A 53,194-nucleotide genomic window follows, 5' to 3' on the forward strand; every position below is an offset into this window, starting at 1 on the left:
AATCTAAAGAATTGCCACTATATTTTTTTATATGGATTCCCTTCGGTCAATTTATTTTTTGGTCGCCATTCATCCCTAACTTTTAGAAGATTAGGGTATTCTGGCGACATCAGGATAAAAGCAAGACAATTGTCTATCGTTTCGACAGAATATTGCAAGATAAGTTGTTCAGCAAGTACAATCAGGAATCGAATAAGTGTGTGAGGAAAGGAAAAATTGGTGTTAAATTTTATCAATAGTTTACAATTAGTCACCTTGTTACCTATTTTGGGAGGTTCTGTCTTTTCTGTGTTAACGGTAGCAACGGTTAAACGGTTTTTTAAAGGAATACCCAAGAATAACGGCTTTACTCCTCCAGTATCTGTCCTAAAACCAGTACGGGGTTTAGAAAAGAATCTTAAACGCAACTTAAGAACCATTGCCACTCAAGATTATCCTGACTATCAAGTGATCTACTCGGTGCAAGATCCCCAAGATCCGGCCTACCCTATCTTAAAGGAGATCCAAGAGGAGTTTGGCAAAGAGCGTGTTTCTGTAGTTATTAGTACCTTGGAAGCAGGAGCAAATGGTAAGGTTAACAACCTTTTAGGAGCAATTAAAGAAGCTCGTCACGATATCATTATCATTAGCGATAGTGACACCCATTTACAACCAGATTATCTTAAAAATATTGTCAACCCTTTGGCTAACCCCGATGTAGGTTGTGTCTGTACCCCCTTCAAAGTGACGAAAGCTGACAGTTGGTACGAAAAAATGGAACTTTTGACCATGAATGCTGACTTTATGCCTAGTGTCATGTTTGCAGACGTAACGGGGGCTTCTAACTCCTGTTTGGGGCCTTCTATTGCCATTCGTCGCTCAACTTTGGATCAGTTAGGGGGTTTAGAGAGTTTAGCAGACTATTTAGTGGAAGATTATGAGATCGGACGACGGGTATGGACATCTGGGCAAAAAATGGTGCTGTTACCCTATATGATTGATGTAGTGGTAGATTTAGACAGTTGGAAAAATTGGTGGAGTCATCAGGTTTATTGGGATCAAAATACCTATTTAGCGAGACCGGCTGCTTTTATTTCTACTATTTTAATTCGGTCTATTCCCTTTGCTGTAATTTTCGCTTTTTTACGATGGGATATGATTGGATTAGGTGTGTTAACTGCTACTATTTTAGTTAGAGTAATAACTGCTGCTATGGTAGCTCAAGAAATAGGAGATAAAGAGGCAATTAAGAGTTTATATTTATTGCCTTTTCGTGATGCAGTGGGTTTAATTTTTTGGGGTTTAGCTTTTACTCAACGTACTGTTATTTGGCGTGGGGTTGAATTTAAGTTAACCAGTCACGGAAAAATGGTGAGACAGGGTTTAATTGAAAATTAAGAGGTTTTAACCATGTTATTAAAACAGTTGTTGGAAGAAAAAAGAGAACAAATTTTACACTTAGCTGCTAAACATGGGGCTTTTAATGTTAGGGTTTTTGGTTCCGTTGACTATATTTCTGAAAAGTTCTGGAATAGTTAATTAATTATATGGAAGATTTAACCACAAAAATAAAGGACAAAGCCCTTGAAATTGGCTTTCATAAAGTTGGTATTGCTAAAGTTGATACTGATTATGAAGATAATGCAGTGGAGCATCTTCAAGCATGGTTAGAGTTAGGATATCAAGCAGATATGGCCTGGATGAATAACCCGAAAAAGCTTGATATTCGCCAATGTATGCCCGAGGTTAAATCAGTAATTTCTGTTGCTCTGAATTATTATACCCCTCATCAACACTCCCAGGATAAACAACAGGGTAAAATCTCTCGTTATGGATGGGGTAGAGATTATCATAGAGTTATGGCAAAAAAGCTCAAAGCCTTGAGTCAATGGTTAAATAATCAAGATAATAGTATCAAAACCCATTACTATGTTGATACAGGCCCGATTCAAGACAAAGTTTGGGCAATGCGATCAGGCATTGGTTGGATCGCTAAAAATAGTAACGTTATAACGCGAGAATACGGTAGTTGGGTGTTCTTAGGAGAAATTCTCACTAATTTGCACTTAACTCCAGATACCCCCCATACAGAACATTGTGGTACTTGTACCCGATGTTTAGAAGCTTGTCCCACCAATGCGATCGCTCGTCCCTTTGTAGTAGATGCGAATCTTTGTATTGCTTACCATACTATCGAAAATCGTGCCGAATCTCTTCCTAAAAATATTGTGAAGAACTTACAAGGATGGGTAGCCGGTTGTGACATTTGCCAAGAGGTTTGTCCCTGGAATCAGCGATTTGCTCAAGTAACAGATGTTTCCGATTTTCAGCCTTATTCTGGTAATATTGACCTAAATTTAGAAGAATTAATGAATATAACTGAAGAAAAATGGCAGAAAAAATTTCCGGCTTCTGCATTAAGGAGAATTAAACCAAGGGTATGGCGAAGAAATGCTCATGCTAATCTAGAAAGATAGGGAAATTGGATTTAAGCATTCGGCTATCAGCAGTCAGCAATATATGTATGGAAAATGACTGAGATCAAACGAGTGCTTAAAATTGCATGATGAGACTATGGCCACAAGTTAGGACTTTTTTGTTCCCTGTTCTCTTTTTTGTACATTAAATTTTTTGTCCTACTCAAAAAACGTGACCCGGTACAACTATCTATCCTAAATTATGTGGAGTGATGGACCTTTTCTGAATAGAAAAGAGACAATGGAAATCATTTCTCTTCCCACTCTTACTCTTCATTGTTAACCCGAGAAAAAATGACACTCAAAGTAATTGTTTTCGATTTTGATGGGACTCTCGCTGATACTTATGATGCGTTTATTGAAATCGCTAATAGCTTATCAGAAGAATTTGGCTATAAACCAGTTAAGGAACAAGAACAGGAACAACTGAAAAATTTAAGTGCAAAGGATCTGATTAAACAATCGGAAATTTCTGTCTTCAAAATCCCGTTTGTTTTGAAGCGTCTTAAGTCTGAGTTGACCCATAAAATTCAAGAACTAAAACCGATTAAGGATATACCTTATTGTGTTAAACAATTAAAAAGTCAAGGCTACAGCCTAGGTATTATAACATCTAATGCTGAAGAAAATGTAGTGAGTTTTCTGAAAAATCATCAACTAGAGCAATTTTTTGAGTTTATTTATGCAGGAACCACTCTATTTGGGAAACATAAAATTATTAAAAAATTACTCAAAGAGAAACAATTACTACCCCATGAAGTTATGTATATTGGAGACGAAACAAGAGACATTCATTCTGCGAAAAAAAGTCGTGTTCAATGTGTGGGGGTAACGTGGGGATTTAATTCTAGTCAAGCTTTAGCCAAACAAGAACCGGATTTTCTCATTAATAATCCCTACGAATTAATCACCATACTAGATAACTGTCAGTATGACATGATGGATGAGCAATCTAAGGTTACTTCTCTGACAATTTAAGGAAAATTGATTAATAATCAACCCTTGCTACTAGTTGATTAGCAAGGGGATATTAATTCAATCTCTACCCTCTCTGTTTGAGGAAAGTCAAAACTTGTCTTAGTTGTTTCTTGAGTAGATCAATTTCCCCTTGCATGGTATTAACTTGTTTACGGAGAGAAACAATTTCTTGGGCCATAGCAGCGTTATCTTTTTTATCTCCTCTGAGTTGAGAGGTTGCTGCTGCTTTTTCTTGGGTTTTAGGATGCTTTCTTGCTTTGGCCATAGCATCTTTAATGGCCTCAAGTAGCTGCTTTTTCTCGAAGGGTTTTTCAATAAAGGAAAAATATTCAAAGGGTTCATTAAGTTTTTCGACAACCTCTTCTTTTCGCCCTGACATCAAGACAAGGGGAATTTTTTTGAGTTCGTATTCTCTTTGTACTTCTTGATAAACATCCCAACCACTCATTTTGGGCAGCAGGAAATCTAACATAATCAGGTTTGGTTTTTCGCTACGAATAAGATTATATCCTTCAACACCATCTTTGGCTTCAAGGACTCTAAAATTGCCTTCTGGCAACATATCTTTAACCCGCATTCGGATTACTTTACTATCATCAATGACGAGGATTTTATGAGTTGACACAGTAAACTCCCTTTCAAGCGTTAATTCAATGGTCTTTGAGGTATTTTCTCTTCACCTTTAACGGTGATAGGTTAGTTATCCCTCTCCCCTAAGATTCCCCAAAACTGTCTGAAACTAACAACCGTCAACGGAAAAATTTTGCTGATCCATAATTGAAACCTATTGGCCTGAATTGGTTTGTTTCTCTGCTGCGTCTACAGCGCGATTAAAAATTTCATCTGTTTTCTGAAATTTAATCTTAATGTTTCCCTTTTCTTTATCTCCTTTTAAACTTCGATATTCTTCTTTTTCTTCGGCAATAAACTGAGTAACTGCTTTGTAAATGGTGTCTCTAGTATTGTTACTTACTTTACCTAGAGGTGACGGTAATACCTTATCTCCTAACAAAATAAAAGCAATAGTAAAGACCATACCAACTTGTAAAATAACTCCTAAGTTAATCGAAATTTTCACAATAATTTTCCTATAAACACTAAACTCATGATTTTTTCTCTAACAGTGTTATAGTCGTTTTCCTTGTTTTCTTCCGTGAAATCTGTCAAAGATAACTGTGATAAGGATCAAGGTATTATCGGTAAAGGTACAAAGGTTTTCAACATTTTGCGAATTTTTAAGAGAAAAATCAGATTTTGCAATTTTGAGTCAATTTCAGGTGGATAGGGACTTTGAGCTAATTTTTCTTGGATCTCAGCGTATTCTGCTGCGGTTAGGGGTTCTCCACTCATAGGCGATCGCCCTTCAGTAACAATTTCGTTGCGCAAAATTTCTTCGGGAATGTCCTCTGGCGGGGGTAAAGTAACCCCGGCCTCTAAAAAGATCATTTGTAGGGCTAAACTGAGGGTTATGAGCCGATAAAGCGAGGAATAGACCATGATTTTATCTCCTATGAAGACAATCCTGGGGGCAAAGTTTCCCCACAGATATTATGAATGGTAACAATTTTTTCAAATAACCAAGGATAGGTTTGACGATAGTAAGGAATTAAGGCCAAGGGACTGAGTAAAGCTGTTGCGGTAATGTCTGCTATACTCAAGCGATCGCCCACTAAGTAGGGTTGGGTTTGCCAGTGGGAGAGGACAGTCATGGCGTTTTCTAGGCGTTTTTGGGCTAATTCAACGCTTGCTGGTGTGATTCCGTATTGACGACGGACAATATTGATTACCAGTTGACTGGATAAAGACGGATCGATTGATTTTCCTTCCCCTGCACGATAATGATAATAGACAAAACGGGTAGCTGTACCAATACTTTCGTCTAACCAGTCTTCTAATAATAAAGCTTGGGTTTGTTGAGTGGGGTTGGATAGCATTAAGGGGCGATCGCTTTGATAGGTTTCGAGGTAGTTAAAAATGCGGGTTGAGTCAGCTATTGCTTCGAGTTCCCCTGTTTTTTGAGGGAGTAAAACGGGGACGGTGGTTAACCCGGTGAGGGGTTTTAGTTTGAGAATATGTAGTCCTGGGGTTAAGTTTTGGACTTGATAAGGTATTTTTTTATAACCTAGTGCTAATCTTGCTTTGCGACAGTAATGAGAGGTGCTAAATTGTAGGAGTAACATATTAATAACCATAAAAGTCCCATTATACAAGGCTTTTACAAGCATCAAACTAACGTGACTGTGAGTCAGTAGACTTTCAGTCACATCAGAAAGATAATCCGATATTATGGATAAATCTTTTAATACAAAACTGGGATTTGAAATTAGACAAGCTAGGTTAGCTGCTAATTTATCACAAGAACAGCTTGCTGAATTACTCAATGTTGATAGAACCTATATTAGTTTTCTTGAGGGTGGAAAAAGAAGTCCATCTCTAGAGACTTTTATTCAATTATTAAATCATTTAGATATCAAACTAAGCTTTTTACCCTATGAGTGGCTGAAAAATTTATATTCAGTTTGTAGTCAATATAATTTAGAAATTGAAACCCTTGCAGACACCATAAATGATCCAAAAGTTATTCCTATGTTAAGAGGAAAGGCGTTTGAATTTACTGCTTGTAACATAATAAGAAACAATTTACCCAAAAATCAATACCAGGTATCAAATCCTAAATTGAATGCACAATCATCCATTAAAGATATAGATGTCGAATTACATAACTTAATTAGTCATAAAAAATATACAATTGAATGTAAACTGGCTGCAAAAGGTAGTTTTCGGCATAAGGTAAAGGAAAATAACAATTTAGTTTCTATGCGAGTAAAATGTATGAGATCAAGAACTTTAGGAGAAGTTGCAGCGGCCAGAAAAGCAGAAGAAATAGGAATCAATAAAGACATATTAATAATTCATAATGATCAATATTTAGCAAATGATTTTGATTTTGTTATCACATCTATAGCCAATGCTTTTTATGAAACAGACAAAGAAACTGGGTTATATTATTGGTCGCCATCTGAGGAAGCCAAGGAATTTCTTAAACTTTTAAGAGTAGAAAACCAAGAAGAAGCATTTTATAAAACATATATTGCTAGAAGCAAAGATTTAGCGGTTGATAAAAATAATAATGTAAAATGTAGCCGAAAAAAATGTAATAATAAGGATAACTGTGGTTTTATTCCTAACTATCCTTATATTTATTTTGATAAAACAACGGGGCAAGTAATGAAACCTTGGATAGAAGTAGATAAGTTTCAAGAACTTTTAAATGATTAAAATAGTGATAGTTGCTTAATAAAAACGAAAGGTTCAACACCAGAAACATTATTGATATCATAATTGGTTATAAAAATTTCTTTACCTTTATAACGATTACTTTTATAACCATCAGACAGCTTTTTCTTATTTTTTTGATCATCTGTTCGGTTAATAGTATAATTCCATTCATTATCCTGAATTGATGTACACCAATTATACATTTCTCTAATCTCAGGAACATTATCATAGGTAATTAAAAACTTAAATTTTGAAGAATTTTTTTCTAAGACTTCACTTAAACGATAGTGATCTTCTAAATTAAAACTACAAGAATAAAATTTGTCTTGATCCGCACCAAAATAAGGAGGATCAATAAATAGAAAAAAATCCTCCTCAAGATACTCAATAACCTCTTGAAAATCTAGAGATAAAAACTTAACTAATTTTAATCTTCCAGAAGTTGTTCTTAAATGTTTTGGCCAATTTTCAGGACGCATAGAATATTTGTCACCGTATCCCCAATAACAATTAGCTTGTTTCATAATTCCAGAATAGGAAGTCCTATTCAAATAAAACCATCTCATTGCTCTTTCTAAGTCATTAGACGGGGAATAATCTAACTTGTAATATTTATGAAGCTCTTTACTTGCTGGAATTCCATCTAATAAGTTTATTAAATCTTCAACATTATCTCTGATTTGAATATATGTATTTATTAGTTCTGAATCTTTATCATTTAATATATTAACTTTAGTATTAGGTTTAGCAAAAAAAATAGAACCACCACCAACAAAAGGTTCACAGTATTTATCATGTTTAGGAATGCAAGGCAGGATTAATTTACGAGCATAAAACTTACCACCAGGATATCTAAAAGGGGAATTACTTAACTTTCTAACTTTATTTTTACTCACAACTAAATATCTCTCGATAAATTGATTAATTCAATCACACTTAGCTCAAAAACAAGAGTTCTCATTTCTAAATTATAGTTGAAATGAGAACTCTTGACTAATTTAGAGTGAATACTCTGTGAAAATTAAAGACTGTAGTAGCTTCTTTCAGCTTCTAGTTGCTGAACTAAACTATTTTGTCCTTTCGCTCTGGCAACTTCTAAACGATGCTCTAAGCTTTTCAAAATGTTAGCACGATGGAGACGAGTGAAATCATTTAAGTGTTTTGGATTATTCGTCATAACTCACCTCCATCTATGCTTTAATTGAGCCAACGTGAACACCCATTTCAGAAGCAAGACGGTGCAACATAGATAGTTGACGATGTTGCTGTTTGCTGCGATTTTGGGCTATTAAAAAACGAGATTTAGACCTTAAGCTATCTAACTCGTTTAGGTGAGTACCGATGTCATTATTTAAGAGCATAACGCCTCCTTCCAAATCGTGGTGGATTGAATGAGGCGCGTTCCTTCGGGATTATTTTCCCTACTTCCGTCTGCTGATATCAGCAGATGAACGATTTATCCTGTTACAATTGATATCTTAACATTATTTTTAATGTTTGCCTACTATTTCCTTATTATTATCATTTTCATATATAATACTTAGGAAAATTTGCTCAGAGAGAATAAATGGATCTTAAAAGTTTAATTCGTGATATTCCTGACTTTCCTAAAGCGGGTATTGTTTTTCGAGATATTACCACTTTACTTAGTGATGCTGAAGGGTTACGTTATACCATTGATACTTTGCAGGAAAAATGTCTTGCAGCTAATTTATCCCCTGATTATATTGTAGGGATGGAGTCTCGTGGTTTCTTATTTGGTGTCCCTTTAGCTTATCAATTAAATGCAGGGTTTGTTCCTGTGAGAAAACCTGGTAAATTGCCGGCTGCTGTGCATCAGGTAGAATATGAATTAGAATACGGTACTGATAGTTTAGAAATTCATCAAGATGCTTTAGAAGACCATCATAATGTTTTAATTGTGGACGATTTAATGGCAACGGGAGGAACGGCAAAAGCAACAGCAGAATTATTGGAAAAAATCGGTTGTAATGTTTTGGGTTTTGCTTTTATAATTGAATTAAAAGCTTTAGAAGGTCGTAAGAAATTGCCCGATGTTCCTATTATTAGTTTAGTGGAATATTAAAAATAAAAAATTACTAGTTCAAGAATATACTAGGTTAAAAATTTAAATTTTTCAGATATTCTTTTATTAGTTTTGTTTTTGATTTTTGCGCTAATTAAAATATAAATAAGAGATTATTGTAGTCAAAAAATTATTAATCATCTCCATCACCCTTACTCTAAAAATAGTATCTGAAAATAACCATGAGTCAAACCATATCTCCTCAAAAAAATAAACCTTCAAATAAGTTAGACAGTTGGTTAGATGCTGAAACAATCATCTATGTTAGCAAACGATTTTTACAAGGATTGTTAACTATATTGTTGGCTTCTATTCTCAGTTTTATTATCATTCAAATTGCCCCAGGAGATTATTTAGATACGTTAAAACAAAATCCTAAAATTGCCGAAGAAACTATCCAACAATTAACCATTAAATTTGGCTTAGATCAACCTTGGTATGTTCAATATTGGCGATGGTTGGTACGGGTTGTGACTCAATTAGATTTTGGTACCAGCTTTGTTTATAATCGTTCAGTTGCTTCTTTATTGGCTGAAAGAATACCTGCAACCTTATTATTAGCTGTTTCTTCTATTATTCTGACTTGGTTAATAGCAATTCCTTTAGGCATTTTAAGTGCAGTTAAACAGAGCAGTTGGACAGATAAAATTTTGAGAGTTATTAGTTATTTAGGTCAAGGATTTCCTAGTTTTATTACTGCCTTAGTTTTATTGATTGTTGCTCAATATTTATCCCCGTTATTACCAGTAGGAAATATGACAAGTTTAAACCATACAGAATTATCTCCCATCGGTAAAATATTAGATATTGGTTGGCACATGATTTTGCCTACTATTGCCTTAAGTGTTACCAGTTTTGCTGGTTTAATGAGGTTAATGCGAGGACAAATGTTAGATGTAATGAGACAAGATTATATTCAAACAGCTAGAGCAAAAGGATTACCAGAAGATAAAGTTATATATGTTCATGCGTTACGCAATGCTATTAATCCCTTAATTACCCTCTTAGGATTTGAATTTGCTAGTTTATTAGGTGGATCATTTATTGCCGAATTTTTCTTTAATTGGCCAGGGTTAGGACGATTGATTTTACAAGCAGTAACAGCACAAGATTTATACTTAGTAATGGGAAGTTTGACTATGGGTGCTACTATGTTAATCGTAGGAAACTTATTAGCTGACTTATTACTAAAAGCCGTTGATCCTCGCATTAAATTGGAAAATATCAAATAGAAAAATATGCTTTCACAACTTTATTATATTGTTCGTTCCAAAGTAGATGGCAAATATTTAGTTGCCCAAATTAATAAAGCAGAAAATGAAAGTTCTGTGAGTTATTTATTAGTATTTTCGGAAAATTTTGAGGCACTGAGTTATCTAAATACTCATGGTTCCGATGTTAGCGATCGCTTTATTGTCGAATCTACATCAGAAACCGAATTAAAAAGCATTTTAGAACGTTGGGATTTTCAAGGTATTGGTTTAGTCAAAGATCCCTTAATACCGAAAATTGAATTTATGTCAGTTTAAATTTTTCATAAAAAAAAACAATTTGATTAAATCTGAACTAGAATCAATAATTAATCAGATAGGTCAAACCAGTTTACCTAGCTTAAAATAAGCTAAAATATAATGCTATACTAACAAAACCATTGATAAATTCTTAAAGATTATCCCTGCCTTAGTTCTACTTTTTTCATACTCAAAACGTGACTACTCAAATCCCTTCCTTATCCAACACACCAGAGACTTTATCCACCAAAAACCTTGATAAAAGTCTCGATCGCCAAATGATTGTTATTCTTGACTTTGGTTCTCAATATTCAGAATTAATTGCCCGTCGCATTCGAGAAACCCAAGTTTATTCTGAAGTATTATCCTATCGCACAACGGTCGACAAATTACATCAACTGAACCCTAAAGGTATCATCTTATCGGGAGGCCCCAACTCAGTATATGACGATCACGCCCCTCAATGTGATCCTGAGATTTGGAATTTAGGTATCCCAGTGTTAGGGGTTTGTTACGGAATGCAGTTGATGGTTAAACAACTGGGGGGACAAGTAGAAAAAGCTACAAGGGGAGAATATGGTAAAGCTTCCCTGCGTATTGATGACCCCACCGACTTATTAACCAATGTAGAAGACGGTTCAACCATGTGGATGAGTCATGGAGACTCTTGTACTAATCTTCCGGAAGGTTTTTCCATTTTAGCTCATACCGAGAATACCCTATGTGCTGCGGTTGCTGAACATGAGAAGAAACTGTTTGGGGTACAATTTCATCCTGAAGTAGTTCATTCGGTAGATGGGATCGCCCTAATTCGTAATTTTGTCTATCATATTTGTGAATGTGAACCCACTTGGACCACGGAAGCGTTTGTAGATGAAACCATCCGTGAGATTCGCGCCAAAGTAGGAGATAAACGGGTATTACTCGCCCTTTCTGGCGGTGTAGACTCCTCAACCCTAGCATTCTTGTTACATCAGGCCATTGGCGATAAATTAACCTGTATGTTTATCGATCAAGGGTTCATGCGCAAAGGTGAACCTGAAAGGTTGATGGATATATTTGATCGACAGTTCCATATCCCTGTAGAATATGTCCATGCACGCGATCGCTTTATAACAAAACTCGAAGGGGTAACGGACCCGGAGAAAAAACGTCGTCTCATTGGTCATGAGTTCATCCAAGTGTTTGAAGAAGAATCAAAACGTCTCGGACCCTTTGATTATTTGGCCCAAGGAACCCTTTACCCTGATGTGATCGAGTCTGCTGATACCAATGTAGACCCGAAAACAGGAGAACGGGTTGCGGTCAAGATTAAAAGTCATCATAATGTAGGTGGATTACCCAAGGATCTGCGTTTTAAGTTAGTGGAACCATTACGGAAACTATTTAAAGACGAGGTTCGCAAAGTTGGGCGTTCTATTGGGTTGCCTGAAGAAATTGTTCGTCGTCATCCCTTCCCCGGGCCTGGTTTAGCTATTCGTATTATTGGGGAAGTGACCTCGGAACGCTTAAATATTCTACGAGACGCTGATTTTGTAGTACGGGATGAAATCGCTAAACAGGGGATATACCATGATTTTTGGCAAGCATTTGCAGTTCTTTTACCCGTTCGTAGCGTGGGGGTGATGGGAGATCAACGCACTTATGCTCATCCTATTGTGCTGCGTTTAATCACCAGTGAAGACGGTATGACTGCTGACTGGGCCAAGGTCCCTTATGACCTCTTAGAAATCATTTCTAACCGCATTGTAAACGAGGTGAAAGGGGTTAACCGTGTGGTCTATGATATCACCTCTAAACCCCCAGGAACCATTGAATGGGAATAATAGGTAAATACTAAATAGGTATTTTGTAGGGGTTTAGCAATGCTAAACCCTAAACCTTAATTAATCTGCTTCAAAATTAAGAATATCAATAGGAAACACTCTAACCCTTAACTCTACTGGTTGTCCCATCTTATCTGAGAGTATTTTTTGAGTTTGTTGAAGATTTTCTTCTGGATCAATGTTATCCAGTTTATCAGGAGTAATAATAACGTCAGCAGTAACAATAATTTTTCCTTCTTGTAGTTGAACATTCACCTGTGTAATAAGACTTTCTTCTCGATCTCTATTTTTACTGTGACGTTTAGCTAGTTCATGACGAATTTGATTTTCAATAATCATTTCCCGAAAAGAAAAATTGAGCGGTAGGGTAATCAAAATTAGACTTGCTAGTAACCCAAATAAACTAGCTGCGGCCTTTTTCCAACTACCATAAGAATCCAAAAGAAAGACGATGGCCGCCGTTAAAATAATCCCGACTAAATTTGTCAAAAAGAGCATAAAAGAACCGATAGATAGGCTAAAATCAGAGACTGCAAAGCCAATACCGACGACACATAAAGGAGGAACTAACGCCACTGATATTGCTACTCCAGGAATGGCATCAGAAACGCTACGACGTACCTTAGCAAACCCTCCGGCTGTTCCTGCTGCGATCGCTACTCCTAAGTCCAGTAAAGTGGGTTCAGTCCGCGCTAAAATTTCTGACCCTGATAGTCGATAACCTATAATTTCTGTAGTTAAAAAAGCAATACCAACTGTTACAAAAATCCCAAGAATTAGGCGAATTAAAGAATAACTAATTAAGCGAGTATTAAAAGTCACTAAAGCATAAGCTATGCCAATAATAGGAATCATCAAAGGAGCAATAATCATGGCCCCAATAATAGTGGCAGCACTATTAGAAATTAAACCAAAGGTAGCAATAGTTGTAGCTAAAATCAAGAAAATACAGAAATTACGAGCTAAAACTTGATTAATAAGAATTTGAGATAACTTATCTTTGGGAATTTTTTCTACTTGTACACCAATTCTGGTGTCACGGAATAATCTCCATTCTTGTTTTATAAATGACTGTAGTTTTAACCAAAACATAACATTACTTAAAAATTAATTTTCTGGGGCTTTACGAATTTGAATGCAACACCATTTTTTACGTTTCCATAAAGCAGCAACGATCCAACCTTCTTGTTCTAGGGTATCGGCGATGGCCTGGGATTGGTCTAACAAAATACCACTTAAAACCCCCCAAGTATTAGGTTTAGCCAACTTAGAAAAGTGAGGAATTAACTCCATAATAACCTCAGCTAAAATATTACAAACGATCCCGTCTACTCCCTCACCAACTAATTCTAATAACTCTGGTAAACTGCCTTGATTAATCAGCAAATTATTAGGATTAATTTGATTAAGATTACGGTTTTCCCTGGCTGATTTAACGGCTAAGGGGTCAATATCCACCCCATAAACCTTGCTGGCCCCCAATAAAATAGCCCCAATGGATAGAATACCCGAACCCGAACCAATATCAGCAATAACCACATCCCTAGCAGGTTTCGATAAACGCATTTCTAGGGACTCTAGACACAACTGAGTGGTAGGGTGGGTTCCTGTACCAAAAGCAACCCCAGGATCGAGTTTAAGGACGATTCTATCGGTTTTTTCAGGAGGGGTTAACCAAGCAGGATAAACTATAAAGCGGTCGCCTATTTCTGTGGGTTCCCAGTGTTGTTTCCAACTACTAGACCAGTCTTCTTCATCGATTAATTTCCAACGGGTTAGGGGTTGGGGTAAATCTAAAACTAAGGCATCTTGTTCTAACCATAGGGATAAAGCAGAGATATCTAGGGACTGATACTTAATTTGTGGGACATAACCTTGAATAATATAAGATTTTTCTTTAATTTCCCGTGAAGTTCCTGAACAGCCGAATTTATCTAACCGCCAAGTGATTGATTCTTCTAAATGAGGATGACATATAATTGTGATTTCCCACCAACTGTTGGCCATAGGATTTGTTTGTTCATGAAAAGGACTGGGAGACTTTTGGAGACGGGGAGACGGGGAGATAGGGGAAATAGGAAAGCAAAATATTAATGTTGGTTCTAGTCTTCCCACCCTTCCCACACTCCCCACACTCCTCACACTTCCCATACTCACGATCTTCCGTTAAAGTTTAACCGTATAAGCGTCTCGGATGCCATCGACTTTGGTAATTTCGCTCAAGAGTCCTTCTGGTAAAGGATCATCTAAACTCAGGGCCATAACGGCATCTCCTCGAACAATTTTCCGTCCCACTTGCATACTAGCGATGTTAACGTTAAAACTACCCAAAAGAGAGCCAATTTTCCCGATAATCCCTGGCATATCGCGGTGAACGGTAAATAACATATAGTTACTGGGAGGTACGTTAATGGGGAACCCATCCACATCTGTAATGCGAATTTCTCCATCGCTTAATAACGCCCCGGTCACGGAATGTTCTCCTAATGATCCTTGTGCTGATAAATGCAAAGAGTCGGAATAGTCACGAATGGAAGCGTCATGGGTTTCAATTATGCGGATACCTCTTTCTTTGGCTTCGATGGCTGCATTGACGTAATTAACCCGTTCTCGCAATGCTTGAGAGAGTAACCCTTTAATTGAGGCAACGACGATGGGTTGACCCTTGGTACTTGCTAATTCTCCTTGTAAGCGAACCGTTAAGCGTTCAATGCGTCCTCCGGCTAATTGACCGACTAAATTGCCCAAAGTTTCTGCTAATTGTAGATAAGGACGCATTTTTTCCATGACATCTGGGGTGAGTCCTGGAATATTCACCGCCGACCGTGCCGGCAGTCCTAATAATACATCCCGAATTTGTTCGGCTACATCAACCGCTACATTAACCTGTGCCTCGGCAGTAGAAGCACCTAAATGGGGGGTTAAAAGGATGTTTTCGTAGTCTCTGAGTTTGGATTCTTTGAGGGGTTCTTCTTCAAATACGTCTAAAGCAGCACCGGCAATTGTCCCTTCGGCGATCGCTTCGGCTAGGGCATCCTCATCGATAGTACCACCGCGCGCACAGTTAATAATGCGGGCGTTGGGTTTCATCTTACTGAGGGATTCTTTATTGATGATGTGGGTGGTTTCTTTGGTTTTGGGGATGTGTAGGGTAATATAATCCGATTCAGAAAAGAGGAGATCGAGATCCACTAAGGTACAACCTAATTGATCGGCTCTTTCTTTGGAAATAAATGGATCATAGGCTAATAATTTCATGCCCATAGATTTAGCAACGTTAGCCACATGGGACCCAATTTTTCCTAAACCGACAACTCCCAAGGTTTTCTTATAGACTTCTGCCCCAATAAAGCGTTTACGTTCCCATTTGTTATTTTTGACGGATTGATTGGCTTCGGGAATGTGACGGGATAGGGATAACATCATGGCGAGGGCGTGTTCTGCTGCTGCGATGGTGTTACCTTCTGGAGAGTTGACCACTACAATACCTTGACGAGTGGCGGCAGGTACATCGATATTATCCACACCAACCCCGGCCCGTCCAATAATTTTCAGTTGGGTTGCGGCCTCAATTATTTCTTTGGTGACACGGGTTCCCGATCGCAGCATCATGGCATCGTATTCGGGGATAATTTTCACTAATTCTTCTGGGGGGAGTCCGGTTTTAACATCCACCTGTGCCACTTGTGAGAGGATTTCAATACCAACTTGGTCAATGGGGTCTGATACAAGAACTTTTGCCATAGTAATTCGTCTTGGTAGGGGTGATCGTTTCTCTATTTTGCTCTCATGGTTGCAGTAATTTATTGTAAGGGTTGATCTCCCCTTGACCCCGAAATCGTTAACAAGTTTTCCAGTTTGCTATTTTAGGTGGAACCTAAAACAAAATTTGCGTTTTGCGATCTTAGCATTTCAAAAGGGTTTGTAAACTGAACCCCTAAGTCTTGACAAGCATTAGGAATTTTGATTTTTTTCTTTGAATTACTTGGTATTTCATGAGTTACCACCGTCATTTGATTTCCTAAAGCATGGGATACTAAATAATAGTCTCCTACACTCAAAAATTCATTAATCGCAGTTTGTTGATAATCTTGACTCATTGCCCATGTACTCACAGTGGTAAATTGAGCTAGTGTTGAGTTATCAGGTGATAAAAAGAAAGTGTTTTTATATGATTTTGCCCAAGTAGATAGATCGTCATTCCCCTCTGTAAGCTCTTTATAAACTGCTTCTATACTAAAAACGATTTGCTCATCATTCTTTTGAATTAACCAATCCCAAAAAGCTGGACAAAAATCAAAACCATAATACCTATTCTTCGCTTCAATAAAAACATTAGCATCTAATAAATATTGCATTACCCCTCCGTTAACTTATTGGCAATTGTATTAAAGGTTTCTGATTTCTTAATGCTCAACAATCGAAACGCATCTCGAAATAATGTTTTTCCCTCTAAGGTACTAGATACTAATGCTTGTAAAAATTGACGACTAACTTTAATATTTAGGTTTCGATAAAAATCTCCACCTATTTTTTGTTTACTTTTTCCTTGTAACTTTTGTAACTCGTCTAACTCTTCCTCATAAATAGTTCTAAATTCTTGATAATTATAGACCTTTAAATCATAAAGACGACGACTAATCACTAACGAACTAACCTTATAAAACTTGGCGAGTCTTTTTAACTCATCTTCTAAAGAATTAGACCGATTAAAATTATTTTGTAAATCTTTTAACGGAACAAGTAATTCTGCTGCAACTTGATTACACCAAATTTCATGATTATCTTGATTATTAACGTCAGCTATCTGAACATTAGATACACCTTCACTCCCTAACCAAATATGAGCTAATTCGTGAGCTAATGTAAAAATCTGTGCCGATTTTGTATCCTTCCCATTAATAAAAATTAAGGGAGAAAACCGATCTATTAAAACAAATCCACGAAACTCATCGGGGTCAAGAGAACGATGGGTATTACTACCAACGATACCACTAATCATTACCAAGATATTTAATTGACTGACCTGATCAATAAAAAATCGTAGTGTATCTTCTAATTTAGTCAATTTTTGACGTTCCTCTAGATTAAAACCAACTGCTTCACGAATATTTTGGGCGACCTCAATGACACTATTGTCTATTGTTACACACCCAATAAATTCATTTTCATTAAAGCCATTATCCCTTAAATATTGAGAGTACCAATCTTGTCTTTGTTGACATAAGTAAATTGTCTCTAATAAATTTTGACTCGGTTCATTAATGTTGCTATTTTTGATAGTACGGAAGTCCGAAATAGGAAGCTTTTCAACAGGTGGAGAAGGTAAAAATAACATTCCTAAAGGAACACTATTTTTTTGAGCAAATTTTTCCAGTTGCTTTAAGGTTGGTTGAGTCGTTCCTGCCTTCCATTCTGGAAGTTTGGGAAATGCACGCAGCAAAGTCTCGTCATCAAGTCCACCCCGACGACAAGCCCATTCCAATAGCGTTGCTTTTACTTCAACCCTCATCCCTTAATGGTTATCAACCTTAAAATAAGCTCATTTGTTCTAACTATTTATATCATATAGCAATGGATGTGAATATTAAAATTTAACATTAATGAGCATTATTTCTTAAAAAATCTTGATATTCTACAAGTGCATCAACAAAAAAATAATCCCCCCAAATTACCCCATGACGACACATTTCCATCGAACTTCCTACGATGGATTTAGGATGAACGTAACAGGCATATTTAAGAATACTAGCATTAGCTTCGTCGGTATTAGGTAAATAGGTTGAAGATGTTAAATCCCAAAGAATATTCTCTACACTATTGACATATTTAGCATAATCTGGATCTGATTTTGGTAATGTTTTTAATAATTTGAGTATTCCAGAGGCAACAATAGCTGAAGCTGAAGAATCTCTTTCTGTGGATAATTTTTTTTGTTTAGCATAGTCAAAATCCCACGGCGCAATATAATCTTTATTATTAGTAACTTTACTGTAAAAATTTCGGTAACTGAGATTATCTAAAAAATAATTAATAGACCCTTTAGTAATTTCTAAAATTTCTGGATCTTGAGTATAGTAATAAGTAATAGCGGACGCATAAATAAACCAAGCTTGACCCCGTGACCAAATAGAATCATCTGTCCATCCTTGTTTTCCTTCTGAAAATAAAAATTGTCTATAGGTTGAAGAGTCTATATCATCATCAAAATAGAGTCTTTGCCCAACACCAATATTGTTACTTTGTTGTTGTTTTTGTAATGCTTTACCAATGGTTTTTATATGACTGATTGCTTGTTGTTTCCATAGTTTACTTTGAACTAAATCTGGGTTATATTTAGCCGCCCATAGTAACTGTTCAACATTAATAGCATGGTCTATAAATATTTGCCAGTGGGTCTGTTTATCGTGATTTTTTGCTTGACGTTTAGTTCCAAATGCTCCTATTTCTTCGTGAAAGTTTCCCTGACCATTAATATAGGGTTTTGCTAGTATTTCTGTTGCCTTAATAATAGTATCTAATTGTTCTTTTTTTTCTAGATCACTAGAATTATCATACCATTTTCTAAAGACAAAGACATTATTTGCAGCAACATCTTTGATTTTTTCAAAGTCAACATTACGTAAAGGCTCTGACCAAGTTTTAGCATAATTGATCCAAATTTTTTTTCTGTTTGTATCTGTTTCCGCTTCTTGAATTTTCCATAATAAAGCAGGAAAAAATCCCAAAGTCCAATCATGGTATCTTCCATAAACCCACATACTTTGGGGTTCAAAATAAAGGCTAGGAAAATACTCATATATTTTGTTACTAAAAGGTGGTTTTCTAGTTTGTAAAGGAAATTTTCTACCAGGAACTCCTCCTCGTTTTTTTAAATAATTAATTGTTTGATTTGAGCGATATTTTGAAATATTTAAAGCTAATTCTATTCTTTGATTTAATGTTAATTTGTCTCGTTCTTTATCTTTTATGTTTAATATATTGACTATAATAAAAATGAATAAGATTAATCCTAATAATGATGACCAGCAAAATAAATAGAATTTAGGTGATTTTTTAAACATATTATTAAATTAATATCGTATCAATAAGATAAATACTACCATATTTTTCTAAGCTGTTTTGCATTTAAACCCCATATTATAGCAGTTTTCAATTGGTTGTATCAAAACATCGGTTTAGTGAGGTTGGGGAGTATTTTTCTTGGAGTTTGTAATCTATGAAAATGAAAATTGCTATCATAAAGTTAACCAATAAATTACCAAAACCTCTCCCCGTCTCCCTTTCCCCCCGTCTCCGGTGTCAGTCTAGTATAGTAATTTAGATACTTAACAGCTTACTCTTCTTCCCCCCATTTTTTATTATTTTTTTCTGCTGCCCGTAAAGATTTTTTAGAGGGCATTTCATAGGGAGAATCTAATAATTTTAATTGTTGAGGTTTGGGGGGTTTTATTCCTTCTTTTCTACGCTGTGATGTTCTTTCTTCGCTGGTATCTTCCGCAACAATTTCATAAAGTGTTGCTAACTTATTTTTACCCTTTCCTTTACGTAAAATACGCCCCAATCTTTGCACATATTCCCGTGCAGAACTGGTGCCAGATATAATAATAGCAACTTTAACTTCTGGAACATCAACACCTTCGTTTAAAACATGAGAAGTAACTAAACTTTTATAAATACCTTCTCGAAACCTGCTTAAAATGTCGTGACGTTCTTTTACTGGAGTTTGATGGGTAATTGCAGGGATTAAAAATTCTTGAGAAATGCGGTAAACGGTTGCATTATCATTGGTGAAAATTAACAATGAATCTTGATAATGTTCACAAACTAATTCTGCTAACACTCTTATTTTTCCTTCCGTACCGGCCGCTATTTCTTTGGCTTGTCTATGGGCTAACATTGCCCGTCTTCCGGCTGGACTTCTGGCACTGGCTTTAACAAAAATTTGCCAACCGTTTAAACTACCTAAAGAAATATTAGATTTCCGTAAAAAATCATTTCTAATTTGCATTGATTGTTCATAATTTTTTCGTTCTGTTGGTGATAGTTTAACCTTAATTTCTACTACTTTATGATCTGCTAATGTTCCCCCTGCAAGTTCTTTCACTCCCTTGCGATAAACTACCTCACCAATTAAACTATCTAAGTCACGATGGCTACCATCAGCCCTTTCTGGAGTAGCAGTCAAACCCAAACGATAGGGAGAAATGGCGTATTCTGCAATAACTCGGAAAAAATCAGTGGGAAGGTGGTGACATTCATCAAATACCTGTAATGCGTAACGATTTCCTATGGTTTCGGCGTGAATAGCCGCGCTGTTGTAAGTGGCAATTAAAATAGGACTGCGATCGCGTGATCCCCCTCCCAATAAACCCACCTCAATGTCAGGAAACGCTGCACACATCTGCGCATACCATTGGTGCATTAAATCTAAGGTCGGTACTATAATGAGGGTGGTTCGAGGCGTAGCAATCATGGCTAACTGTGCTAAATAGGTCTTTCCTGCTGCCGTTGGTAAGACAACTACCCCTTTACGTCCTGAAAGCTTCCAAGCTTCTAAAGCTTCCGTTTGATGGGGATAGGGTTCCCTCTCAAAACTAGGGGTTAAGTCTAAAGGGAAGAAGTCCTTGGCATTATCAACAAAGTTGAGGTTGTTATCTTGCAAGGTTTCAATCAAAACCCGATAATAAATAGCTGGAACCCGAAACTTCTCGATGCGATCGTCCCACGTGGCAAACTCGATCCATGCTTTCCCTCTTGGGGGTGGATGTAAAATTAATGTGCCGCGATCGTATTTCAGTTTACTGGGTCGTGCCATATAGTAAGTTAGTATTGTATTATCTTTAAGTTATAGAATTTGATGGATATTCTCAACAACATCCTCAACAAAATTAACTGTTTCATTGACTAAAATATCATCAATTGGCCATCGGTTTCCTATATTATAGGTTGGATCTATGTCTGCTTCATGAGCAATTTTGTTTCTACGATCAACAATAAAAGTTAGTTGTTGTTTAATATCTTTGGCTCGTTTGTTCATATTATTCGCTACTTCTTCCCATAACTTTTTATCAGAAATTAATCGAATCCCATCAGCAATTTTATCAGGTTGCTGAAAACTTTGATATCCTAATGTTTCTCTAATTTCATTTTCTAACCAACTGGTATTATTCAATCGGTTGACCATACTATTAGATATGATAGGCAATAATTGAGAAAGCTGATAAGATTGCTGTAAAAATTCTGAACCATAATTTTGCTGCATTTCTGTTTCTAACCAACTTTCAATATCTAACGCTATTTTTCTTTCTTGACTCGCTCCTCCTAAAGATACTTTGAAGCGAGAAAATGCTGATTTAGAAGTATTTGCTGACACCGCAGGTTCAGGGCGTTGTCCTCGATAAATTTCTAACATTCCTAAAGTAACAACTTCATGAACATAGTAATCTAATGCACTTACAGTTAACACTAAAGCTGCTCTCAATATATCTGATAAATCCAGTGCAGATGTTGATTGAGCTTTAATAGAATTATGCAATGCAATGAGATCCCTAACTCTCTTTATACTAATTCTAAATTGATCAATTGCTGACTGCATAAGCTGATGTTAAATTAATTACTTTATCTGCTAAGTCTGAAAATTCTTGTCTACTCTTTTCTTTTGATTCTTGGATTAGATCCACTCCCCATTTCTCTGAGTCTAAGTCTCTATTGATTAAATCATAAAGAGGTTTGTTATATTCTCGGAAACAAACGCCTAATATACTCAAATCTTCAATCTTTTCTAAAAAATAACTATCATTTATTCCTAATTTTTTGTAATCTGTTAAAGGTAACATCATACGATTTTGTACCAAACTTGGAATTAATTTATGAGAAATGTCTTCTTCAATTGATTTAAAGTATTTGTCAGAAAAAGATGCTTTTTTACCAATCAAGGCAGCATCATCATAAATAATAATACCTAAAAACTTTAGTATAACATTAGGAAAGGGGTAAGTTGCTGTTTTAAAAATTGGCAATGAACTGGCTTTTTTTGCCCACTGATACCATTTAGGTAAAACTCTAGATAATGAGTCAATTGACATTGTAGAAAACAAGTCAGGTCTTGTAGGAATAATAAAAAAATCACTGGTCATTAAAATATTTTGATTGATGCCTCCTAACGCATTACTCATATTAATTAAAATATAATCAGCATTCAATTTACTAGCTGTTTTATTCAATAAATAAGTAATAGAACCTGGTAAATTTTTAAGACTTTGAACTGTATTTCTTAAATCTTGAGCCGTATTTAATATAGTTTCATATTCAAAAAGACCTCTTTGTCCAGGTAATAAAAATAAACCTTCTTGCTCACCTATAGGAATACACTCCACTGCTTCAATAGCCTTAGGTTGAGACTCAAATGCAGGGGATAAACCTGCTTTAATATCTGAATTTTTATTATAAATTGCTTCAATTCTATCTTGCTCTTCTTTGCTTTTATATCCTAAAGCACTTGCTGTTAAACTACAATTAGGATCAGCATCTACTAAAATAACTTTGTATCCTTTATTTGCCAGCATCCAACCTAAATAAAATGTTGTAACAGTCTGGCTAGTCCCAAATTCATAATTAAATATAGCAATTTTTTTGACCATTTTATCCTCCTTTTTTTTGAATTATATCAAACCCAATAATAATTAACTCTGTTGTTAGCATCTTACTTCATTTTACTTTACACTCGATCATTCTATTTATCTTAATATTTTTCTTATATTTCCTTGATTATCATAATCTAAGATAGTTTATAATAGATTGACTTTAGGCAATTATATTATTCATTGATCAATGTCCAATTATTCAAAATCAAACCCTAACCCTAATATTGGCACTAGTGATTCACCTCATACTGATTATCGTAACCTTGATGCTAAGAAATTAACCCCAATGTATCAACATTATGTTGAAGTTAAAGAACAGTATCCTAACGCTTTATTAGTGTATAGAGTAGGTGATTTTTTTGAATGTTTTTTCCAAGATGCTGTTACTATATCTCAAGAATTAGAATTACATTTAACCAGCAAAGAAGGGGGCAAAGAAATAGGCAGAGTTGCTATGACTGGTGTGCCTCATCATGCTTTAGATCGTTATAGTCGTTTATTAGTAGAAAAGGGTTATGCTGTGGCTATTTGTGATCAAGTAGAAGACTCGGCAAAAGCAGCAGCGCAAGGGCGAATGGTAGCGCGAAAAATAACTAAATTATTGACTCCTGGAACATTAACAGATGAAGGGATGTTATCAGCAAAACAGAATAATTATTTAGCTGCTATTGTTATTGCTGGGGAACATTGGGGACTTGCTTATGCTGACATTTCTACAGGAGAATTTTTTACTACTCAATCTCAAGATTTAGCTAATCTAAATTTAGAGTTATTAAGACTACAACCAGCAGAAATTTTAATTCCTACAAATGCCCCCGATATTAATAGTTTATTACGCCCCGGAGAGAAGTCTCAATATTTAGCTGATGTCTTACCCGACTGTTTTTGTTATTCCCTGCGATCGCAAACACCTTTTACTTTAAATGAGGCCAAAAGTAAGCTCTTAATTACCTTTCATCTAAGGTCATTAGAAGGGTTAGGATGCGAACATTTACCCCTAGCTATTCGGGCAGCCGGAGGTTTATTAGATTACATAGAAGATACCCAAAAAGCCTATCAAGTTCCTCTGCAACTTTTACGGACTTATAGTCAGGTTGATTTCCTCATTTTAGATTACCAAACCCGTCGTAATTTAGAAATAACTCAAACGGTAAGAGATGGAACATTTCATGGTTCTTTATTATGGGCTTTAGACCGCACCTGTACAGCAATGGGTGGCCGTGCTTTGCGTCGTTGGTTACTAGAACCATTATTAAGTATTAAAGGAATTATAGCGAGACAAAATACTATAGAACAATTAGTAGAAAATCCATCTTTAAGACAAGATATCAGACAACTACTGCGCAGTATTTATGACTTAGAAAGAATTAGTGGCAGAGTAGGTTCAGGAACAGCTAATGCGAGAGATTTATTATCATTAGCTGAGTCATTAGTCAAGTTAAAAGAATTAGCAGAGTTAGCTATTCAAGGTGATTCTGCTTATCTAAAAGCCCTGCAAAATGTTCCCCCAGAATTAGAAAAGTTAGGTCAATATGTTATCGATCATCTAGTTGAATCTCCCCCCTTACATTTAAAAGATGGAGGTGTGATTAGGGATGGTATTAATGGTGATTTAGATGCCATGCGAAAACGTTTAGAAGATGATCGTCAATGGTTAGCTAATTTAGAAATTACAGAACGAGAAAGAACAGGAGTTTCTAACCTAAAAGTTGGTTATAATAAGACCTTTGGTTATTATTTAAGTATGCCTCGCAGTAAAGCAGAACAGGCACCAGAAAATTATGTTAGAAAACAAACTTTAACCAACGAAGAAAGATATATTACTCCAGAATTAAAAGAGAGAGAAACTCGCATTTTAACCGCACAAGATGATCTCAATAAATTAGAATATGAAATTTTTGTAGAATTGCGCTTAAAGGTAGCAGAAAAAGCCCAAGAAATTCGTAAAATTGCAAAAGCAGTCGCTGCCGTTGATGTTTTATCCGGACTAGCAGAAATTGCTGTTTTTCAAGGCTATTGTTGCCCCGAAATTGTTGATAGTAGAATCATCGAAATTGTTGACGGGAGACATCCTGTAGTTGAACAATCTTTAGGTGCCGGTTTATTTGTCCCTAACTCAACTAATATGGGAGATAATCAAGGAGAAATTAACCCTGATTTGATTATTTTAACCGGTCCCAATGCCAGTGGAAAAAGCTGTTATTTACGACAAGTTGGCCTCATTCAACTAATGGCCCAAACCGGAAGTTTTGTCCCTGCTACAAGGGCAAAATTAGCCATTAGCGATCGCATTTTTACCCGTGTAGGGGCCGTGGATGATTTAGCAACGGGACAGTCAACTTTTATGGTAGAAATGAACGAAACAGCCAATATTTTAAATCATGCTACCGAAAAATCCTTAATTTTATTAGATGAAATTGGACGGGGAACGGCAACTTTTGATGGACTTTCTATTGCTTGGTCTGTGGCAGAATATCTAGCTACAGAAATACAAGGAAGGACAATTTTTGCTACCCACTATCATGAATTAAACGAACTTGCTTCTATTCTTACTAACGTAGCTAATTATCAAGTTACTGTGCAAGAATTACCCCATGAAATTGTCTTTTTACATCAAGTGAGACCAGGGGGGGCCGATAAATCTTATGGTATTGAAGCAGGAAGATTAGCCGGTTTACCAACTTCTGTTATTAGTCGAGCAAAACAAGTGATGAATCAAATCGAAAAACATAGTAAAATTGCTTTAGGATTACGAGAAGGAATTACCCAAGTTAACCCTATTAAAAACAGTCGAAATAAACAAGAATTAATCGAACAATTGGATATTTTTGATGATTTCTAAGGGCAAAGTAAATCTAATCAGCTAAACTGAATTATCTTTCAAAAGAGTCGCAACTTGTTGAGAAAACCAAATTGCTGCCATCCCATTTGTTTCAGTTTCTAAGCGTTGTAAAGTCTGATTTATCAATGATATTTTAAGTCCCTTTAAAGCTTCAGAAATATCAACTTCTTGATAAATTCCATTCTCTGCTAAAATAAAAGCAATGACTCGTTGTCCTCGCACATCAATGACCCAATATTCTCGAATACCTAATTGTGCATAAAGATGTTTTTTCTCGTCTAAGTCTTTTGCAAGAGTCGTATCACCCACTTCTCCTACTAAATCAGGTACTCTGAATTCTGCTAAGTTTATATAGCGTCTTTCTCCCATTTGCCAAGTAGGATAATCATGGCCTAAATATAACACTAAATCAGGTGCGGCCGCTTGTGTTTTCGGTTTTTCTAGTTGACAACGATTTAATAAGCTGAATTTTTCTTCTGGATGACGCGAGAACCAAGCAAATACTAGCATGGTTAGTAACTCGCAAAATTGAGAATGGTTAATTCCTTCCCGTCCCATTTCTATTAATAAATAATTTTTATCAAAAAAGAGTTTTAGCGCATCTTGTGTTTCATCATCTCGATAAGTCAGGTAATCTGACCAGGTTGCAGGTTGCAATTGAACAATATCATTATCTAGACTTTGAGGGGAAATAGAAGTAATCATTTTCCAGTAGCGATCGCTTTCAACTTTCATTATAGGACAACAAAAATAAAAAGCGATCGCTTTTTATAAATTATTTCCTAAACCGATTCTTTAATCGATTGTAAGGCCATTTCCATAAAGGTTTTTTGGGAACTTTGTTCATGTTCTTTGCTTTGGGGTTGACGTTGAATATAACTACCATCGGATTGTAATTCCCACGCTTGACGATTATCAGCTAACATTATCCCTAAAATTTCTTGTAATTGTTGAGCAATTTTCGGATTTTCTACAGGAGTAACCGCTTCAACCCGACGAGAAAGATTACGAGTCATCCAATCTGCACTACCAATATAAATTACTTCATCTCCTCCATTATGGAAGTAAAAAATTCGTGAATGTTCCAAGAAACGACCAATAATACTAATCACATTAATATTATCACTAACCCCTTTCATCCCAGGTTTTAAACAACAAATTCCTCGGACAATTAAATCAATTTTAACCCCTGCTTGGGAAGCTTTATAAAGGGTTGCAATCATTTGTGGGTCGACTAAAGAATTCATTTTTGCCACAATGCGACCACTCCCTCCATTGCGACAATGTTCCGCTTCCCGATTAATCATGGAAACCATGCGATCGCGCATATTCACAGGTGCAACTAATAATTTTCGATAGGATTTTTGCCGAGAATATCCGGTTAAAAAGTTGAATAAATCCGTTAAATCTGCCCCTAATTCTTCTCGACAACTTAATAGACCTAAATCGGTGTATAACTTAGCCGTTTTGGGATTATAATTACCCGTACCAATATGAACATAACGACGAATTTTATTCCCTTCTTTCCGAACAATTAAAATTATTTTTGTGTGGGTTTTTAATCCTACTAAACCATAGACAACATGAACCCCAGATTGTTCAAGACGACGGGCCCAAATAATGTTATTTTCTTCATCAAATCTGGCTTTTAATTCAACTAAAGCTGCTACTTGTTTCCCATTAGCAGCAGCAGCAATTAAAGCATTAACAATAGGTGAATCTCCAGACGTTCTATAAAGAGTCATTTTAATAGTTAAAACATCAGGATCATAAGCTGCTTGAGTAATAAATTGTTGCACAGAAGCACTAAAAGATTGATAGGGATGATGAACTAATATATCCCCTTGACGAATCAGAGAAAATACATCTTCTCCTTCCTGTTGAATTTTCCCGTCATCGTTACCGTCAACAACCTCTTTTATCCGTTGTAAAGCAGGAGGAATAACTGCACTCCAAGATTGATCTTTCAACTCTGGACAAGGAAGAGACATAAAATAAAATAGGTCTTTTAACCCTAATAATCCCTCGATATCATAGACATCAATTTCTTCTAATTTTAAATCTTCCATCAGTTGATTCCTGATAGCTTCAGGGGTCGCTGCATGAATTTCTAAACGTACCGCAGACTTACCAATATGACGTTTTCTTACCTCTTGTTCAATCGCTAAAAGTAAATCATCTGCTTCATCTTCTTCTACGGATAAATCAGCATTTCTTGTCACCCGAAAAGCATGACATTCTTGCACAATCATACCAGGAAATAATGCCTCAAGATTATGGGCAATAACTTGTTCTAAAGGAACTCCAGTCCAAATAGCTGTTTGTTCGTCTTCTTGATGTCTTAATTCTGGGGGAAGTGCCACAAAACGAGGTAAAACTCCAGGTACTTTTACCCTAGCAAAATGTTCTTCCTCTGTATCAGGATCACGTACCACTACCCCTAAGTTTAAACTAAGATTAGAAATATAGGGGAAAGGGTGTGATGGATCTACTGCTAATGGGGTTAAAGCAGGAAAAATATTCTCATCAAAATACTGATGTAAATAATTCCTTTGTTCCTGATCTAAATCTACATAATTAATTAAATAAATTCCTTGATTAATTAATAAATTTCTTAGTGTATATTCAAATAGATTATCTTGCTCTTTGACTAAAGAACGAAGGCGATCGCTAATGGCATTTAATTGTTGTAAAGGGGTTCTTCCATCGGGGGTTAATTTAGTAACACCGGCTTTCAGTTGTTGCTTTAATACGGCTACCCTAACCATAAAAAATTCGTCTAAATTAGAACTAAAAATGGCAGAAAACTTCAGTCTTTCTAACAAAGGAGTCCGATTATCTAATGCTTCGTTTAATACACGATGATTGAATTCTAACCAACTCAATTCACGATTAAAATAATATTGAGGATCTTTGATATTGATCTTGTCTTCTTTGACTTTTGCCTGTGCCATAGTTCTAAATATTTATGCAGATATACATAATAGCAATTGCTCTCGATTTTAGCTTAAATTATTATCGAGAGCGTTATTATTTGGTTAAGAGATATTTGTTATTATTTCTTCAAATTTTCTAACCCAGACACTACTTTAGCCGTGTCAATGCGATCGCCTTGTGTAATCTCATCAACCGTTTCCATTCCTTGAGTAACTTTACCAAATACCGCATAGTCTCCATTGAGAAATTCTAAATCTGATAAGGCAAAATAGAATTGAGAGGAAGCTGAGTCTGGCATTCCAGAACGGGCCATAGCAACTGCTCCCCGTTCGTGCTTAAGCACTACTGGTTGAGACATAACCGTACGAGTTCCCTGTTGACCCAATGCTTTGCTATAAGTGGGTTGTTCGTCCCCTTCTAGCTTAATTTCTAAGGGGATGCGTCGTTCTTGTTTAGTTTCAGGATCAATAAAACCACCGGTTCCTGTACCGTTGGGATCTCCTCCTTGAGCAACAAACGGGGTGGGTTCTTTAACCACACGATGGAAGGTTAAACCATTATAAAAACCTCTTTCCACCAGGTCTACAAAGTTTCCGGCGGTAATGGGTGCATCTTCTCCTTTTATTTCGATGGTAACTGGAGATCCCTTGATGGTCATTTCTACTACAGCGTTACCGTCTAATCTGGGATAATTATCCATGTTTAATTGACTCACTTGTTGATTTTGATTGCTATTCGGACTGGTCAGGGTCTCGGAGTTGCTAGGAGCATTAGAACACCCAGTTATCATCAACCCGGAGACCAGTATCAGACAGGTTAAAAGGTTTAACCAGCGTTGTTTTAGGTTTCTCATAGATATTTTCTCCGTTATCGGTGATCAGTGATCAGTTTTTCAGTTGCTCAAGTTCCTTTTACAATCCTTCCAGGGGAACTCCTAAAAAACTCGCTAACTCGGCTCCTTCGTTTTCTAGTTGAGAGAGGGACAGAGGTTGGCCGACACGGGTTAGGGGAACGTCTCGTTTTTGTTTAACTCGTAAATAGAGTTTCCTTTTAGTATTTAACCCTTCTTGGATGTCTGCTTTGACTGCTTGTACATCTTCTAGGGGACAAATCAATTCAACTCGACGATTTTTGCCAGGAAAACCCCAGCGAAAAATGGTTACTTTATTCGTTTCTTTATTGAATTCGTTGTAACCTCCCCCAACATTCAAAATGACCATAAACCATTGATAAAATGCCAACAGAGAACCGGCTATTCCATAGAACAGTAGGGCAACTCCTTGAGGGATAAATTGCAAGGAGGAGGTATCACTGACAATGAGTAGATTGGTTTGTAAATAACTTGAAATTCCTGCTAAAAGGAAACCAATACCGCCAATAGAGGAAACTGCCGCCCACCAGTAATTACTGAAGCGACGAGAACCGAGAACGTCTTGACGAAAAATGAGGCGATCGCTTGTCATGGCCGCTGCTTTTGTTCGATTTTTCCTAGATAGTATCTATCGCATTTTGACTTTTCCTTGCCTTAAAAAGAGCAAGGATTCTAAACGTTAAGCCTCAACGGGCTGAAGCTCCGTCTGGGCTTGTTTATAACATGATTAATCACCATGTTATTTGGGAACAGTCAAAAATCCCCTACCTGCCCTGACTAGATTGTTCTAGCTGTACAGCTACTTTATCTCATTAGTGCTGGCTGAGTTTTTCATCTGCCTAAACACCAAATCATTCTATCATAATCAAGGACACAACGGGATAAATCCCTTTGTCTCGCTCCACAGCAAGCAGTTAAAACGGACTCCCTCGACTGTTCTTTTAGGTATCATTTTCCAAGATTAGACCCAATCTACTTCTATCTTTCTATATAAAAAAATTAGTTAGGACATTTTTCATATTCATAGTTATCATTTTGAGTAACTCCGAATCTACTAAACGTCCTAACTATCATGGTTATTACTTTCAATTATTGCTACTTTTTTTGATTAACGGTAAGATTGACTTTGAATGTCGCTTAAACGTGCTTCTGGATGCAAAAATCTATCCATTTGTGACTCAAAAAATTGACGATTTTTTAATAAATGTTTGGGGTTTTCATCGTCTAAGGGATATAACAAAGCTTGGCGTAATGCTTGAATCACAGCAGAAGTTACATTGTACATGGAACGCTGAAAAGTAATCCCTAATTGAATCAACATATCACCTTCGCCACGACAATTTTTTTGATAGTATTCTGTGAGATAATCTGGCAAAAAGTGATACATATCATCCATTAATAATGTGGGGGGAATACCAGCAGTTCCTACAGGGAAAACATCGGCGTATAAAATGCCATAATGGAAGTCTTTTTGATCGTCGGGAACTTGTTGTGCTTGGGCGTTATAAGACTTGGTTCCTCTAAAGGGTGAAGTGCGATAAAATACCGCTTCAACGTAGGGTAAAGCTGCTTCATAAAGCCAGGTAAAACCTTTGGATTTGGGGATGATTTCGTAACATTCATCACCAATATAAACATGATGATAAATAGGACGGCCAGCAACAGCAAAAATACCATTAATTAAGAAGTTCATCGCATCAGGAACCCCTTTAAATCCGCCTTCATCGTAAATATCAGACATCTCGAAAAAGACAGGGGCCATCACTTCCCAAAACAGTCCTAAATTGGAATAATAAGATAACTGTCTAACTTGTTCAATAAACATTTCTGGGAACAGTCTATACAAGGCTAACATGGCAGGATTGTTCTTAAAATAAGCTTTAATAGCCTTGTCTGCATTAGCTTTATATTCTTCTGTATCTAGGTAAGCGTCAAACTTGCCAAAACCCATATCTCGACCATGCCATAACATTGATCTCATACACTCTTCAGCGAATTCCATGTTAATGCGATCGTGCCACAAATGATGGAAAAGTTTCGGCATTTTTTTTGTTTTTCCCTTCTCCATAAACTCCAAAAGTTCAGGGTGTGCGCTTGCTATTCCTCGCCAAACTCTTAAGTCTGCATCTTCACCAGCATAGTGATTATGTAAGTCTAAATATTCTTTGGGTAAGAAATATTTAAAGAAGGGAAGGGGTTCTAAAAATACTCTTTCGGCAATATATAATAAGTCTCGCCAATAGAAGTCCATCGGCACAGCATAAGCTTTATAAATACCGATGATTTGCATTAAGTTTTCGGGGTTATCTGGTAACATTGATCCCCCTGCTTCTAAGCGATGGATAATATCAGCAAAGTGATGGTTTGATGGGGGTAATTTTACAGTAGGATTAAGGGTTGTTTGTGTCATGGTAAATGTTAGTTATCGGTTATCAGTTATCAGTTATCAGTTATCAGTTATCAGTTACCAGTTATCAGTTACCAGTTACCAGTTACCTGAGTTCGATATAAGAAAATTTCGAGAAAACTGACTCAAATCAGAAGTCTCAAACCTTCATTCTCTCGTTAAAAAAATTATAACTCCGAACTCCGAACTCCGAACTCCGAACTCCGAACTCACTTCAGTTATCAGTCAAATTGAGTGGTTACTGTTCACTGTTCACTGTTCACTGTTAACAGCAACTTGTTCAATTTTATTAACATTAACGGCCAATAAATCTGTAGTAGGTTCGATCCATTTTAGTAACCAGTTGGGTTGTACACCGAGAACTATAATAATAAGGGTGAGAACAAGGGCGGGAATGGTCTCAGATGGTAAAACTTTGGGATAATATGCCTGTTTATTGTCTAATTTGCCGAAACAAGTCCTATTAAGTAAAATTACGAAGTAAACGGCGGTTAAACCCGAAGCAATGATACAGAGTATGGTTGGAATAGGAAAGGTTGCAAAACTGCCTTGAAATACGATAAATTCACCAATAAAGCCCACTAAACCTGGAATTCCAGCACTGGCCATGCCTGCGGTGATTAACAACGCGCTGGTAAGGGGTAAACCTCGTACTGGGTTCATTAAACCGTTGAGTACATCTAAGTCACGGGTTCCCACTTTCCTCTCCACAATACCCACTAAATGGAACAACAGGGCTAAAATTAAGCCGTGACTAACCATTTGCGCTACTGCCCCTAAAATGCTTAATTGAGTCCCTGCGGCGGCTGCTACTAAAATATAACCCATGTGACCGATGGAACTGTAGGCAACCATGCGTTTAATGTCTTTTTGCGCGATCGCACTTAAGGCCCCGTACAATACACTTACTGTTCCAATAATAGCTAATCCTGGGGAAACAATAGCCCAAGCATCAGGGAATAACTGCAAACCGAAGCGAATTAAGCCATAAGTACCTAATTTTGCCAAAATACCTCCTAGCAATACGGTTACAGCAGGAGAGGCTTCTGTATAAGCATCAGGTAGCCATGTATGCAAAGGCACTAGGGGAATTTTGATGCCAAACCCGATTAAAAGGATGGTTAATAGTATCAGTTTGGTGTTTAATTCTAATCCTTCTGTGGTGATAATGTCGTAGTCAAAACTGCTGGCACCATTGAGTAAACCAATGCCTAAAAATGCGGCTAAAACTAACAGTCCCGAAACTGCTGTATAGAGTAAGAATTTAGTGGAAGCATAACCCTTTTTTTCCCCTCCCCAAATTGCAATCATTAGGTAAAAAGGAATTAACTCTAGTTCGTAAAAAATCACGAATAATAAGAGATTTTGCGCAGCTAATGCTCCTGTAATTCCTGCATTGATTAACAGTGTCAGGGCATAATATAAGCGAGGTCGTTCAACATTTTCTCCTATACTATAAATTGCAATGATTGTCAAGAGACTATTTAAAGCAATTAAGGGTAAAGATAAGCCATCAACGGCTAAACTGTAGCTTAAGCCAATAAAATCAGACCAGGGTAAATATTCAGAAAATTGAAACCCTGAATCACTCAAATTAAACTGAGTTAATAACCAAATAGTAGCCCCAAAGATAATGAAAGCGAAGATTGTGGTAATTTGTCGTAAGCGAAAAGAGTCTAATTTTCCTGGAATAAAACCAACAAAAATTGACCCTAATATGGGAAACCAAAGTAAAAAACTGAGCATTGTTTCTCCTAATTCAATGATGATATAAACTTCAGTTTGTTAAAAAATGAAATTGGAAAAAATCATGCCAACAAAGAGAATAACTCCTAGAAAAATTGACAGGAAGTAAAATTGAGTTTGACCGGAAGCATTATATTTTAAGGTTTCTCCGCCAAAGATAGTGGCTAAGCCAACTAGGTTAATTACTCCATCTACTAAATAGCGATCAAACCAATAGATAATTTGAGAAATTAAACCCACCAAAAAGACAATGGTGACACGATAAAAATCTTCTGTATAAAGATCGTAAGTGAAAAAGTCTTGTAATGCTTTAGATGGTAGTTCAATGGGTTTGGAAATATCCTCGTTGAGATAGATATAAGCTGCAGTTCCGGCACCTATTAACGTAGTAATAGTAAATGATCCGGCTACTGTAACACTTAATGCTTCCCATGCTGGGAATAACTGCCATTTATATAATAAAATAGGGACGTGCAGGGCAAAACCCATCGTAACCATCATGGGTAAGACTAACGCCCATAAACCTTCTGGCGATCGCACAGTCATTTGTTTGGGTTTTCCCCCGAAAATAAGGCTAAACTCACGGGTAAGACTAAACGCAGTTAACCCGTTAACCAGCAACATGACAATAACTAAGATAGGGTTAGTTAACCACAGATGATCCGCCATTTCTGTTAACACCCAAAAACTGCCCAGAGGAGGAAAACCAACCAGTGAGGCTAACCCTACTAGAAAACATAGGCCAGAAATGGGACGACGAGACCATAAACCACCGTATTGGGTTAAATTTTGGGTAATGTTGTTTAATACCACACCACCCACACTCATCACCAATAAAGACATGGCCACGGTATATGTCAACAATAATTTTAACGCGGTTGCATCCTGTTGGGTTCCCACAGCTATGAAAACTAAACCCATGTATGCACTCACCGAATAAGACAGCGATCGCTTAACATCAATTTGAGCAATAGCGATTAAACTGGCACCAATAGCGGTTACTGCTCCCACCCAAATCATAACTGTAGATGTAATATCGGACAAGGCTAACACCGGTTGTATTTTAATCAATACCCAAGCACCGACAGATACTACAATTGTGTTACGCAGAATGGTAGCCGGCATCGGTCCTTCCATCGCTTCATCTAACCATAAATGTAAAGGAAATTGAGCGCATTTAGCCAAAGGACCAGCTATTAAAGCTAAACATAGTAATGTTGCCGTAGTAGGGCTAAGATTAGCAGTTTCAGCCCATATAGCCAACTCGTTATAGTTCCAAGTACCAGCTAAAGGTAACAAGGCCACTACTCCCATAAGTAAGATCAAGTCTCCTACCCGTTTGGTTAAAAAAGCATCTCTGGCCCCTGTTACTACTAATGATTGATTGAACCATAAACCAATCAATAAATAAGTAGCTAATGTGAGAATTTCCAGGACAACGTAACTAAAAAATAGGGAATTACACAACACAAGTGTTGTCATTCCTGCTTCAAAAATAGCTAGTAAAGAGTAAAATCTTGCCCATCCCCAGTCCATTTCCATGTAGGCAATAGCATAAACTTGAACTAAGAAATTTAGTCCAGTAATTAACACTAATGCTGCAATGGTAATGGTAGAAATTTCGATATCAAAAGTGATGTTTAAATCAACAGCATGAAGCCAAGAAAAGGATAAATAAGTAGTTGGTTTCTCCCATGTATCCACCAAAGCGACTAAACTGTGAATTAAAGCGATGAAAGTCATCAATAGGTTAACATAACCCGATGGCCTCGGACCAGTTTCTCGAATAATTCCAGGGGACCAGGGTATTGCAAGTATAGCACCAATCAGTGCGTACAAAGGAACTAGCCAAATAGTTTGACTTAAGGCTTCTATCATCTGTATTTTTCGATAATAAGTTTAACATGGATTTGCTTATATATATTAAAGCAGGTTCATAGAATTAAGTCTATGAGAGATACTATAAGATTGTCTTATACTTGAGATAAGCAAGTTAATGGTTTATTGTACACTGCTTTTGTTCACTCAGATAGTGAGGGGAGAAAATATAATCTAAATATGGATGAAATGCTGTTAATAAGGTTAAGAGTATTTTCTTTTTATGAGAATGTTGCACTGATCAATAATTCAATTAACTTGATTTATTTTTTAACAAAAATAGGAGTTGAGTTTATGCAAGTAATTACCCGAAAATTTAATGTTAATGAATACCGCAAAATGGCAGAAACAGGAATTTTAACCCCAGAAGATAGGGTAGAATTAATAGGAGGAGAAATTATTGCTATGTCACCTATTGGAAGAAAACACGCTGCTGCTGTTAACCGCTTAACAAACTTATTTCCTCCATTACTTGGAAATAAAGTTATTGTTAGTGTACAAAATTCTATCAGATTAGATAACTATTCTGAACCGCAACCAGATATTGTTCTTCTCAAACCTCGTTCTGATTTTTATGAAAGTAAAATTCCTGAAGCTGAAGATATTTATCTCTTGATTGAAGTTGCTGATAGTACAATAAAATATGATCAAGAAATAAAGTTACCCCTTTATGCTGAAAGTAATATTAATGAAGTTTGGATTGTTAATTTGAATAACAAAACTTTAGAAGTTTATCGACAACCTCAAGATAAAACTTATCTAGAACAACAGAAAAATGTTGAGTCTATTTCTCCTTTAGCTTTTCCTGATGTTAGTTTAACTATTAATGATATTTTCGGTTAATTATAGATAGTTTAATAATAATATATAATTGTAGCAGATTGTTTCAGTTAATTTGTTGCATTAGATTAAAGGTAGTGCGAGCATCTTGCTCGCTATTTTTACAGCTTGTGAGCATCTTGCTCACATTGCTATTACCTCATCTTAAATGAAACAGTCCACTACTTAATTTTTTGCTTACAAAAAGCCTCTAAAATACTTAAAGTATAATTCAAAAAATAATTAGTTATTTCGATTCAAAATTGATATGAACTTTAGCTAAAATTTTAATATCTGATTCAATGATTTTCTTAGGAATAGCTAGCCATGTCCTATCTGCTTTTTTAAATATATATTTTTGTCACATTCTTTGTAAAATTCAATAGCACCTTGAGCTTTTTTTTCCTGCTAATACTATTAACATATCTCTACTAAGGAATTAATAAACTTTTAGACTTTCAAGAATTCATAATAGGTATGGTTGGTAAGTTTTTCTTGTTCCACCCCATACCTATTTCATTGTTCTTAATGTAGCCATCCTTTGAGACGACGGGCAACCTGAGGACGACGTAACTTACGCATAGCTTTGCTTTGAATTTGACGAACTCGTTCACGGGATAAATTAAAAATACCTCCTACTTCTTCTAGGGTATGGGGTTGAGAAGTACATAACCCATAACGTAAAGAAATAACATCCTTTTCTCGTTGGGTTAAAACATCACTCAATACCGCCGAAACTTCGTACTGTAACATTCCTTCGTTCATCAACTCTTCAGGGAGTTGTAAGTCTTGGTCTTCCAGTAAATCAACTAACTCCGTGTCTTCTCCTTTACCCACCCGATGATTTAAAGATAAAGACTGTCTCCGTAGTTGCAATAACTGACGCAGTTGGGGGGGAGTTACTTCTAACTCATCGGCCAGTTCTTTTTCGTTGGGGTTGCGTTGTAATTTTTGTTTAAGAATTCGTTGGGCCTTTTTCAGTTTGTTTAATTTTTCTACAACATGAATCGGCAAACGAATAGTTCTCGCATCATTAGCAATGGTTCGAGTAATAGCTTGACGAATCCACCAATAAGCATAAGTAGAAAATTTATAACCCTTATTGGGGTCAAATTTTTCTGCCGCGCGATTAAGACCAATGGCCCCTTCTTGAATTAAATCTAGGAAAGGAACACCACGATTAAGATAACGTTTGGCAATAGACACCACCAAACGCAAATTAGAACGAATCATTTTCCGCTTAGCAGTTCGTCCCCGATGTAAACGATGGTCGAATTGCTTAGCAGTTTCAAAATCCATCGCTTTCGCCCATTCTGCTTTGTTTGGGTTACGTTGTAACTCTTCTCGTAGTTGCTGTTTAGCTTCTTCTGCTTCAACTAAAAATTGAACATGGTGGGCTAATTCTATCTCTTCTTCGGCGTTTAACAAAGGATAGCGAGACATTTCTTTGAAAAATGCCCCTACAGTATCATCAGAAACCGTTTTCCGATATCCATCCGGATACTGATTACCTAACTCATCAGATAAAGAAGAAAGTTCTACCTCAACAGATTGTAATTCGTTGTCTGTTTGTTCAAGTCCCTCTGCTTCCATTTGAGAGGGTAACAATTCATTGGTTGATTCCGTTTGCATCATTTGTATCGTATTCATAAGCTGATAATTCCGAGGAGTAAAACGGGTTGAACAAGTTCAGGAACAATGGGAGAGGAGACGAGGTCAGCTATGTAAGTAATTACAGATGATTTAGTATCAGTTTCAGGGTAGAATATTTAAGATTATATTAATAATTAAGTGGACTTCTTCTGAAACACTAATCAATAACCACACAAGGTCAAAAAGATTAACAAAAGCTAAAATTGACTGTTTTCTATCTAATCTATTGACTATCGCCTCCAGCCTTAACCAATCAGGATTCGAGGTAACTGGTTTTTTACCAGGCTACCAAAATCACTGGTATTTTTTGTCTATCTAATCACAAAAAAATCAATTTATCTATGGAAAAAGAAGTGTTTGAGGTTAAACTATAGAATATCTTAAACATTTGACTGCCTCCTTCACACTGGAAATGATTTTTTCTCTTGCTATTCACTAACTTATCCGATTTAGGGTGGATTTTTCATCCCTTTTACGATAAAGTTTTGTTAAGAAATAATTTCAGATAACTTAATAAAGAAAATCGAAAAAAAACAATAGTTGTATATATTTATACTGTAACCTATTAAATCAAAATATGTGTAGAGATTCTTGATTATTTCCTGTTGTCAACATCAATATGAGTAACAATTTTGACGGGGAGACGGGGAGTTAATTCACAAGAAAACCAAGTTTGGGATGGTATCAGGGAAAATAATCCCGACTAAACTTTTAAGTCGAACTCATAACTACTATGATTTATTTCTTTTGCTGCCCATTAGTTTTAAAAAGATTAAACACTATTGATTTAAAAACAGCCTTAATTGAAAGTCGTGATCAAAGTTTATTCCGTTCCTTTTTTCTCAGTTCTCCTGAAGAAACCGAAGCGATCAAAAAATATTTAAGAAAATATTGGAATTGGGATATAAAAAAACAAATGTGGTTAAAACAAAACATCAATTCTCCTGATGTTATTCCTGATTTACAAGGAATTTTAAGCAATAAAAATCCTTATATATTCAAATAGTAATGTCTTTAGAAATTAACAATTAATAATTACTTCTCTACACTCCCCCAACTGAAATATTTATACACCCAGTGGAAGGAAGTCAGAAGCCTTATTTTAGTGTAGTAGAGGAAAAATATGTCAATTTAATGCTAACGCTTTCATGTTTGATACGATTTTTGATAAAGTAAACGGATAGAAATGATACAAAATAATCCTTAACTATAGGCAATCAGACATGGTTATGACAGGTGAAGACCGTGTGACGCACACAGAAGCATCGAACTTTGAACTTGCGTCCTATCTTAAAGAGAAAAAACAGTTAGTTGAAGCGGCCTTAGATCAATCCCTTCCTATTACCCGTCCCGAAAAAGTCTACGAAGCAATGCGTTATTCTCTGTTGGCAGGAGGAAAACGATTACGCCCCATTCTCTGCCTAACCACCTGTGAACTAATGGGTGGAACCGTAGAAATGTCAGTCCCCACAGCTTGCGCCCTAGAAATGATCCATACCATGTCTTTGATTCATGACGATCTCCCTGCTATGGATAACGATGACTATAGACGGGGAAAATTGACCAATCATAAGGTTTATGGAGAAGATATCGCCATTTTGGCAGGAGACGCTTTATTATCCTACGCCTTTGAATACGTTGCCACCCAAACCCGTAATGTCGATTACCCTAACCTCATCGATGTCATTGCCCGTTTAGGACGCACCGTCGGGGCAGCCGGATTAGTCGGGGGTCAAGTGTTAGACTTAGAATCGGAAGGTAGATCCGATGTCACCGTAGACACCCTAAAATTTATCCATATCCACAAAACAGGGGCTTTATTAGAGACTTCTGTGGTATCTGGAGCAATTTTAGCCGGAGCTAAGCCCGAGGACATCCAAAGGCTTTCTCGTTACGCTCAGAACATTGGTTTAGCGTTTCAAATCATCGATGATATTTTAGACGTAACTGCCAGCAGTGAAGACTTAGGCAAAACCGCAGGAAAAGATCAACTGGCGCAGAAAGCCACTTATCCGAGTTTATGGGGCTTAGAAGAATCCCAAAAACAAGCTCAAGCCCTGATTGACGATGCGATCGCCCAACTGAGTCCCTACGGCCAAGCTGCCCAACCCTTAGAAGCGATCGCCCAATTTATTGTTGCTCGCAAAAACTAAACGTTTTCACCGTTAATTATGCAGGATTTTGAAGCAATTTTTCACAACAAAATACTGTTGGTGTCCCTAATAGCCTGTTTTTCTGCCCAAGGATTAAAATTAATTATTGAGTTGATTCGTCATCGCAAAATTAATTTCCGCTACTTGGTTAGCACAGGGGGAATGCCGAGCGCTCATTCAGCCTTAGTTGGGGCTTTAGCCACAGGGGTTGGTCTCACTAAGGGATGGGAAAGTCCAGAGTTTGCTATTGCTTGTTTATTTGCTGTTATTGTCATGTACGATGCGGCCGGAGTGCGTCAAGCAGCCGGAAAACAAGCGCGCATTCTCAATCAGTTACTGGATGAATTTTTACACGACAACCACCATCTCAATGAAGAGAGATTGAAGGAGTTACTCGGACATACTCCCTTCCAAGTTTTGATCGGTCTAACTTGGGGAATTAGTGTCTGTATCTTGACGATATCAGTTCTTTGAACAGTGAACAGTGACAATAACTGGTAACTGAATTTTAACTTTTTCAATGTCATTTCTATCAATTACATTTCATCAACCTCAATTGACCGATCTCGATGAACTGGTCGCTTTAGATCAGTGTTGTCTTGGGGGTTTATGGTCAAAAAATGGCTATCAACGGGAGTTAATGAGTTCCAATAGTCATTTTTGGGTTTTGTCTTCTGATTCAACCCAAACTATTCTTGGTTTTGGGTGTTTTTGGGAAATTTTAGAGGAAGCCCATATTACACTACTGATGATTTCCCCTGAGTATCAAGGTCAAGGGTTGGGTCAATTATTGCTCTATGGTTTATTGAGGGATGCGGTTAATCGAAATCTTGAACGTGCTACTCTAGAAGTCAGGGTTTCTAATCAACCGGCCCTCTGTTTATATCAAAAGTTTGGTTTTGAGGTGGCAGGACAACGAAAAGGATATTATCAAACCACAGGAGAAGATGCTTTAGTTCTCTGGCGCAAGGGTTTACAATATCCTCAATTTGAGCAAGATTTATATATTTGGAAACAACAAATTAATGATCGTCTCACGGCTAATCATTTGCAATTAATAATTAAGAATTAACAATCAACAATTGCTCAAGAAGGTAACTTACCTAAAAATTCCTCAGCTAGTTTCATAAATGCTTTAGAACCACTAGAATTAGGCATAGAAGTAACAACTGGCATAAAATTATCCACTGCCTTAGTCACATTAACATCCATGGGAATTGAGGTTTTAAAGAGTTGTTGCGGTGCAAAATCTGTTTGTACTCGTCGCATTACTCGATTGTAATAACGACTTAATAAACCGCCTCCCGATGAGATAAAAACTACTCCTAATAAATTCAAATTTAGGGGCTGATCATTTAGATGACTTTCTTTTAATTTAGCAATTCTTCTTTCTAATAATTGCATTCCCACTACAGATAAAGGTTCCGGTCTTGCTGGCAATAAATAGTAATCACTAGCAGATAATCCGCTTCTTGTCAAAAGATTATAACCCGGCGCGCAGTCCATAATTACAAAGTGATAATGCTCTAAAACAGGTTCTAAAATTTTCTGAATCAAAACCCGCTCAAAATGATTCCAAACAGTTTCAAAATCAGGATTTTCTATAATTGCGGCTTGTTTATGTAGGGTTTCGGAAACAATATACTCATCATATAATTCCAAATCTCCTGGTAATAAATCTAGTCCTTCTATACCACAAATATAGGGTTGAATAATGTCATGAATATCCAGTTTACTGTAAGGATTAGGTTGAATAATATTATCTAATAAATAACTAAGCGTCCGCCGTTTTTTTCTGGTTTGGGCGAATTCATGGGGCGACATTAAACTAAGGGTGGCACTAATTTGAGCATCTAAATCGAGAACCAATACTCGTTTTCCGTGATTTTTGGCTAAACAGGTGGCTAAATTGACGGTTAATGTAGTTTTGCCCACACCACCTTTCATGTTAACGGTACTAATTACTAATGCCATTGATTTAATCCTTGAAACTTGAGGTTTTTAAGGGCTACCTTTTAAGAATGAGTTGATACAGAAGAACTGGTATGGGTTAAACCCCAATCAGGACGCAGATTAGAAGCACCATGCAAATAGACGTGAGAAACTTCTTTTTGCGGTTTTGGGGTATTAACGTGAATCAGAACCCGTATACAGCGTTCTAAGCTGTTCTGAACAGACATTTGCTGGACATCCAGTAGAGGTACGTTTTCCCAATGGGGGCGTTGACGGGCGATCGCAGCAGGAAAGATCGCGTCGAGATCCTGAGTAGCGGTGAAGGTGACGCTAACAATATCTTCAGCATTGAGTTGATTTTGGCTTTCGATAATATTTAACAACTCACGAACGGCTTCTCCTATGGCTTCTGGGCTATTTTCTCTGACTGTGGTTGCCCCTCGAATTCCCCGTACTTTCCACTCCACGATCGCATCCCTCCAACAATATTGGCTGTTACTTATGCACTCCTATTGTCTCACCCCTAGAGCCATTTTTTGTTTTGGTTTAACCTAATTTAAGGGCGATATAACCACAAGGGTTGACCATTGGTTTTCAATTCAAATTCTAGCCAGTTGATAGCTGTTCCCAGTTTTGATTTACTTTGATTACGAGAGAGAACCCGACTCAATAAGGGTTTTGGCTCTTCAATATCATAACAGGTGGCTTTATCTGGGTTTAATCCTGCTAACTCAGCCGCCCAAACACGGGCATCTTCTTCTGTACCTAATCTATCTACTACTCCTAATTCTAAGGCTTGTTGTCCCGTAAAAATACGACCATCGGCGAAGGTTTTGACTTTATCAACGTCTAGGTTTCTACCTTGGGCGACGGTAGTAACAAACTGTTGATAGCTGACATCAATCATCTCTTGTAGGATATGTTGTTCTTCGTCAGTTAATTCGCGATCAAAGGCTAGAATGTCCTTATAGGGACCAGATTTAATAACTTTGAAAGACACCCCAACTTTGTCTAATAACCTTTCTAAATTATTGCCTCGTAAAATCACTCCAATACTGCCAGTGATGGTTCCAGGGTTAGCCATGATATGTTGTGCGCCCATACCAATATAAACCCCACCAGATGCGGAAATATTGCCGAAACTTGCTACAATTTTCACTTTATCTTGTAGTCGTTTTAAAGCTTCGTAAATTTCTTGGGAGTCGCCGACGGTTCCTCCTGGGGAGTCAATACGTAACAATAAAGCTGGAAATTTCTTTTCTTTAACGGTTTCTAGGGCATTAAGAACATATTTGCGAGTTTCTGAAGCGATGGCCCCTGTAATTTCAATGCGGGCTATTTGTTTACTGGGTCTGGGTTTAAATGGCCAAATCATAAATTGATGTCAAACATGATAGATGAGCCATATTGTAACAATTCTTGACGGTGTTCAGAGTGATTATTTTTCAGATTAGCTGTCATTCGGAGGGAACGAGGAATCTTATCAACTTCAAACACCATAATAAATAGTGTTGTGATCTTTTTAGTTATCATTCGGAGGTAAAGAGAAATCTTATCAAGTTTCTAATTATAGGTAGTGTATCATAAGTAGTGAAAATCAATCTAAGTTGATAGTATTTCTTCATTATAATGATGGATAGTCATCATAGGTATTTGTGGTTCATAGATTTTCATTTTGTAATAACCCTAATACTTCGGCTAACTGTTGCGCCTCATTTTCCCTTCCTGCATCCCCATATTTTTGCCCTACTGCTATCATTAGCTCTAGGGAACCCTGATCTAATAATTCTTGATTTTCTTGTAATATTCCAGGTTCATTGCCTTGATTACAAGTTAATAGTTGATTAATTAGGTTTAGATATTGTTGAGTACGTTTTTCATCCATCTGTCTTTACTATGATTTGTGTGATTTTTTGATAGACTGTGATGATTTTTTTGAGGGATAATTCCATGATAGGCTGATTAATCTTAAACGGGAACAATAACTTAATCAAAATTATGACTTAATTATTAAAACTGCAACTTAGACGATAATGATTCAGACTAGAGACTCTAATTATAATCATAGAACCATATCATCAAGATTATGGGTAAACTAAAATCATAGTCAATCAAACAATCAAAAAAATCATAGTCATGACGTTTATTAATCCTCAATATCCCAAGAGCAAGCTAATAGGAAAAATCATAGGTTGTGCAATGGAAGTACATAGTATTCTAGGGAATGGGTTTCAAGAAGTCATTTATCAGCGAGCATTAGCACAGGAAATGACATTACAGGGATTATCTTTTTCCAGAGAACATGAAATGCCTATTTTTTATAAAGGTAATCAAATAGGAAGAAGACGAGTTGATTTTTTTGTTGAAGGTGAAGTTATGGTGGAATTAAAAGCAGTTATTAGAATGGAAAATGCTCACTTAGCACAAGCAATTAATTACCTAGAAGCTTATGGTTTAGATATTGGATTACTTATTAATTTTGGTAGTCCAAGTTTGGACTTTAAAAGAGTTAGTAAACCGAAGAGAAAGTCTTAACTATATAAGTAGTTGGACAAAATTCAAGTTAACTGTGTTCATTCATCGGTTAAAATAAGAGTAATCTGAGTCGGAACTAAATATGAATCCACAAAACTGTCAAGCAATATTTGAAAACGGTGTTTTACGTCCTTTAACTAACCTTGAACTCACTGAAGGTGAATCTGTAAAACTTATTATAGAATTAAATTCAAGTCCCAAAAAAAAAAGTTTTCCCAAACAAGGATTAATCGCTCAATTAACCTCTAATCCTCTCAAAATTGAAGATTTTAAGCCATTGACAAGAGAGGAAGCTAATGAACGCTGGTGAATCTCAACTCTGTTTTATTGACTCTAATATTTGGCTGTATCGTTTCATTCTCAACCCTCGTGATGCTAATGCTATCCCTAAACAAAAAATCGCTACAACTATCACCAATTATCCCAACATTATAATTAGTACACAAGTTGTCAATGAAATTTGTGCTAATTTAATTCGGAAAGCAAAGTTTGATAACCATAAAATTGAGATATTAATAGAAGAATTATCCCAAGGGTGTGAAATTATACCACTCTCTTTTGAAACCATTCAATTTGCTGTTAAGTTACGGGATCGATACTTGATTTCATTTTGGGATAGTCTCATCGTCGCTAGTGCTATTTTAGAGGATGCCAAAATTCTTTACTCGGAAGATATGCAGGATGGTTTAATTATTAATAATACCCTACAGATTATTAATCCATTTAGGGATGTAAACTTGTAGAAACATTTTCTTGGCCTTTTCTAACTCCTCATCACCAAAGTATAACTTGTTATTAAAAAAGCGAGGAGATAATGAGAATAGAAAAAACTCAAATTATCCTCTCACTTTTAGTAGCATTAATGGCCGGAAAATTAAGGTTTTCAAACCTTGCTTAATGGAGAAATCTAAGCCAAAACTGCTTCAGCTTGAGGCCAACGATTAACAGTTTTACCAATAATAGATAAATCTTGCATCACACGGTCAAACTTATCAGGGGTGAGAGATTGGGGTCCATCTGATAACGCTTTGGCAGGGTTGGGATGAACTTCGATCATCAAAGAATCCGTGTCAGCAGCGATCGCAGCAGCGGCCATAGCAGGAACATAGTCAGATTTCCCGGTACCATGACTGGGATCGATCATGATGGGTAAGTGAGTCAAAGACCGTAATACAGGTAATACTGATAAATCTAAGGTGTTACGAGTGTATTTTCCGTCAAAGGTACGGATACCACGTTCACAGAGAATTACGTTAGGGTTGCCACCGGCCAAAACATATTCAGCAGCCATCAACCATTCGTCAATAGTGGCTGACATTCCTCGTTTCAATAAAACGGGTTTATCTTGAGCGCCGACTTTTTTGAGGAGGGCGAAGTTTTGCATATTTCTTGCCCCTACTTGGATGACATCAGCTACTTCACCAATTTTGTCTAAGTCCGCAGCATCCATCACTTCTGTAATAATCCCTAAACCACTTGCTTCTCTAGCAGCAGCGAGTAATTCTAAGGCACTTTCTCCATGGCCTTGGAAAGAATAGGGAGAGGTGCGAGGTTTGTAAGCCCCACCCCGTAGAAACTTGGCACCGGCGGCTTTAACACGTTTGGCGGTTTCAACGATCATTGCTTCATTTTCAACCGAACAAGGACCAGCTACTACGGCAACAGGATGATGTTTGCCCACACTCACCGGCCCATCTGGGGTATTAATAATGACTTCGCTGTATTCTCCATGACGGTACTCTAAACTAGCCCGTTTAAACGGTTGTTCTACTCGCAAAACTGTTTCTATCCAAGGGCTAATTTCTTGTATTTGCAGGGGATCAAGGGAAGCGGTTTCTCCTACTAAGCCGATGACTACTTTATGTTTACCAACGATTTTCTCAGGACTCAAGCCCCAATTGGTAAATTCTTGACTAATACGTTCAATTTCATCAGCAGGTGAACCAACTTTCATGACAACGATCATAATGTGTTTTCCTCTAGGGTCAATGGTAAGGGTTTGTTTAGATTTTGCTCCCTTTGTTTCCTTCTAGTGAAGATTTTAGGAAAGTATCTCGCTCATAGGTACATCTATTCTATGAGTGATGATGGTTATTATCTTTGATCTTACTTCACTTCTTCTGCTAATTTATTAAATCTTTAGCCTTAATCCTTAAATTGTACCATATTCACTGCATTTAACCCCACCTCTTCCTATTTATTAGTTAGTTTTCTGTTGTACTTAAGACTTTATTTTGTAGTTCAACCAACTCTTTGATTCCAATTTCTGCTAAGTCTAACATTTGATTAAGTTGGGACCGATTAAAGCTATTTTCTTCGGCTGTTCCTTGTACTTCAATGAGGTCTAAATTTTCCGTCATGACCACATTAAAATCAATATCTGCTTTGAAATCTTCAGGATAATTTAAGTCTAAAAATGCTTCCCCTTCAATCAGTCCTACTGATATAGCTGCAACAGGAAACTTGAGAGGAGAGTTCTTTAAGTCACCTGTTTTGAGTAATTTTTTCACCGCTAAACCCAAAGCTACATATCCTCCTGTAATAGAAGTTGTACGGGTTCCTCCGTCAGCTTGTAGTACATCACAATCAATAGTAATTGTTCTTTCTCCTAACTGTTTTAAATCAATACAAGAGCGTAAACTTCTACCGATTAACCTTTGTATTTCTTGGGTTCTTCCTGATAGCTTTAATAACTCTCGGCGTTGACGTTCTTGTGTTGAACTGGGTAACATTCTATATTCTGCGGTTAACCATCCTTGGCCGCTTCCTAGTAGAAAACGGGGAACATTATCTTCAATGCTTGCAGTGCAAAGCACTTTTGTTTCACCGAATGCTGCTAAAACAGAACCGGCAGAAAAACGAGTAAAATTGAGTTCAAAATTAACAGGACGAAGTTGATTAGGTTGACGGCCATCAGGACGTTGCCAAGACATAAGTTATACTTAAAATTTGTTTTTTACTTTTGTATTTTATCATAAATAATGACACAATTAATATCGGTTTTCTCGAACTCAATGTACATCTAATATCTAACTCCGAACTCCTAAAATGGGGATGTTTAAGAATGTAAAACCAAAAATGCTAAGCTTCCTATTCCTGATGCTGAAAATAGTATAGTTTTGTAGGGTATTTTAGTATAATTAACACTGAGTAATAACAAGAAATAAACATCCATAAATACCCGTGAGTAATCCAAATAATAACCTAGAATTGTGATACTACTAAAAACAAACATAACACTATAAAAACCATTGCCTATCTGCATTAATAAATTGAGTTTACGCTGTTTCAGATAAATAACAAAAATAGCAGCAAAACTCAACAATAGAATAATAAACATATAAGCTTCAAATAAATTACTGCCATTAATTCCTGATGTTAGTATCTTAATAAACTTATTGATAATTCCCATGAAAGGAAAGCCAAAATTATCTTTAACTCTTACTTTACCAGGTAAATCTAAAAAAGTAATATAAACTGTCCATAATATAGGGGGAATCAATCCATATAATAAATAGTTAATTTGTTTAAATCTTTTTTGTATTAAACTTGTCAAAAATAAAGCAAACCAAACAATCAATAATGTTTCTCTCGTCAAACAACCCAAACTAATAAACAAAGCTGTTAACTTATATTTTTCGTAACGATAACAATAAAAAGAAGCAATTAAAAAGACACTACTAAATAAATCAGCCGTTCCTAAAGATAACACCATCCAAATCCCAGGAATACATAACGTAAATAGAGATTGAAATTTTGAAACCTGATCAGATTTAAAATATAAATTAGTAATTGCAACAATAACGATAATAGATACAGCATTAATTCCCACCATAATATAAGGAATTAAGGTGCGATTACCAAAACCTAAAATATAGCTAACTAAAGGATATAAAATGCGACGGTAACGATAAATAGGATGGTCTAAACTATTAATAGTTTCAGGATTTTGTAAAAAAGGATCAAGAGCTAAACTTAAAAATTGTTGACCATCATAGCCTATTTCTCCTTGATAAATTAAAGTATTTTCAGGAGTAAGAAAAGGAGATAAAGGTAAAATTGAACCAATACGAAAAAAACCAGTTATATTACCATCAAATTTTATAAAATAAAAATATAAAACAACAAAAACAACAACAATAAAAGTAATAAAAACATTTCTAATATTATATCCAACTTGAACCTTATTTGAATTAGACATATTTTAAAAGAGATTGAATATAGTAATCAAAAATCAATTTGAACAGCTATACAAATTGAAATAATTAGTGATTGTTGACTTGATCTCGTTCTAATTGTTCCCTGTTCTTAATTTCAAATAATCATCTTGTGTGAAATAGACAAGACGACTGTGTTACTGTTATTATCTAAGAATAAAACTTTTATTGATTGTGGCTAAGATAGTTTACAATAACAAACGGTATCATTTAAAAAGGAGAGATAACCTTGCCACACACTATTGTTACTGAAACTTGCGAAGGCGTTGCCGACTGCGTTGATGCTTGTCCAGTTGCTTGTATTCATGAAGGTCCAGGGAAAAATATCAAAGGAACAGACTGGTATTGGATTGATTTTGCTACCTGTATTGATTGTGGAATTTGTTTACAAGTTTGTCCAGTTGAAGGGGCGATCGTAGCAGAAGAAAGACCCGAGTTGCAAAAAACACCATCTTAAGTTATGGAAGTTAGAAATCAATGGAAAATATCTTAGAAGTTAAGGATGTTTATGCTGGATATGTCAAAGATTTAAACATCTTACAAGGCATAAACTTTCGTATTTCTTTGGGAGAATTAGTAGCGGTTATTGGCCCTAATGGTGCCGGAAAATCTACCTTAGTAAAAACAATTTTTGGCCTGCTAAAAACCAATCAAGGTGAAATCATTTTTAAAGACAAAAATATTGCTGGTCTTAAGTCTGATCAAATTGTCAAACTAGGAATGTGTTATGTTCCCCAAATTCAAAATGTATTTGCTACCTTAAGCATAGAAGAAAACTTAGAAATGGGAGCATTTATTAGTCATAGTTCACTAAAAAAGCAAAAAGAAAAAATATATACCATGTTTCCTAGACTAGCCGAACGTCGTCGTCAAAAAGCAGGAACCCTATCCGGGGGAGAAAGACAAATGTTGGCTATGGGAAGAGCATTAATGTTAGACCCAGATGTTTTATTATTAGATGAACCCTCAGCCGCATTGTCACCCATTTTAGTGAATAGCGTTTTTGAACAAATTAAAGCTATTAATGAAACAGGAAAAGCCATAGTTTTAGTGGAACAAAACGCTAAAAAAGCCCTGATGATGGCTGACCGGGCTTATGTTCTGGAAAATGGCTGCGATCGCTTTGAAGGCACGGGAGAAGAATTACTTAACGATCCTAAAGTAGCACAACTTTATCTAGGAGCAGCCCATCAAGAATGATTAATAATTGTTAACCGATGAACCATTTTGTTCCGGTGAATAAATAATAAGCACCCGTCATAATTAAGGCTACACTACCCAAGCGAATAATTGTTTCAGAATGGCTTAATAGCTTCCTACTTTGTTTGGCTATTCCTGTAAATAAACTTGCCAAAAAAATCAGCATAGTATAACCTAAAGCATAGCTAACCATTGTTAGAGTTCCTAACAGTTGAGAACCTGTACCAGCAGCAGCAGCCAACACAGCGAATAAAACCGGACTAGCACAGGGAGAACTCACTAAAGCAAAGGTTAAACCCACTCCATAGGGGCCAGCAACAGGAAGACTAAAATTCGTCTGTGGTAAAGGTATTTTGATAAATCCTATTAACCACAATCCCATCACAGCCATGATTAAGCCAACCACAATATTTATATAGCCTCGATATTCCACCATCACCAATCCAGCAAAGGAAGAAACCAAGCCAAATAAACTTAAAATTGTGACAGCACCTAGTACAAAAAAACCAGCTTTTCTAAAAGCATCCCAACGGGATTCTATATTTAATGTACCGACATAACTGAGGTTCACAGGAAGTAAGGCTAAGATACAGGGAGAAATACTAGCCAATAAACCACCAGTAAAAGCGAGAGGTAATAAAACAAGGGGGTTGTTTGTATTTTGTTTATCAAACCATTGTTGATAACGGTTTTCTACAACAGAAATTAGTTTTTCAACAGGATGGCCAATCACTGGGCCCAAGGTGAGAACTAGAATTAAAGCTAATAAACCTAATCCAAAATAGAATAACCATTTTTTTGCTATTTTAGGACGGCCTAAAGACTTCTTTTTTGGTAGTGATTTCTGTAGTTGAGTCATAAAAATCTTCTTATGATGAAGGAAGGAAAAGAGGGAGACGGGGAGAGTTTGAAAATATATATAAAAGAGAAGTCTGAAGTAGAAAAAATCCCAGACTTCTACATTACACCAAAATAAAATAAAGTTAATTATCTTTGAGCAATAGCATTATCTAATACCGAAGTGTAAGCATTCAAATTAGCATTCTTACGATCTTGACTTAAGATATTACCGTTATTAGGATCAATAATAGTGACAGTGGCTGTTTGAGATTTATGTTTAGCAAAAAAGTCTCCTAAACCTAATTCTCTAGCCTTTGCTTCTGCTTGACGAGATGTGTTTCTATTACTAACATCAAAAACAATAAAATGGGCTTTTCCCTTATATCGTTCTTTTAATTCAGAGAGAACCGGGGCTAGAGTTCGGCAAGCTGAACAGGAACTGGAGTAAATGTCAACAACAACAGGTTTTCCTTGTAATTCTCTGGCTAAGGGTCCACCAAGGTTTTTGCTAGAGCTATCTGCATAGAGTTGTGACACGGAAACCTCATGAGAAGCAGATGCTTTGTGATGGCTGTTAGCTACTAAAGAAAAAGGAATAACCAAGCCAGTTAGACAAATACCTAGCAGGAGTGATTTAGATTTGGTTAACATAGTTAAATATCCTCTTTTTGAATTAATCTATATTATTATTCAAAACTGCCAAGATGAGAATGAGATGAGAAGAAGATTAATGTTAGAGTAGAGTTCTTGCAAAAATTTTTTATACTGTGATCAAAGGTTATTCTCGGGAATTCCTTGAATAAAATGCTGATAATTTTCTAATGTATCCAAATCAATTTTGCCTTGAGGAAAATCTATTACATATACTAAATCTGGATATTTATTGATTATTTTTTTAGCACCGCGATCGCCTTTTAAGTGCATGAGTTCTGGGAAAAAAGTATGAGAAAATAAAGCAGGTATGCCTAACGTTTCCTCATATTGACTAGCGATTATTGGTTTATTGTTTGAATAATAAGCATCAATTAGTTGTTTGATAAGTTTGGCTGAAACAAAAGGCTGATCGCAGGTAAGAAAAACGACTCCATCTATTTGTAAATCTTGTTTTTGAATATAGCCAATTCCGCAACCAATGGAGCTACTAATTCCTTGATTCCAGTGATTATTTTTAATTATGTTGATAGGAAGTGAAGCAAGTTCTGGTTTTATTTTTTCGGCATTGGCTCCCAGTATTACTATTACTGGATTACCCAGAGAAGCGATAGCACATTTAGTAATATAGTTAAGTAAAGTTTGTCCTTTATATGGCAATAATTGCTTAGATTGACCCATCCTTCTCGATGCACCAGCAGCAAGAATAATAACAGCTATAGAATTTTTTTGGTCGTTATTTTTCTTCAATTTTTAACCTCTGTTTTGGGTTTATAATTTGCTTTTCTTGGACATCATATTTTTGATGTAGAGGTTGAGAGCGATACTTTAAGAAACTAGCATTACGTTTAGTTAAAACTGCTTGAATTTCACTAATAATTGCGTTAGCAATTTCAGCAGGAGTATCTGCACCAATATCCAAACCGATGGGACTGTATAATTTTTCTAATTGGTTTTTAGTAGGATTTAATTCTTCTATGATTTTAGCAATACGATTTTTTGAACCCATCACACCCAAATAAGCAATTTTTGTTTGCAGAAGAAATTTGATAATATTATAATCATCAAAATAATTATGAGTCATGACAACAGCTAAATCATTTTCTTTTATTGATATCTGTTGACTAATAATGTCACGACGAGTGAGAATAATTTTGTCTGCAAAAGCAAATCTTTGATAGGTTTTTTCCTGTGCGCGACAATCAACTACTGTAACGTGCCAGCCTATTTCTTTAGCTAATTTTACTACAGGTAAAACATCTCGACCTGCACCAAAAAGAATCAGAGAAGTAGGAGGTTTAATAACGTCGATAAAAACTTCTACACTACCTGACTCTAATTGGTATTTATTAACAGTAGATGTAGATTTACGAGTATTTTTAGCATGAATAGTGTCATCAGTGATGGCATTTTTTAAGTTTTTTTCTTGAATATCTGTATAGGTCATATTATCAGGATAAACAAAAAAACGAGAGCCAATTTTAACATCAACTTCTCCTTCTCTGTCAAAAATAGTAGCAATAGCACCATATTTTTTATTTTTCAAACATTCAGTAATTAAATTTAGGGGAGAGAATTTCAAGGAAAAATCAAGTTTTTCTAGTATAGCAGTCGCCAAGGCTATTAGGACATTTTTCTGTTGCCTGTTGCCTGTTGCCTGTTGCCTTAAAATACAATTTATGTGTCCTAACTAACCTGTCTATTGCTATA

At 36.3% G+C, this 53,194-nt stretch carries 54 protein-coding genes, 1 pseudogene and 1 riboswitch; of the genes and pseudogenes, 20 read left to right on the forward strand and 35 right to left on the reverse strand.

Features of this window, described 5'->3' with window-relative positions:
• Nucleotides 1-219: 219 nt before the first annotated feature.
• The 4 genes and pseudogenes from hpnI to QNJ66_RS09235 all read left to right on the forward strand — a co-directional run bounded on the left by hpnI (nt 220) and on the right by QNJ66_RS09235 (nt 3,434).
• Nucleotides 220-1,377, forward strand: a complete 1,158-nt coding sequence (gene hpnI, locus QNJ66_RS09220; RefSeq protein WP_300505541.1) for a bacteriohopanetetrol glucosamine biosynthesis glycosyltransferase HpnI — start codon at nt 220-222, stop codon at nt 1,375-1,377.
• A gap of 12 nt (nt 1,378-1,389) precedes the next feature.
• Nucleotides 1,390-1,485: pseudogene (locus QNJ66_RS09225) on the forward strand (DNA polymerase subunit beta); the annotation flags it as partial.
• Nucleotides 1,486-1,526: 41 nt separating this feature from the next.
• On the forward strand, nt 1,527-2,456 hold the full coding sequence (gene queG, locus QNJ66_RS09230) for a tRNA epoxyqueuosine(34) reductase QueG (protein WP_300505542.1): 930 nt from the start codon (nt 1,527-1,529) through the stop codon (nt 2,454-2,456).
• A gap of 294 nt (nt 2,457-2,750) precedes the next feature.
• Nucleotides 2,751-3,434 carry an HAD-IA family hydrolase gene (locus tag QNJ66_RS09235; RefSeq protein WP_300505544.1) on the forward strand — a complete coding sequence of 228 codons (684 nt, stop codon included), beginning with the start codon at nt 2,751-2,753 and terminating at the stop codon, nt 3,432-3,434.
• Nucleotides 3,435-3,498: 64 nt separating this feature from the next.
• Here the strand turns inward: QNJ66_RS09235 and QNJ66_RS09240 are convergent, their stop codons facing one another.
• The 4 genes from QNJ66_RS09240 to QNJ66_RS09255 all read right to left on the reverse strand — a co-directional run bounded on the left by QNJ66_RS09240 (nt 3,499) and on the right by QNJ66_RS09255 (nt 5,614).
• The gene (locus QNJ66_RS09240; protein WP_300505545.1) at nt 3,499-4,059 is read right to left on the reverse strand and encodes a response regulator; all 561 of its coding nucleotides are present in this window, start codon (nt 4,057-4,059) and stop codon (nt 3,499-3,501) included.
• A 159-nt stretch (nt 4,060-4,218) separates the two neighbouring features.
• Complete coding sequence (locus QNJ66_RS09245) at nt 4,219-4,512, reverse strand: hypothetical protein (protein WP_300505546.1); 294 nt, start codon at nt 4,510-4,512, stop codon at nt 4,219-4,221.
• 107 nt (nt 4,513-4,619) lie between these two features.
• Nucleotides 4,620-4,931 carry a hypothetical protein gene (locus tag QNJ66_RS09250; RefSeq protein WP_300505548.1) on the reverse strand — a complete coding sequence of 104 codons (312 nt, stop codon included), beginning with the start codon at nt 4,929-4,931 and terminating at the stop codon, nt 4,620-4,622.
• 11 nt (nt 4,932-4,942) lie between these two features.
• Nucleotides 4,943-5,614, reverse strand: a complete 672-nt coding sequence (locus QNJ66_RS09255; protein WP_300505550.1) for a glutathione S-transferase family protein — start codon at nt 5,612-5,614, stop codon at nt 4,943-4,945.
• Between the two features lie 106 nt (nt 5,615-5,720).
• On the opposite strand from QNJ66_RS09255, the gene QNJ66_RS09260 reads away from it, so the two are divergent.
• Nucleotides 5,721-6,713 carry a helix-turn-helix transcriptional regulator gene (locus QNJ66_RS09260; RefSeq protein WP_300505551.1) on the forward strand — a complete coding sequence of 331 codons (993 nt, stop codon included), beginning with the start codon at nt 5,721-5,723 and terminating at the stop codon, nt 6,711-6,713.
• Here the strand turns inward: QNJ66_RS09260 and QNJ66_RS09265 are convergent.
• The 3 genes from QNJ66_RS09265 to QNJ66_RS09275 all read right to left on the reverse strand — a co-directional run bounded on the left by QNJ66_RS09265 (nt 6,710) and on the right by QNJ66_RS09275 (nt 8,074).
• Nucleotides 6,710-7,609: a DNA adenine methylase gene (locus tag QNJ66_RS09265; RefSeq protein ID WP_300505552.1), complete on the reverse strand. Its 900-nt coding sequence runs from the start codon at nt 7,607-7,609 to the stop codon at nt 6,710-6,712. The genes QNJ66_RS09260 and QNJ66_RS09265 overlap by 4 nt on opposite strands.
• 125 nt (nt 7,610-7,734) lie before the next feature.
• Nucleotides 7,735-7,890 carry a hypothetical protein gene (locus tag QNJ66_RS09270; RefSeq protein WP_300505553.1) on the reverse strand — a complete coding sequence of 52 codons (156 nt, stop codon included), beginning with the start codon at nt 7,888-7,890 and terminating at the stop codon, nt 7,735-7,737.
• A 13-nt stretch (nt 7,891-7,903) separates the two neighbouring features.
• Complete coding sequence (locus QNJ66_RS09275; protein ID WP_300505554.1) at nt 7,904-8,074, reverse strand: hypothetical protein; 171 nt, start codon at nt 8,072-8,074, stop codon at nt 7,904-7,906.
• A 34-nt stretch (nt 8,075-8,108) separates the two neighbouring features.
• Nucleotides 8,109-8,169, reverse strand: a riboswitch (Glutamine riboswitch).
• Nucleotides 8,170-8,280: 111 nt separating this feature from the next.
• Here QNJ66_RS09275 and QNJ66_RS09280 point away from each other — a divergent pair.
• The 4 genes from QNJ66_RS09280 (at nt 8,281) to guaA (ending at nt 12,136) form a co-directional block, all read left to right on the forward strand.
• Nucleotides 8,281-8,799 carry an adenine phosphoribosyltransferase gene (locus tag QNJ66_RS09280; protein ID WP_300505555.1) on the forward strand — a complete coding sequence of 173 codons (519 nt, stop codon included), beginning with the start codon at nt 8,281-8,283 and terminating at the stop codon, nt 8,797-8,799.
• A gap of 182 nt (nt 8,800-8,981) precedes the next feature.
• On the forward strand, nt 8,982-10,031 hold the full coding sequence (locus QNJ66_RS09285) for an ABC transporter permease (RefSeq protein ID WP_300505556.1): 1,050 nt from the start codon (nt 8,982-8,984) through the stop codon (nt 10,029-10,031).
• A gap of 6 nt (nt 10,032-10,037) precedes the next feature.
• Entirely contained in the window at nt 10,038-10,328 is a 291-nt protein-coding gene (locus QNJ66_RS09290) for a hypothetical protein (protein WP_300505557.1), read from the forward strand.
• 179 nt (nt 10,329-10,507) lie between these two features.
• Entirely contained in the window at nt 10,508-12,136 is a 1,629-nt protein-coding gene (guaA, locus tag QNJ66_RS09295; protein WP_300505558.1) for a glutamine-hydrolyzing GMP synthase, read from the forward strand.
• Between the two features lie 60 nt (nt 12,137-12,196).
• On the opposite strand, the gene QNJ66_RS09300 is transcribed toward guaA, so the two are convergent.
• The 9 genes from QNJ66_RS09300 to QNJ66_RS09340 form a co-directional block, all read right to left on the reverse strand.
• Nucleotides 12,197-13,228, reverse strand: a complete 1,032-nt coding sequence (locus tag QNJ66_RS09300) for a TIGR00341 family protein (protein WP_300505559.1) — start codon at nt 13,226-13,228, stop codon at nt 12,197-12,199.
• 15 nt (nt 13,229-13,243) lie between these two features.
• Nucleotides 13,244-14,143 (reverse strand): 50S ribosomal protein L11 methyltransferase, encoded by a 900-nt coding sequence (gene prmA, locus QNJ66_RS09305; RefSeq protein ID WP_300505639.1) that lies wholly within the window; start codon nt 14,141-14,143, stop codon nt 13,244-13,246.
• 159 nt (nt 14,144-14,302) lie between these two features.
• A complete protein-coding gene (serA, locus tag QNJ66_RS09310) occupies nt 14,303-15,880 on the reverse strand; it encodes a phosphoglycerate dehydrogenase (protein ID WP_300505560.1) in 1,578 nt (525 codons plus the stop codon).
• 122 nt (nt 15,881-16,002) lie between these two features.
• Complete coding sequence (locus QNJ66_RS09315) at nt 16,003-16,494, reverse strand: DUF4411 family protein (RefSeq protein ID WP_300505561.1); 492 nt, start codon at nt 16,492-16,494, stop codon at nt 16,003-16,005.
• Nucleotides 16,494-17,648 (reverse strand): ImmA/IrrE family metallo-endopeptidase, encoded by a 1,155-nt coding sequence (locus QNJ66_RS09320; RefSeq protein ID WP_300505562.1) that lies wholly within the window; start codon nt 17,646-17,648, stop codon nt 16,494-16,496. Before QNJ66_RS09320 ends, QNJ66_RS09315 begins: the two co-directional genes overlap by 1 nt.
• 88 nt (nt 17,649-17,736) lie before the next feature.
• Nucleotides 17,737-19,200 (reverse strand): glycosyl hydrolase family 88, encoded by a 1,464-nt coding sequence (locus QNJ66_RS09325; protein WP_300505563.1) that lies wholly within the window; start codon nt 19,198-19,200, stop codon nt 17,737-17,739.
• 272 nt (nt 19,201-19,472) lie between these two features.
• Nucleotides 19,473-20,954 (reverse strand): DEAD/DEAH box helicase family protein, encoded by a 1,482-nt coding sequence (locus tag QNJ66_RS09330; protein WP_300505565.1) that lies wholly within the window; start codon nt 20,952-20,954, stop codon nt 19,473-19,475.
• 30 nt (nt 20,955-20,984) lie between these two features.
• On the reverse strand, nt 20,985-21,734 hold the full coding sequence (locus tag QNJ66_RS09335; protein WP_300505567.1) for a HEPN domain-containing protein: 750 nt from the start codon (nt 21,732-21,734) through the stop codon (nt 20,985-20,987).
• On the reverse strand, nt 21,718-22,779 hold the full coding sequence (locus QNJ66_RS09340; RefSeq protein ID WP_300505569.1) for an AAA family ATPase: 1,062 nt from the start codon (nt 22,777-22,779) through the stop codon (nt 21,718-21,720). Before QNJ66_RS09340 ends, QNJ66_RS09335 begins: the two co-directional genes overlap by 17 nt.
• Nucleotides 22,780-22,969: 190 nt before the next feature.
• Between QNJ66_RS09340 and mutS the strand changes: the two genes are divergently transcribed.
• On the forward strand, nt 22,970-25,624 hold the full coding sequence (gene mutS / locus QNJ66_RS09345; RefSeq protein ID WP_300505571.1) for a DNA mismatch repair protein MutS: 2,655 nt from the start codon (nt 22,970-22,972) through the stop codon (nt 25,622-25,624).
• Nucleotides 25,625-25,645: 21 nt separating this feature from the next.
• Here the strand turns inward: mutS and QNJ66_RS09350 are convergent, their stop codons facing one another.
• From QNJ66_RS09350 to QNJ66_RS09380, 7 genes are all read right to left on the reverse strand, one after another.
• The gene (locus QNJ66_RS09350; protein WP_300505572.1) at nt 25,646-26,359 is read right to left on the reverse strand and encodes a Uma2 family endonuclease; all 714 of its coding nucleotides are present in this window, start codon (nt 26,357-26,359) and stop codon (nt 25,646-25,648) included.
• Nucleotides 26,360-26,406: 47 nt separating this feature from the next.
• Complete coding sequence (gene ppk1 / locus QNJ66_RS09355; RefSeq protein WP_300505574.1) at nt 26,407-28,578, reverse strand: polyphosphate kinase 1; 2,172 nt, start codon at nt 28,576-28,578, stop codon at nt 26,407-26,409.
• 101 nt (nt 28,579-28,679) lie between these two features.
• Nucleotides 28,680-29,414: a peptidylprolyl isomerase gene (locus QNJ66_RS09360; RefSeq protein WP_300505576.1), complete on the reverse strand. Its 735-nt coding sequence runs from the start codon at nt 29,412-29,414 to the stop codon at nt 28,680-28,682.
• Nucleotides 29,415-29,472: 58 nt separating this feature from the next.
• Nucleotides 29,473-30,024 (reverse strand): photosystem I assembly protein Ycf4, encoded by a 552-nt coding sequence (locus tag QNJ66_RS09365; RefSeq protein ID WP_300505578.1) that lies wholly within the window; start codon nt 30,022-30,024, stop codon nt 29,473-29,475.
• A 516-nt stretch (nt 30,025-30,540) separates the two neighbouring features.
• Nucleotides 30,541-31,842 (reverse strand): CO2 hydration protein, encoded by a 1,302-nt coding sequence (locus QNJ66_RS09370; protein ID WP_300505580.1) that lies wholly within the window; start codon nt 31,840-31,842, stop codon nt 30,541-30,543.
• Nucleotides 31,843-32,091: 249 nt separating this feature from the next.
• A complete protein-coding gene (locus QNJ66_RS09375) occupies nt 32,092-33,585 on the reverse strand; it encodes an NADH-quinone oxidoreductase subunit M (RefSeq protein ID WP_300505581.1) in 1,494 nt (497 codons plus the stop codon).
• A 39-nt stretch (nt 33,586-33,624) separates the two neighbouring features.
• Nucleotides 33,625-35,463 carry an NAD(P)H-quinone oxidoreductase subunit F gene (locus tag QNJ66_RS09380; protein ID WP_300505583.1) on the reverse strand — a complete coding sequence of 613 codons (1,839 nt, stop codon included), beginning with the start codon at nt 35,461-35,463 and terminating at the stop codon, nt 33,625-33,627.
• A gap of 294 nt (nt 35,464-35,757) precedes the next feature.
• Here QNJ66_RS09380 and QNJ66_RS09385 point away from each other — a divergent pair, with 294 nt between their 5' ends.
• Entirely contained in the window at nt 35,758-36,306 is a 549-nt protein-coding gene (locus QNJ66_RS09385; RefSeq protein ID WP_300505585.1) for a Uma2 family endonuclease, read from the forward strand.
• Nucleotides 36,307-36,807: 501 nt separating this feature from the next.
• Here the strand turns inward: QNJ66_RS09385 and QNJ66_RS09390 are convergent.
• Nucleotides 36,808-37,932: an RNA polymerase sigma factor, RpoD/SigA family gene (locus QNJ66_RS09390; protein ID WP_300505587.1), complete on the reverse strand. Its 1,125-nt coding sequence runs from the start codon at nt 37,930-37,932 to the stop codon at nt 36,808-36,810.
• Between the two features lie 736 nt (nt 37,933-38,668).
• Between QNJ66_RS09390 and QNJ66_RS09395 the strand changes: the two genes are divergently transcribed.
• The 4 genes from QNJ66_RS09395 (at nt 38,669) to rimI (ending at nt 41,160) form a co-directional block, all read left to right on the forward strand.
• A complete protein-coding gene (locus tag QNJ66_RS09395) occupies nt 38,669-38,941 on the forward strand; it encodes a hypothetical protein (protein ID WP_300505589.1) in 273 nt (90 codons plus the stop codon).
• Between the two features lie 217 nt (nt 38,942-39,158).
• The gene (gene crtE, locus QNJ66_RS09400) at nt 39,159-40,088 is read left to right on the forward strand and encodes a geranylgeranyl diphosphate synthase CrtE (RefSeq protein WP_300505591.1); all 930 of its coding nucleotides are present in this window, start codon (nt 39,159-39,161) and stop codon (nt 40,086-40,088) included.
• Nucleotides 40,089-40,106: 18 nt separating this feature from the next.
• Nucleotides 40,107-40,562 (forward strand): divergent PAP2 family protein, encoded by a 456-nt coding sequence (locus QNJ66_RS09405; RefSeq protein ID WP_300505592.1) that lies wholly within the window; start codon nt 40,107-40,109, stop codon nt 40,560-40,562.
• A gap of 46 nt (nt 40,563-40,608) precedes the next feature.
• Nucleotides 40,609-41,160, forward strand: coding sequence for a ribosomal protein S18-alanine N-acetyltransferase (rimI, locus tag QNJ66_RS09410; protein ID WP_300505594.1), 552 nt, complete (start codon nt 40,609-40,611; stop codon nt 41,158-41,160).
• Nucleotides 41,161-41,174: 14 nt separating this feature from the next.
• Here rimI and QNJ66_RS09415 read toward each other — a convergent pair whose 3' ends face one another.
• The 4 genes from QNJ66_RS09415 to QNJ66_RS09430 form a co-directional block, all read right to left on the reverse strand.
• Nucleotides 41,175-42,062 carry a ParA family protein gene (locus tag QNJ66_RS09415; RefSeq protein WP_300505596.1) on the reverse strand — a complete coding sequence of 296 codons (888 nt, stop codon included), beginning with the start codon at nt 42,060-42,062 and terminating at the stop codon, nt 41,175-41,177.
• A gap of 41 nt (nt 42,063-42,103) precedes the next feature.
• Nucleotides 42,104-42,508: a chorismate mutase gene (gene aroH, locus QNJ66_RS09420; protein ID WP_300505598.1), complete on the reverse strand. Its 405-nt coding sequence runs from the start codon at nt 42,506-42,508 to the stop codon at nt 42,104-42,106.
• 89 nt (nt 42,509-42,597) lie between these two features.
• Entirely contained in the window at nt 42,598-43,416 is an 819-nt protein-coding gene (gene sppA / locus QNJ66_RS09425; protein ID WP_300505601.1) for a signal peptide peptidase SppA, read from the reverse strand.
• Nucleotides 43,417-43,701: 285 nt separating this feature from the next.
• On the reverse strand, nt 43,702-43,926 hold the full coding sequence (locus QNJ66_RS09430; RefSeq protein ID WP_300505604.1) for a hypothetical protein: 225 nt from the start codon (nt 43,924-43,926) through the stop codon (nt 43,702-43,704).
• 251 nt (nt 43,927-44,177) lie between these two features.
• On the opposite strand from QNJ66_RS09430, the gene QNJ66_RS09435 reads away from it, so the two are divergent.
• The 3 genes from QNJ66_RS09435 (at nt 44,178) to QNJ66_RS09445 (ending at nt 45,319) form a co-directional block, all read left to right on the forward strand.
• A complete protein-coding gene (locus QNJ66_RS09435) occupies nt 44,178-44,576 on the forward strand; it encodes a GxxExxY protein (protein ID WP_300505607.1) in 399 nt (132 codons plus the stop codon).
• An 82-nt stretch (nt 44,577-44,658) separates the two neighbouring features.
• Nucleotides 44,659-44,886, forward strand: coding sequence for an antitoxin family protein (locus tag QNJ66_RS09440; protein ID WP_300505609.1), 228 nt, complete (start codon nt 44,659-44,661; stop codon nt 44,884-44,886).
• On the forward strand, nt 44,873-45,319 hold the full coding sequence (locus QNJ66_RS09445) for a PIN domain-containing protein (protein WP_300505612.1): 447 nt from the start codon (nt 44,873-44,875) through the stop codon (nt 45,317-45,319). Before QNJ66_RS09440 ends, QNJ66_RS09445 begins: the two co-directional genes overlap by 14 nt.
• A gap of 164 nt (nt 45,320-45,483) precedes the next feature.
• Here the strand turns inward: QNJ66_RS09445 and aroF are convergent, their stop codons facing one another.
• The 3 genes from aroF to QNJ66_RS09460 all read right to left on the reverse strand — a co-directional run bounded on the left by aroF (nt 45,484) and on the right by QNJ66_RS09460 (nt 48,777).
• The gene (gene aroF / locus QNJ66_RS09450) at nt 45,484-46,542 is read right to left on the reverse strand and encodes a 3-deoxy-7-phosphoheptulonate synthase (RefSeq protein ID WP_300505615.1); all 1,059 of its coding nucleotides are present in this window, start codon (nt 46,540-46,542) and stop codon (nt 45,484-45,486) included.
• 238 nt (nt 46,543-46,780) lie between these two features.
• Complete coding sequence (rph, locus tag QNJ66_RS09455; RefSeq protein ID WP_300505618.1) at nt 46,781-47,509, reverse strand: ribonuclease PH; 729 nt, start codon at nt 47,507-47,509, stop codon at nt 46,781-46,783.
• Nucleotides 47,510-47,634: 125 nt separating this feature from the next.
• Nucleotides 47,635-48,777, reverse strand: a complete 1,143-nt coding sequence (locus QNJ66_RS09460; protein ID WP_300505621.1) for an AZOBR_p60025 family cell surface glycopolymer formation protein — start codon at nt 48,775-48,777, stop codon at nt 47,635-47,637.
• A 245-nt stretch (nt 48,778-49,022) separates the two neighbouring features.
• On the opposite strand from QNJ66_RS09460, the gene QNJ66_RS09465 reads away from it, so the two are divergent.
• The gene (locus QNJ66_RS09465; protein ID WP_300505624.1) at nt 49,023-49,250 is read left to right on the forward strand and encodes a ferredoxin family protein; all 228 of its coding nucleotides are present in this window, start codon (nt 49,023-49,025) and stop codon (nt 49,248-49,250) included.
• A 20-nt stretch (nt 49,251-49,270) separates the two neighbouring features.
• Complete coding sequence (locus QNJ66_RS09470) at nt 49,271-49,993, forward strand: ABC transporter ATP-binding protein (protein ID WP_300505626.1); 723 nt, start codon at nt 49,271-49,273, stop codon at nt 49,991-49,993.
• Between the two features lie 10 nt (nt 49,994-50,003).
• Here QNJ66_RS09470 and QNJ66_RS09475 read toward each other — a convergent pair whose 3' ends face one another.
• The 4 genes from QNJ66_RS09475 to QNJ66_RS09490 all read right to left on the reverse strand — a co-directional run bounded on the left by QNJ66_RS09475 (nt 50,004) and on the right by QNJ66_RS09490 (nt 53,102).
• Entirely contained in the window at nt 50,004-50,852 is an 849-nt protein-coding gene (locus tag QNJ66_RS09475; RefSeq protein WP_300505629.1) for a cytochrome c biogenesis CcdA family protein, read from the reverse strand.
• A gap of 128 nt (nt 50,853-50,980) precedes the next feature.
• Nucleotides 50,981-51,484 carry a thioredoxin domain-containing protein gene (locus QNJ66_RS09480; RefSeq protein WP_300505631.1) on the reverse strand — a complete coding sequence of 168 codons (504 nt, stop codon included), beginning with the start codon at nt 51,482-51,484 and terminating at the stop codon, nt 50,981-50,983.
• Nucleotides 51,485-51,604: 120 nt separating this feature from the next.
• Nucleotides 51,605-52,234 carry a nucleotidyltransferase family protein gene (locus QNJ66_RS09485; RefSeq protein ID WP_300505634.1) on the reverse strand — a complete coding sequence of 210 codons (630 nt, stop codon included), beginning with the start codon at nt 52,232-52,234 and terminating at the stop codon, nt 51,605-51,607.
• Nucleotides 52,221-53,102 (reverse strand): XdhC family protein, encoded by an 882-nt coding sequence (locus QNJ66_RS09490; RefSeq protein WP_300505636.1) that lies wholly within the window; start codon nt 53,100-53,102, stop codon nt 52,221-52,223. Before QNJ66_RS09490 ends, QNJ66_RS09485 begins: the two co-directional genes overlap by 14 nt.
• Nucleotides 53,103-53,194 lie beyond the last annotated feature (92 nt).

This window comes from Crocosphaera sp., assembly GCF_030064895.1.
Classification (GTDB): domain Bacteria; phylum Cyanobacteriota; class Cyanobacteriia; order Cyanobacteriales; family Microcystaceae; genus Crocosphaera.

Coding starts and splice junctions, on each gene's coding strand:
- queG (WP_300505542.1), top strand. CDS start 1,527: ATGGAAGATTTAACCACAAAAATAAAGGACAAAGCCCTTGAAATTGGC.
- QNJ66_RS09235 (WP_300505544.1), top strand. CDS start 2,751: ATGACACTCAAAGTAATTGTTTTCGATTTTGATGGGACTCTCGCTGAT.
- QNJ66_RS09250 (WP_300505548.1), bottom strand. CDS start 4,931: ATGGTCTATTCCTCGCTTTATCGGCTCATAACCCTCAGTTTAGCCCTA.
- QNJ66_RS09255 (WP_300505550.1), bottom strand. CDS start 5,614: ATGTTACTCCTACAATTTAGCACCTCTCATTACTGTCGCAAAGCAAGA.
- QNJ66_RS09260 (WP_300505551.1), top strand. CDS start 5,721: ATGGATAAATCTTTTAATACAAAACTGGGATTTGAAATTAGACAAGCT.
- QNJ66_RS09270 (WP_300505553.1), bottom strand. CDS start 7,890: ATGACGAATAATCCAAAACACTTAAATGATTTCACTCGTCTCCATCGT.
- QNJ66_RS09275 (WP_300505554.1), bottom strand. CDS start 8,074: ATGCTCTTAAATAATGACATCGGTACTCACCTAAACGAGTTAGATAGC.
- QNJ66_RS09280 (WP_300505555.1), top strand. CDS start 8,281: ATGGATCTTAAAAGTTTAATTCGTGATATTCCTGACTTTCCTAAAGCG.
- QNJ66_RS09285 (WP_300505556.1), top strand. CDS start 8,982: ATGAGTCAAACCATATCTCCTCAAAAAAATAAACCTTCAAATAAGTTA.
- QNJ66_RS09290 (WP_300505557.1), top strand. CDS start 10,038: ATGCTTTCACAACTTTATTATATTGTTCGTTCCAAAGTAGATGGCAAA.
- QNJ66_RS09300 (WP_300505559.1), bottom strand. CDS start 13,228: ATGTTTTGGTTAAAACTACAGTCATTTATAAAACAAGAATGGAGATTA.
- prmA (WP_300505639.1), bottom strand. CDS start 14,143: ATGGCCAACAGTTGGTGGGAAATCACAATTATATGTCATCCTCATTTA.
- serA (WP_300505560.1), bottom strand. CDS start 15,880: ATGGCAAAAGTTCTTGTATCAGACCCCATTGACCAAGTTGGTATTGAA.
- QNJ66_RS09315 (WP_300505561.1), bottom strand. CDS start 16,494: ATGCAATATTTATTAGATGCTAATGTTTTTATTGAAGCGAAGAATAGG.
- QNJ66_RS09320 (WP_300505562.1), bottom strand. CDS start 17,648: ATGAGGGTTGAAGTAAAAGCAACGCTATTGGAATGGGCTTGTCGTCGG.
- QNJ66_RS09325 (WP_300505563.1), bottom strand. CDS start 19,200: ATGTTTAAAAAATCACCTAAATTCTATTTATTTTGCTGGTCATCATTA.
- QNJ66_RS09330 (WP_300505565.1), bottom strand. CDS start 20,954: ATGGCACGACCCAGTAAACTGAAATACGATCGCGGCACATTAATTTTA.
- QNJ66_RS09335 (WP_300505567.1), bottom strand. CDS start 21,734: ATGCAGTCAGCAATTGATCAATTTAGAATTAGTATAAAGAGAGTTAGG.
- QNJ66_RS09340 (WP_300505569.1), bottom strand. CDS start 22,779: ATGGTCAAAAAAATTGCTATATTTAATTATGAATTTGGGACTAGCCAG.
- mutS (WP_300505571.1), top strand. CDS start 22,970: ATGTCCAATTATTCAAAATCAAACCCTAACCCTAATATTGGCACTAGT.
- QNJ66_RS09350 (WP_300505572.1), bottom strand. CDS start 26,359: ATGAAAGTTGAAAGCGATCGCTACTGGAAAATGATTACTTCTATTTCC.
- ppk1 (WP_300505574.1), bottom strand. CDS start 28,578: ATGGCACAGGCAAAAGTCAAAGAAGACAAGATCAATATCAAAGATCCT.
- QNJ66_RS09360 (WP_300505576.1), bottom strand. CDS start 29,414: ATGAGAAACCTAAAACAACGCTGGTTAAACCTTTTAACCTGTCTGATA.
- QNJ66_RS09365 (WP_300505578.1), bottom strand. CDS start 30,024: ATGACAAGCGATCGCCTCATTTTTCGTCAAGACGTTCTCGGTTCTCGT.
- QNJ66_RS09370 (WP_300505580.1), bottom strand. CDS start 31,842: ATGACACAAACAACCCTTAATCCTACTGTAAAATTACCCCCATCAAAC.
- QNJ66_RS09375 (WP_300505581.1), bottom strand. CDS start 33,585: ATGCTCAGTTTTTTACTTTGGTTTCCCATATTAGGGTCAATTTTTGTT.
- QNJ66_RS09380 (WP_300505583.1), bottom strand. CDS start 35,463: ATGATAGAAGCCTTAAGTCAAACTATTTGGCTAGTTCCTTTGTACGCA.
- QNJ66_RS09385 (WP_300505585.1), top strand. CDS start 35,758: ATGCAAGTAATTACCCGAAAATTTAATGTTAATGAATACCGCAAAATG.
- QNJ66_RS09390 (WP_300505587.1), bottom strand. CDS start 37,932: ATGAATACGATACAAATGATGCAAACGGAATCAACCAATGAATTGTTA.
- QNJ66_RS09395 (WP_300505589.1), top strand. CDS start 38,669: ATGATTTATTTCTTTTGCTGCCCATTAGTTTTAAAAAGATTAAACACT.
- crtE (WP_300505591.1), top strand. CDS start 39,159: ATGGTTATGACAGGTGAAGACCGTGTGACGCACACAGAAGCATCGAAC.
- QNJ66_RS09405 (WP_300505592.1), top strand. CDS start 40,107: ATGCAGGATTTTGAAGCAATTTTTCACAACAAAATACTGTTGGTGTCC.
- rimI (WP_300505594.1), top strand. CDS start 40,609: ATGTCATTTCTATCAATTACATTTCATCAACCTCAATTGACCGATCTC.
- QNJ66_RS09415 (WP_300505596.1), bottom strand. CDS start 42,062: ATGGCATTAGTAATTAGTACCGTTAACATGAAAGGTGGTGTGGGCAAA.
- sppA (WP_300505601.1), bottom strand. CDS start 43,416: ATGATTTGGCCATTTAAACCCAGACCCAGTAAACAAATAGCCCGCATT.
- QNJ66_RS09430 (WP_300505604.1), bottom strand. CDS start 43,926: ATGGATGAAAAACGTACTCAACAATATCTAAACCTAATTAATCAACTA.
- QNJ66_RS09435 (WP_300505607.1), top strand. CDS start 44,178: ATGACGTTTATTAATCCTCAATATCCCAAGAGCAAGCTAATAGGAAAA.
- QNJ66_RS09440 (WP_300505609.1), top strand. CDS start 44,659: ATGAATCCACAAAACTGTCAAGCAATATTTGAAAACGGTGTTTTACGT.
- QNJ66_RS09445 (WP_300505612.1), top strand. CDS start 44,873: ATGAACGCTGGTGAATCTCAACTCTGTTTTATTGACTCTAATATTTGG.
- aroF (WP_300505615.1), bottom strand. CDS start 46,542: ATGATCGTTGTCATGAAAGTTGGTTCACCTGCTGATGAAATTGAACGT.
- rph (WP_300505618.1), bottom strand. CDS start 47,509: ATGTCTTGGCAACGTCCTGATGGCCGTCAACCTAATCAACTTCGTCCT.
- QNJ66_RS09460 (WP_300505621.1), bottom strand. CDS start 48,777: ATGTCTAATTCAAATAAGGTTCAAGTTGGATATAATATTAGAAATGTT.
- QNJ66_RS09470 (WP_300505626.1), top strand. CDS start 49,271: ATGGAAAATATCTTAGAAGTTAAGGATGTTTATGCTGGATATGTCAAA.
- QNJ66_RS09475 (WP_300505629.1), bottom strand. CDS start 50,852: ATGACTCAACTACAGAAATCACTACCAAAAAAGAAGTCTTTAGGCCGT.
- QNJ66_RS09480 (WP_300505631.1), bottom strand. CDS start 51,484: ATGTTAACCAAATCTAAATCACTCCTGCTAGGTATTTGTCTAACTGGC.